Source organism: Candidatus Pedobacter colombiensis (assembly GCA_029202485.1).
Lineage (GTDB): Bacteria > Bacteroidota > Bacteroidia > Sphingobacteriales > Sphingobacteriaceae > Pedobacter > Pedobacter colombiensis.
This window is the reverse complement of sequence record CP119313.1, coordinates 5,305,774-5,363,444: the sequence shown is the minus strand read 5'-3', so window position 1 is coordinate 5,363,444 and position 57,671 is coordinate 5,305,774. Positions and strand designations below refer to the sequence as shown.

At 39.0% G+C, this 57,671-nt stretch carries 43 protein-coding genes (2 of these 43 only partly in view); 9 read left to right on the top strand and 34 right to left on the bottom strand.

What is annotated here, in order from left to right; translation table 11 throughout:
- From P0Y49_22385 to P0Y49_22320, 14 genes are all read right to left on the bottom strand, one after another.
- Positions 1 to 1,319, bottom strand: the 5' portion of a protein-coding gene (locus tag P0Y49_22385) for a S41 family peptidase (GenBank protein WEK19525.1). 388 nt of this gene lie to the left of the window's left edge; 1,319 of the gene's 1,707 nt are visible here — the first part of the coding sequence; it begins with the start codon at positions 1,317 to 1,319; its stop codon lies off the left edge, out of view.
- A 94-nt stretch (positions 1,320 to 1,413) separates the two neighbouring features.
- Entirely contained in the window at positions 1,414 to 1,629 is a 216-nt protein-coding gene (locus P0Y49_22380) for a hypothetical protein (protein ID WEK19524.1), read from the bottom strand.
- A 36-nt stretch (positions 1,630 to 1,665) separates the two neighbouring features.
- Positions 1,666 to 2,352 carry a peptidoglycan recognition family protein gene (locus tag P0Y49_22375; protein ID WEK19523.1) on the bottom strand — a complete coding sequence of 229 codons (687 nt, stop codon included), beginning with the start codon at positions 2,350 to 2,352 and terminating at the stop codon, positions 1,666 to 1,668.
- Positions 2,353 to 2,483: 131 nt separating this feature from the next.
- Complete coding sequence (locus P0Y49_22370) at positions 2,484 to 2,933, bottom strand: hypothetical protein (GenBank protein WEK19522.1); 450 nt, start codon at positions 2,931 to 2,933, stop codon at positions 2,484 to 2,486.
- A 94-nt stretch (positions 2,934 to 3,027) separates the two neighbouring features.
- On the bottom strand, positions 3,028 to 4,518 hold the full coding sequence (locus tag P0Y49_22365; protein WEK19521.1) for a SusD/RagB family nutrient-binding outer membrane lipoprotein: 1,491 nt from the start codon (positions 4,516 to 4,518) through the stop codon (positions 3,028 to 3,030).
- Positions 4,519 to 4,522: 4 nt separating this feature from the next.
- Complete coding sequence (locus P0Y49_22360; GenBank protein WEK19520.1) at positions 4,523 to 7,567, bottom strand: SusC/RagA family TonB-linked outer membrane protein; 3,045 nt, start codon at positions 7,565 to 7,567, stop codon at positions 4,523 to 4,525.
- Positions 7,568 to 7,793: 226 nt separating this feature from the next.
- Positions 7,794 to 8,825: a glycosyl hydrolase family 18 protein gene (locus P0Y49_22355; protein WEK19519.1), complete on the bottom strand. Its 1,032-nt coding sequence runs from the start codon at positions 8,823 to 8,825 to the stop codon at positions 7,794 to 7,796.
- Positions 8,826 to 8,849: 24 nt separating this feature from the next.
- Positions 8,850 to 10,481 (bottom strand): PKD domain-containing protein, encoded by a 1,632-nt coding sequence (locus P0Y49_22350; protein ID WEK19518.1) that lies wholly within the window; start codon positions 10,479 to 10,481, stop codon positions 8,850 to 8,852.
- A gap of 8 nt (positions 10,482 to 10,489) precedes the next feature.
- Positions 10,490 to 11,275, bottom strand: a complete 786-nt coding sequence (locus P0Y49_22345) for a hypothetical protein (protein WEK19517.1) — start codon at positions 11,273 to 11,275, stop codon at positions 10,490 to 10,492.
- A gap of 5 nt (positions 11,276 to 11,280) precedes the next feature.
- Positions 11,281 to 12,807 (bottom strand): SusD/RagB family nutrient-binding outer membrane lipoprotein, encoded by a 1,527-nt coding sequence (locus tag P0Y49_22340; GenBank protein WEK19516.1) that lies wholly within the window; start codon positions 12,805 to 12,807, stop codon positions 11,281 to 11,283.
- A gap of 17 nt (positions 12,808 to 12,824) precedes the next feature.
- On the bottom strand, positions 12,825 to 15,854 hold the full coding sequence (locus P0Y49_22335) for a SusC/RagA family TonB-linked outer membrane protein (GenBank protein ID WEK19515.1): 3,030 nt from the start codon (positions 15,852 to 15,854) through the stop codon (positions 12,825 to 12,827).
- Positions 15,855 to 16,144: 290 nt separating this feature from the next.
- A complete protein-coding gene (locus P0Y49_22330; GenBank protein ID WEK19514.1) occupies positions 16,145 to 16,945 on the bottom strand; it encodes a hypothetical protein in 801 nt (266 codons plus the stop codon).
- Positions 16,946 to 16,956: 11 nt separating this feature from the next.
- On the bottom strand, positions 16,957 to 18,546 hold the full coding sequence (locus tag P0Y49_22325; protein WEK19513.1) for a SusD/RagB family nutrient-binding outer membrane lipoprotein: 1,590 nt from the start codon (positions 18,544 to 18,546) through the stop codon (positions 16,957 to 16,959).
- A 9-nt stretch (positions 18,547 to 18,555) separates the two neighbouring features.
- The gene (locus tag P0Y49_22320) at positions 18,556 to 21,636 is read right to left on the bottom strand and encodes a SusC/RagA family TonB-linked outer membrane protein (protein WEK19512.1); all 3,081 of its coding nucleotides are present in this window, start codon (positions 21,634 to 21,636) and stop codon (positions 18,556 to 18,558) included.
- Positions 21,637 to 21,922: 286 nt separating this feature from the next.
- On the opposite strand from P0Y49_22320, the gene P0Y49_22315 reads away from it, so the two are divergent.
- The gene (locus tag P0Y49_22315) at positions 21,923 to 22,669 is read left to right on the top strand and encodes a DeoR/GlpR family DNA-binding transcription regulator (GenBank protein WEK19511.1); all 747 of its coding nucleotides are present in this window, start codon (positions 21,923 to 21,925) and stop codon (positions 22,667 to 22,669) included.
- 16 nt (positions 22,670 to 22,685) lie between these two features.
- Here P0Y49_22315 and P0Y49_22310 read toward each other — a convergent pair whose 3' ends face one another.
- Genes P0Y49_22310 through P0Y49_22290 form a run of 5 tightly spaced genes read right to left on the bottom strand, consistent with a single transcriptional unit; the run spans position 22,686 to position 28,552 of the window.
- Positions 22,686 to 23,882, bottom strand: coding sequence for an anhydro-N-acetylmuramic acid kinase (locus tag P0Y49_22310; GenBank protein WEK19510.1), 1,197 nt, complete (start codon positions 23,880 to 23,882; stop codon positions 22,686 to 22,688).
- 32 nt (positions 23,883 to 23,914) lie between these two features.
- Positions 23,915 to 25,279, bottom strand: a complete 1,365-nt coding sequence (locus tag P0Y49_22305; GenBank protein ID WEK19509.1) for an aldehyde dehydrogenase family protein — start codon at positions 25,277 to 25,279, stop codon at positions 23,915 to 23,917.
- The gene (locus P0Y49_22300) at positions 25,276 to 25,992 is read right to left on the bottom strand and encodes a gamma-glutamyl-gamma-aminobutyrate hydrolase family protein (protein ID WEK19508.1); all 717 of its coding nucleotides are present in this window, start codon (positions 25,990 to 25,992) and stop codon (positions 25,276 to 25,278) included. The genes P0Y49_22305 and P0Y49_22300 overlap by 4 nt, the downstream gene beginning before the upstream one ends.
- Before the next feature lie 31 nt (positions 25,993 to 26,023).
- Positions 26,024 to 27,172, bottom strand: a complete 1,149-nt coding sequence (locus P0Y49_22295) for an iron-containing alcohol dehydrogenase (GenBank protein ID WEK19507.1) — start codon at positions 27,170 to 27,172, stop codon at positions 26,024 to 26,026.
- Positions 27,173 to 27,193: 21 nt separating this feature from the next.
- The gene (locus tag P0Y49_22290) at positions 27,194 to 28,552 is read right to left on the bottom strand and encodes a glutamine synthetase family protein (protein WEK19506.1); all 1,359 of its coding nucleotides are present in this window, start codon (positions 28,550 to 28,552) and stop codon (positions 27,194 to 27,196) included.
- A 218-nt stretch (positions 28,553 to 28,770) separates the two neighbouring features.
- Here P0Y49_22290 and nagB point away from each other — a divergent pair, with 218 nt between their 5' ends.
- The 3 genes from nagB (at position 28,771) to P0Y49_22275 (ending at position 34,876) form a co-directional block, all read left to right on the top strand.
- On the top strand, positions 28,771 to 30,690 hold the full coding sequence (gene nagB, locus P0Y49_22285; GenBank protein WEK19505.1) for a glucosamine-6-phosphate deaminase: 1,920 nt from the start codon (positions 28,771 to 28,773) through the stop codon (positions 30,688 to 30,690).
- Positions 30,691 to 30,755: 65 nt separating this feature from the next.
- Entirely contained in the window at positions 30,756 to 31,913 is a 1,158-nt protein-coding gene (locus tag P0Y49_22280) for a heparan-alpha-glucosaminide N-acetyltransferase domain-containing protein (GenBank protein WEK19504.1), read from the top strand.
- Between the two features lie 98 nt (positions 31,914 to 32,011).
- Complete coding sequence (locus P0Y49_22275; protein WEK19503.1) at positions 32,012 to 34,876, top strand: insulinase family protein; 2,865 nt, start codon at positions 32,012 to 32,014, stop codon at positions 34,874 to 34,876.
- 120 nt (positions 34,877 to 34,996) lie between these two features.
- Here P0Y49_22275 and P0Y49_22270 read toward each other — a convergent pair whose 3' ends face one another.
- The gene (locus P0Y49_22270; GenBank protein ID WEK19502.1) at positions 34,997 to 36,556 is read right to left on the bottom strand and encodes a family 10 glycosylhydrolase; all 1,560 of its coding nucleotides are present in this window, start codon (positions 36,554 to 36,556) and stop codon (positions 34,997 to 34,999) included.
- A gap of 177 nt (positions 36,557 to 36,733) precedes the next feature.
- Here P0Y49_22270 and P0Y49_22265 point away from each other — a divergent pair, with 177 nt between their 5' ends.
- Complete coding sequence (locus P0Y49_22265; GenBank protein ID WEK19501.1) at positions 36,734 to 37,642, top strand: hypothetical protein; 909 nt, start codon at positions 36,734 to 36,736, stop codon at positions 37,640 to 37,642.
- Here P0Y49_22265 and P0Y49_22260 read toward each other — a convergent pair.
- From P0Y49_22260 to P0Y49_22245, 4 genes are all read right to left on the bottom strand, one after another.
- Positions 37,634 to 41,356: a HAMP domain-containing sensor histidine kinase gene (locus P0Y49_22260; protein ID WEK19500.1), complete on the bottom strand. Its 3,723-nt coding sequence runs from the start codon at positions 41,354 to 41,356 to the stop codon at positions 37,634 to 37,636. The two genes, P0Y49_22265 and P0Y49_22260, sit on opposite strands and share 9 nt — an antisense overlap.
- 31 nt (positions 41,357 to 41,387) lie before the next feature.
- Entirely contained in the window at positions 41,388 to 42,266 is an 879-nt protein-coding gene (gene fabD, locus P0Y49_22255) for an ACP S-malonyltransferase (GenBank protein WEK19499.1), read from the bottom strand.
- 152 nt (positions 42,267 to 42,418) lie between these two features.
- Entirely contained in the window at positions 42,419 to 43,051 is a 633-nt protein-coding gene (gene folE / locus P0Y49_22250; protein ID WEK19498.1) for a GTP cyclohydrolase I FolE, read from the bottom strand.
- 9 nt (positions 43,052 to 43,060) lie between these two features.
- Positions 43,061 to 43,474: a 6-carboxytetrahydropterin synthase gene (locus P0Y49_22245; GenBank protein ID WEK19497.1), complete on the bottom strand. Its 414-nt coding sequence runs from the start codon at positions 43,472 to 43,474 to the stop codon at positions 43,061 to 43,063.
- 72 nt (positions 43,475 to 43,546) lie between these two features.
- Between P0Y49_22245 and mqnB the strand changes: the two genes are divergently transcribed.
- The gene (gene mqnB / locus P0Y49_22240) at positions 43,547 to 44,179 is read left to right on the top strand and encodes a futalosine hydrolase (protein ID WEK19496.1); all 633 of its coding nucleotides are present in this window, start codon (positions 43,547 to 43,549) and stop codon (positions 44,177 to 44,179) included.
- A 34-nt stretch (positions 44,180 to 44,213) separates the two neighbouring features.
- A complete protein-coding gene (locus P0Y49_22235) occupies positions 44,214 to 45,059 on the top strand; it encodes a 1,4-dihydroxy-6-naphthoate synthase (protein ID WEK19495.1) in 846 nt (281 codons plus the stop codon).
- On the opposite strand, the gene P0Y49_22230 is transcribed toward P0Y49_22235, so the two are convergent.
- From P0Y49_22230 to P0Y49_22200, 7 genes are all read right to left on the bottom strand, one after another.
- Positions 45,056 to 45,436 (bottom strand): hypothetical protein, encoded by a 381-nt coding sequence (locus P0Y49_22230; GenBank protein WEK19494.1) that lies wholly within the window; start codon positions 45,434 to 45,436, stop codon positions 45,056 to 45,058. The two genes, P0Y49_22235 and P0Y49_22230, sit on opposite strands and share 4 nt — an antisense overlap.
- Positions 45,437 to 45,440: 4 nt before the next feature.
- Complete coding sequence (locus P0Y49_22225; GenBank protein WEK19493.1) at positions 45,441 to 46,676, bottom strand: ABC transporter permease; 1,236 nt, start codon at positions 46,674 to 46,676, stop codon at positions 45,441 to 45,443.
- A gap of 18 nt (positions 46,677 to 46,694) precedes the next feature.
- The gene (locus tag P0Y49_22220) at positions 46,695 to 47,333 is read right to left on the bottom strand and encodes an MBL fold metallo-hydrolase (GenBank protein WEK19492.1); all 639 of its coding nucleotides are present in this window, start codon (positions 47,331 to 47,333) and stop codon (positions 46,695 to 46,697) included.
- Between the two features lie 15 nt (positions 47,334 to 47,348).
- Complete coding sequence (gene gldD, locus P0Y49_22215; protein WEK19491.1) at positions 47,349 to 47,945, bottom strand: gliding motility lipoprotein GldD; 597 nt, start codon at positions 47,943 to 47,945, stop codon at positions 47,349 to 47,351.
- 12 nt (positions 47,946 to 47,957) lie between these two features.
- Positions 47,958 to 48,701 (bottom strand): shikimate dehydrogenase, encoded by a 744-nt coding sequence (locus P0Y49_22210; protein WEK19490.1) that lies wholly within the window; start codon positions 48,699 to 48,701, stop codon positions 47,958 to 47,960.
- A gap of 27 nt (positions 48,702 to 48,728) precedes the next feature.
- A complete protein-coding gene (locus tag P0Y49_22205; protein WEK19489.1) occupies positions 48,729 to 49,496 on the bottom strand; it encodes a phosphosulfolactate synthase in 768 nt (255 codons plus the stop codon).
- 65 nt (positions 49,497 to 49,561) lie between these two features.
- Positions 49,562 to 50,965, bottom strand: a complete 1,404-nt coding sequence (locus P0Y49_22200; protein ID WEK19488.1) for a tetratricopeptide repeat protein — start codon at positions 50,963 to 50,965, stop codon at positions 49,562 to 49,564.
- 282 nt (positions 50,966 to 51,247) lie between these two features.
- Here P0Y49_22200 and P0Y49_22195 point away from each other — a divergent pair, with 282 nt between their 5' ends.
- Positions 51,248 to 52,786 (top strand): aldehyde dehydrogenase family protein, encoded by a 1,539-nt coding sequence (locus tag P0Y49_22195; GenBank protein WEK19487.1) that lies wholly within the window; start codon positions 51,248 to 51,250, stop codon positions 52,784 to 52,786.
- Positions 52,787 to 52,900: 114 nt separating this feature from the next.
- Here P0Y49_22195 and P0Y49_22190 read toward each other — a convergent pair whose 3' ends face one another.
- Positions 52,901 to 53,533, bottom strand: coding sequence for a DUF2807 domain-containing protein (locus tag P0Y49_22190; protein ID WEK19486.1), 633 nt, complete (start codon positions 53,531 to 53,533; stop codon positions 52,901 to 52,903).
- A gap of 244 nt (positions 53,534 to 53,777) precedes the next feature.
- On the opposite strand from P0Y49_22190, the gene P0Y49_22185 reads away from it, so the two are divergent.
- The gene (locus P0Y49_22185; protein ID WEK19485.1) at positions 53,778 to 56,672 is read left to right on the top strand and encodes an SNF2-related protein; all 2,895 of its coding nucleotides are present in this window, start codon (positions 53,778 to 53,780) and stop codon (positions 56,670 to 56,672) included.
- Here P0Y49_22185 and aat read toward each other — a convergent pair.
- Together aat and P0Y49_22175 are read right to left on the bottom strand one after the other, a co-directional pair.
- Positions 56,665 to 57,300, bottom strand: a complete 636-nt coding sequence (gene aat / locus P0Y49_22180) for a leucyl/phenylalanyl-tRNA--protein transferase (GenBank protein WEK19484.1) — start codon at positions 57,298 to 57,300, stop codon at positions 56,665 to 56,667. The two genes, P0Y49_22185 and aat, sit on opposite strands and share 8 nt — an antisense overlap.
- A 39-nt stretch (positions 57,301 to 57,339) precedes the next feature.
- A protein-coding gene (locus P0Y49_22175; GenBank protein ID WEK19483.1) for a TonB family protein crosses the window boundary here: on the bottom strand, positions 57,340 to 57,671 show its 3' portion. It continues 319 nt past the right edge of the window; only the last 332 of its 651 coding nucleotides appear in the window; its start codon lies beyond the right edge, outside the window; it ends in the stop codon at positions 57,340 to 57,342.

The following is a 57,671-nucleotide window of genomic DNA, read 5'->3' as shown; positions in this document are numbered from 1 at the left end:
AATGAGCTTACAAACTGTGTATAATCATTATCTGTCAACTGAAAAGAGGCTGCAGGGGCAATAGCCTTATTATTTTTTTTATAGTTATTGGCGAAATCGAAAAACAAGTATTTATTGATCAACGAAATCGTAATGGGATTGAACTTAGGAGTATTGATTACCACATCAGGATAAATGCCATTTCCATCGTATACATTCCGCCCTGTTTTTGTATTGAACTTATGCATCATTGAATCGGCAATCTTCACCGTTTTCCCATTGGCATCCTTATGCGCATAATCAAGCGCTTGTATACACCTGCCAGACGGCGTGAAGTACTTTGCAACGGTAACCTTCACAAGACTATTATAGGGCAAATTAAAGGTCTGTTGCACCAACCCCTTACCATAGCTCCGTTGACCAATAATTATCGCTCTGTCGAGATCCTGTAATGCGCCCGCAACAATTTCTGATGCAGAGGCTGATGATCCGCCAATCAGTACAACTAATGGAATTTGAGGAAATAGTGGCTGGCTAACCGTTTTATAACTAATTGTCTTCTGAGGATTTCTTCCTTTTTGGGTAACGATCAAGACATCTTTATCAACGAAAATATTTACAATTTTTACGGCTTCCTGTAATATTCCACCTCCATTATAACGCAAATCCAGGATCATTCCTCTAGGTTGCTGTTTCCCTAAAGTGGTGGCTGCATCTTTTACCTCTTGTGCAGAATTTTCAAGAAACTTGTCCAGGCGGATATAAGCGATATTATCGGCAGTCATGCCAGAGTAAGATACATTGGGTTGTTTAATCTCATCACGGACCAAGGTCTTGGTTAGCAATGCCCCATCTCTGATCAGCAGTAGTTCCAAAGATGAACCTTTAGGTCCACGTAACAATTGGCTCACCTGACCACGATCTTTACCCTTCACCTCATTACCATTGATTTTCACAAGCTGATCTCCAGGCTTTATCCCTTGTTTATCCGCAGGATAGCCCTCATTCACCTCATTTACAAATAGCTTACCTTCAATAAAAATGGTACTTGCTCCTATGCCTCCGTATTGTGTGCTTACATATTTCAGTTTATAATCTTCAACTTCAGATTCGGGTACATATTCCGTGTAAGGATCCAAATTATCCAGCATGGCATCAATACTGGTTCGCATTAAGCCTGCCGGATTGGTCTCCTCAACATAATTGATATTAATCTCTTTATACAGTGATGCAAAAATATCCAGGTTCTTAGATACCTGAAAAAGGTCTTCTTTAAAAGACCAGGTTAAGGAAGCAAAAGAAATAAGAATAGTGGCCGCAGCAATTTTATATATTTTCATCAGTATAACTTTGTTTTTAACGGCGATGAAGCTATCATATCACATGATGTTAAATTTACAAAAAAGCCTTGTATTTTAATAACCCTTAATCGAATTAAAGTCTGTTGCCGTTAGGGTCTGCCAGCGCTTTTTGAATGGTAAACTCAATATAATTCCTGTCTCTTTTTACCAGATCCATCAATTTCGCCACCAGTTGATCTTCCTGTCCCGGAACAAAGGAAAGATCTACCTGAGCCAGGTCACGGTATTTTCTTAGAAATTTAATTTTAACCTTTTGCCAGGTTTCAGGAGTAAGTGTAAAATTTGCCATAATGCAAAAATATAAATAATTGTAATACCACAACCCTTATTTATGATCGGGCGCGCCTTTTATATTCAAATCTTTGATCTGTTCTCTAATCCTTTTCATAAAGTCAACTCCGGGATCTGTTTTTTCGGTATTGTATGCAGGATCAGACTCCTTCCATAACGCTGTTCCCTTAAATCGTGTATACTCATAATGACCTATAACATACTCAATTGGATATTTACGTTTCAGGTATCTGATCAACTCTTCATTGGCAACAAGCTGCGCTGGCGTCAAGGGATTTTTGTCACTTCCAATATTCTCTACCCCAATCGCACAATAATTGAGTCCAATCACATGTCGTGCAAAAATGGTATCCGGCAACAACCTAAAGATTGTTCCATCACTATCAATTAGAAATTGCGAAGATACATTGAGTGCGCTTGCCTTGGCGATCTCTTTACGAGCTCCAGGCAATCTTGATTTGTTAAAGGCATCAAATGTTTGCTCTATAGTAGGAATATCCGTCCAGTGTAACACTACCATGACCGGCTTAATAGTCGGCTGATCTTGCTTCAAGCCATGGCGCTTTTCCAGATATTCAAGAGAAAGCCGTTTTCTTTCGGCATCAAATATAATTGGCTTATCAAAGATTCTAAAAGTAGCCTGCGCCCTTGATTTAAGGGACGCAGTGCTACATAGTAAAATTAAAATTATTAGCCTTGTAGCATATCTTTTTATCATCATCTATTTTAAAATAATCACTACTATACCCTCAATTGGGTATTTAAAAGAATATCATGTAAAATAGAAAAAAGATCCTGATTGCCCAAGATCTTTTCAAAAGTTGACTGGAAAAGTTTATGGAAACATCGCCTCTATTGCACTTTTAAATTCAATGTTGCTTTTTTGTTTAAGGTATTTTTATTGACCACCTCAACCTCCATAACAATTGCAGTTCCAACTGCCAGTCCTGTTGGTACCGGATATGGTAATAGCAAAGAATCTGTTCGGCTAACCTGTGAGTAAGCTTTTTGGTAAGCAGTGGTAGAAACAATTTGCTGTGGCGTTGAACCAACTGTAGCTCTCAAATTAATCTTATCAATTGGATCATCAGACCAATACCTTAAATCCAGTGTTACTGTACTTCCCGCTCCAACATTGGTTGTTTGAGGAGGCTTAACTGTAAAACTTGCAATAACCGGAACTTTACCAATGATTGTGATATTCTCCTGCAACCATTGATCTGGGGCATTCTTTTTACAGGCAGAGAGTATCAGCCCGAACGCGAAAAGCCCAACTATGTATGTCGTTATGTTCTTTTTCATCAGTATATATTTATTTTTAATTGTTATGAAGCTATCATGAGTTTTTCATTGCATTTTGAGCGTGTAAACTCATGATGATTTCATTTTAGTAGGATTAATTAAATAACCAAATTTTTACCGCCTGATTGGCAACCTGAGGCACATTGGGATTCCTTCCGGGTTCATTATCAGGATATTTTGCACGCTGAACATAAACTCCCGGGCCTAAAAGATCCTTAAGAGGGGGTTTTAAACCAGGATATACCGTCGCACTGTATTGGTATCTCCGCATATCTGTCCATGTTTCCATCTGAATAAACAAAGCAATATACTTTTGCAACATGATGTCAGTGATGGTCAAATTTGTAGCACCTTTAGCGATAAGTGGAGATGCTGTGTAGGTATTAATATCAGTTAAGGCCACTCCTAATTTCACCATGTTGCTCTTTATACCTTCCATATAAGCGTCATAAGCTCCCTGTTTATTGGTGCTGAATAAAGCTTCGGCTTTAACAAACTGAACTTCCGCATAACTCAGAATAACTACAGGAGATGTTTTTGCGCCAAAATAAGTTTTATCGGTAATTTGACAATTCGCTAAATTTACCCCGGGGTCAGTACTCAATGCTCCAACCGGTCTGCCGACATAGGTAGGTAAACCACCATTGTCAAAGAGCTTAGGCAAACGTGGATCTATCAATCCGGGATAATACCCCGTCCCATTCATTAAGTTGACTATGAAATAAGAGGGCATATGTTGTTTACTAGCAACTGCTATTGCACCAAGATTAACATTCCATGGACTTGGCCTATCCAGGGTGTAAAACAATTGCAGGTCTAAAGACCCTGTTCGATCGGGATCAGTCACTACTGTAGAAAATGATTGATTCGCATCCGCAACAGCTCTTGCCAAATTAGATGGATCTTTTACCGACAAATGAATATAATAACGTGCTCTGGCTCCATAGGCGGCTTTTATCCATTTGGCAATTACTCCTGCATAAATAAGATCTGTCGTGGTTGTTCCTGTCCCAACCTGCAAGGATGGGGTAGTAGGAACCGGTTTGGTCAGGTCGGCTATTGCTCCGTCCAAAAGCTGTTTCAAGGATGTATTGTAAATATCCTGCTGAGCGTCATACTTAGGCGCTGGAATTGCCGGTCCCTGAAAGGCCTGGCTATAAGGCAAATCACCCCAAATATCTGTGCTTTGCATCAAATTTAAAGCCATCAAAAGCTTTCCTATACCCGAATACTGCGGCGCCCCCAATGTCTCGCCCCTGATAATCAGTTCTTTCAAATTAGGCATTGCATCTCTATAAGCCGACTCCCAGATGTTATCAAATCCATATGGATTATACGAATCTATATTTTGTTCGTAGGCGTTGCTACCGGCAAAGTATTGGGGGTAAGTATCCCCATACTGTCCAACATTAAAAAATGAGGTAGACGTAAACTGAATCGTTGATGCTAATAACCCCGCCATATTTGCCTGCTCGGGGGTCAATCGGGATGGATCGGCATTGATATCCAACTGCTTCTTACATGATCCGGAAACCACCATAAGTGCAGCAGATAAAATGATAAATTTATATTTTAAGGTCTTCATAGCTTTAAAAATTAACGTTTAGTCCCAAATAAATACTTCTGGTTGATGGCACACCAGACCCCACATAACCAACCGAGTTTGACCCTGAACCATAGGCACTCGCTTCCGGATCAAAGCCAATAAACTTAGTGTTTAGCCACAAATTATTAGCCGTAACAGATACCGAGGCCGACTTAACGAGCAATTTGCTCAACCAGGGTCTCGGCAGATCATAAGAAAGTGATATGTTTTGCAGCCTGATCCATGATGCATCCTGAAAACCATTGTTTTCCGGTGCCAGCTTATAAGGGAAGCTATTTGCATAAAAAGCCTGATCAATAATTACTGCTTTATCGTTCGGAACATATACAGGGTTTGCATCCGTACCTGTATTTTTCACCCCTTTAAATATGACCATAGCATTCCTCAATTCGGTTTCGGCACCTATACCTGTAGAAAAACGCTGGGTTTTAGGGATATCAAAGACATCACCTCCTTTTCTAAAGTTGAACAAAAATGAAAAGGTAAAGCCTTTATAGGCCACTGTACTACCTAAGCCTCCTATCCAATTCGGATAAGCATTCCCTATCAAGTAATTATTTGACAAAGGTTGTGGTATAATCGGATAGCCATCTGCACCAATTATGAGCTGCCCCTGGGAAGCACTACCATCAGTTACACGCGTATAAGGCCAGCCATACCAATCTCCCGGCCTACCTCCGGTTTTAATAATTTGTTTTACCCAAGGACTTTCAGGATTAAAAGTAATTTCACTTACTCCGGGCGGCATACTCAATACCCTACCTTTTGTTTGTGACCAGTTTAGATTCAAATCCCATTTAAAGACATCAGACTTCAGTACTGTTGCAGTCGCCAAAAATTCAAGTGACCTATTACGAATTTTACCTGCATTTGTAATGAATAAATCATAACCTGAAGCATAGCTGATAGGCACAGGTACAATTTGATCGATACTATTTAAAATGGCATAGTTGGCATCCAGGGTAATACGATCACGCAGGAAGTGAAACTCACCACCAAACTCCAAACCTTTGGTTCTTTCAGGCCGCAACTCTTCCGATCCAACGCTAATAGATCTTCTTATACCAGTAACACCATTAAAAGCTTGCAAAGTAGAATAATAAACACCAATTTGATAGGGGTCTGCATCTTTACCTACCTCCGCATATGAAGCTCTCAACTTACCATAATTGAAGATCGGATTATCCTGTAAGCCCAAAGTCTCCGTAAAAACATAGGATAAACTTGCTGATGGATAAAAGAACGATCGGTTACTTTGCGGCAAGGTAGACGACCAGTCATTCCTACCTGTTGCACTCAGGAATACGGTATTATCATAACTAACACTCAAATCGCCAAACACCCCGATTATATTTTTCTTTCCAGGGAACGTGGTGGTTGTATAGACATTATAATTATTAATAGTCTCAATATTAGGCACAACAGCCTGGGCACCATTCAAAGACAAATTGGTTCTGTTAATATGGGTATAGGAATGTCCTAATAATAATGATGTAGACCATTTATCTCCAAACTTTTTAGTTGCTCTGGCAAAGAAATTAGAGTTAATCTCGCTATAGCTTATCCTTTGCTCAGTCATCGCGCCCAAAGTACTAATCAGCAACCCTTTTGCCAGAAAATTCTGCCTAAAATCAGAATAATTATCGATCCCGACCTTATAATTAAAGCTCAACCAGTCGTTAGGTTTGTACTCTGCTCCTAAATTTCCCAATATTCTATTTACATTATCCCTTAAAAAAGCATTCTTGCTAAAATAAAAGGGATTGTCGATACCGGAATTATAAGTCTTTTCAGTTCCATCAGGATTTAAATAATCTGCAGGATTAACTGTATTCGTAAAACGCATCAAATAAAAGATGGTACCGGAAGTAATACCGGTCCTTGGATTCTTTCCACCGGAATTGATATAATTTGCAGCCGCCTCAAACTTTAACTTATCAGAAGCCTTTAATGTTCCGGCAAGCCTGACCGATACTTTTCCATAATCTGAATTTGGAACTACCCCTTTTTGGGTGGAATTAGCTATCGAGGTGAAGTAAGTTGCAGTTTCATTACCCCCACTAATAGAGAGTGAATTTTGCGCCTGGTGTCCTGTTTTAAAAAAGACGTCATAAGGATTGTACACTGGCAGTCCCGGTTCGATTCTAGGTCCCCAGGTATTTACGCTTGGCACAAATGCACCACCATTTCCATTTCCATAAGTGGTTTGAATTGGCGGTGTCTTTGTTACGTCATCAAAACTATAAGAGGACTTGAAACTAATGTTTGGCTTGCCCGCTTTACCTGACTTGGTAGTGATCACGATTGCTCCATTGGCAGCCCTAAGTCCATAAAGCACCGATGCCGCAGGTCCTTTCAGAATCGTCATTGTTTCTATATCCTCAGGATTAATATCTGCTGCCCGGTTTGTATTCTGAAAGTTATCATTATTTACGGCAACCAGATCCGTGCTATTCGAGATCGGAATACCATCAACAACAAATAAGGGCTGATTATCCGCACTGGGATTGAGTGAATTTATCCCCCTGATCTGTATCCTTGAACCAGCTCCTGGTGAGCCTCCGGCACTAGTCACCTGCACACTGGAAGCTTTACCCTTTAACGCATTTAAAACGTTAGATTGATTGGTGTTTGTAATTTCAGCAGCGGATATCTCTTGAGTTGCATACCCTAAAGAACGTTTTTGCTGTTTAATACCAAGAGCTGTTACTACTACCTCCTGTAAACTTTTAGCATCAGATACTAAAACAACATTAATGGTAGCATTGCTAGCCACTACTTTCTCCTGGCTAACCATACCAATATAAGAGAATACGAGCACACTGGAAATGGTGGTCTTGATACTGTAGATTCCATTAGGATTGGTTTGAACAACAGTAGCACCATCTTTAATTTTTACCGAGACTCCCGGTATTGGCAAGCCATCATCTGAAGATGTTACCTTACCTGTTACGGTTATTTGTTGTGCGATCACCTGCATGTTTAGCAAGATTACACCCAGAAATAACATGAGTAGTTTTTTTTTCATATAGGTCAATTTTAGTTAGTAATTATATTTTGTAGTTCAGACAAAATCATACACGAAAACCGAATTCAATAAAAAACTGATGAGCTGACAAAGTAATCCTACCTCCCCACATCAGTAGCAAAAACTACTTTCCAACTCCAGGAATACTGCAAAAAAATATCTTAAAATAAAAAAACACCTTGGTTGCCCAAGATGTTTTAATTAATTGCATTTTTTTAAAATTTTTCTAATAACTTCTGCTTAAAGCATCATTAACTGCTTTGAGTAATGAGTTTGCACCATTAGGATCTTGAAAAAACTCCCACATCATCATACCATTGGCACTAGTTTTAGCAAGAGTCGCCTTACTCTTAACAAGTGGAATACCGTTATAGTAGTACAAAACTCCGTCCACAGTATAAGAATTCTGGTCTGGACTTGCACCTCTAAGCAATAAATTTCTATACGTCATAGACTTAGCGGGACTTCCTGTATCTTTACCATATGCCGGGAATCCTAGAACTGCCTTTTCTTTAGGAAGTCCTTTTTGATTTAACCATACATTCAATACATCTTCGGCTAATTTATAAGATGAATGATTAGGATCTCCGGCCCAGTTTGCCCCGTCATAAGCCATTAGATTAACAAAATCTGTCGCATCAATAGCTGCCTTATTTATGCCATCTTTAACCCCGCCCGAATACACACCTGCGGTAACGGCGGCGCTCAAATATTTATGGTATTTATGCAATCCGGCCGACAACTCTTTCATAAAAGCTTCATAGGTGATGTCATTAGACAAATTGGACCTTGGATATTCCCAATCAATATCAATCCCATCCAAATCGTACTTTAGTGCCAGATTAATAATGTTACGGATTAACTTAGAGCGCAACACAGGATCTGCGGCTACTGCCGAGTAAATGGTCTCTGTTCCTGAAAATGAAATTGCCCTTTTAACGCCATTGTCTTTTGCTCTTTGCATCACCTTTACAAAATTAGCGGGCTTAGCAATAGCCTTTATTGTGCCATCAACATTAGGATAAGCAAAAGCATAATGCAAGTGCGTGATCATTTTATATTTTGCATTTGCAATTGAATCCGGCTCATTTGCCTCCGCATAATAAGCTACAATTTTAAAGCTATTATCTGCCACATACGGGCCGGCTGGAATTTCATGAGCACCGCTCGCATAGTCATCTGCCACCCATTTAACATCCTTTTTGCAAGACTGAAGTCCTGCAAAAAGAATAAGTGACATATATATAATTTTTTTCATGAGATTTTGATTTTATATAAATAATTATCTCCTGGTATTGTCAATAGCAATTCCATAAGGGACATACCCTTTTATAAGGAATGATGGAGCCTTGCTTCCATCCAGTGGATATCTTTTAATACCGGAATTATTTCCATTACCACTTATTGTAGGACCATTACCATTAATATCGGTATTATCTCTATATCCATAGTATAGGTAACCTGAAGTTTTATCGTCAGGATCCGTGTCTAGTGCCAAACCAGTGATGTATACAAACTCATTGTCTCCCCCTTCATTAGAGAAACCACTACCACTTGTTACAGTTGGCATAGCTTCGACCAGCTGAATGTTAGTTCCATCAATATTACATTTGTACAAGCCTTGAGCAACAGCAGGAGTTCCTGTAGATGGAACATTTACTACGAAATAGATTTTACTATTTACTTTATCTACAATAAAATTCCTAATTGCATAATTATCCAGAGTAGCCGAAAGCTTACTCTTAAATGCTCCTGCAGTTGTAAATTTCCAGATTCCTCTTCCGGTAGTACTGGTTTTAGAAACCCATACTTCATCGTTTACGACTTGAACACCTCCATCAAAATAAGTAGCTACACTTGATACCCCGGCATTGGCGGCAGTCAGCTGAATCCTCGTTCCGGGATATGCGACATCTACACCTGCAGCCGCAGCTACTCTTACTGAATTATTACGCGTAGTCCACCAAATGTTACCACTTCCATCAATAGTATGCACCCATGGGTCCAACTGATATCCGCTAGCACTTTCATCAAAAGGAGCAGTCACAGTAATAGGATTACCACCTGTAAGGTCGACAGAATAGATTTTACCATCTGCTTTTGCTGCATCTCCAGTACTAAATCTTAACCCTAATCCTGTCTCTGAGATAAAGATTCTATTATTATAAACCGTCATTGCGAGAGGATGTAATCCTAATGCAGTAGATAGTGAAGTAATAACCGGAGTCTGCAATTGTTTAAATGGATATCTATAAATTTTCTTAGTTACCGCGTCTGTAAAGTAAAGTGATTTCACCAACTCTCCCATTACCAATACTTCAACAGTAGTGTTTAGCGTTTCGGTGCCATCGTTAATGGTTAGTTTCACTGTATGGATACCCTCTTGTTTAAAAGTCACTTTAGGACTCGCCTCTGAAGAAGTTAATCCGGATTCTCCAAAATCCCAGGTATAAGTCACCGCTTGTCCTGGATATTGGAATAATTTCGCACTGAACTGTACATCTCTCATTACGCCAATATTACCTGGAACCACAATCTGGGGCCGCATTTTTACCACATTCAGTACTTTTGTAACAGAATCCAGTTTCCCCCCTTGCCAGGCCAGCAATGTAACCTTATATTCACCTGGTAAACTATAATAAATCGTATCCGGCACAAGGCTTTCGCTCGTTGTCCTATTTGTTAAACCGGCTTTGGTTAGTGCAAGCCCTTTAGGAAATTTCCAAAGATACTTTTCAGAGTATTTAGACCTGTTGGTTAAAACGACCTTTGCAGGCGCTGTAATTACCCCATCAGGCACTGTAAAGTTCACGGCAAAATCACCTTCTGGTGCAATTCTACCCACTTCGTCTTGCTTACATCCTGCAAATAACAAGAGGAAAGACATGATATATAAAAAACTATATTTTTTCATAACTAAACTTAATAAGTGGATTCAAAGCTATTACTTATGCTGGTCTGAGCCCCATCAACAGTTGTTACAGTGACAGTTACTGCAGCGGCCATTACGCCTATTTTTTTAATCTCTTTTAAACCGTTACTGATCAGCAGCTCTCGCGTAAGATTCTGTCTCAGGTAAATTTTTCCGGCATCAGAAATACTCGTTTTCACACCTCCTGTAATCACAAAATTGGCATCGGGTGCAGCCGGGAATAACTTCACATAATCAGCAACTCCTATCACAAAAGTCAGCTGGCTTTTAATGATCTCAAAGGCTTCATTAGGAAGCTGACGCAACAGATCAGGTCCGCTGATTTTATACTTGCCATCTGTTTGAACAAAAAGTGAATACTCTGCAGGAATAACATAATTATTCGCTGATGTTACAAAATAATTATCCAACGATTTGTCTGTAGCGCTGACTGTTTTCCAGGCTACATTCTTAGCAATTGTATCTCTTACCACCATTAAGGGACTAGTTACGTCCCAAGTCTTGATCGTTACATTTGTCAACGATAACTGAACTCCAAAACGCTCGGACAAGGTATGCAAAAACTCCACTTTTGCAATTTTATCATTCCGTTGTGAAGTTGTTGCAGTAACTACCGTTGTTTCACCAAAGGCTGGAGCTTTATTGCTTAAAGCAACGCTTAATTGTGGGTTGTACCGTCCCCCTGACGTCCCAAGGTTCTCCATGGGAATATTTTTCTTACAGGAAACCGTTAAAAGCGATAATCCTGCCAGCAAAACCATTATATATCTTTTCATAGCGGTTAATTTTTAAGAGTAGATTTATCTGCCCACCAAACAGGCGTAAAGACCCAGTTTCTGGCTGTAGCACCAAGTCTGGCCATTTCCTGAGGATTATAAATGTATTCGGTCTGGTTATCATAAGGTAACCTTTGTATCCATTTGCCTGCCCACTCGCTCAATGCGCTTTTAGGATAGTAAATACCCGGATAAGCTTTGACACTGTATCCATATCTCCTAATATCTACCCAGGTTTCAGCCTGAAGGTATAGTGCAATATATTTTTGCACCATGATATCGCTGATCACCAAGGCCGAAGGATCTTGTTTTATTTTTGATGAGCCTAAATAAGCTGTTATTTCTCCCTCTGGAACACCCAATCTTTGCATATTCAACCTTATTCCTTGTTTGTAAGCATCAAAAGCGGTTGTTTTATCTCCTTTATAAAAAGAGGCTTCAGCCTTAATGAAATACAACTCCTCTTTCAAAATATAAGGTAGCGGCGAATTATCAGCAGTCCAATACCCATTATATAGCTTTGCAAAATCATCCATGGTTGGAGCTGGTGAAGTTGTTGGCCAGTTAGGAATAGTTAAGCCTTCAGACATTTTTGCCCCATAATAGGTCTTATTTACACCTGGAGTAGTTAATTTAAACAACCTTGGGTCATAGGTTAAGCCTGCATCACCAACAGTCATGTAATTCATAAACAAATCTGTATTTACAGAAGAATTTAGAATATTTACAATATCAGCAAAGTTCCATTGCGGATTTGGAATAGAAGGGCCCCACATATTTTTCTCCCAATCTTTTGTAGGTGCAGGTGCATATTTATAAATCGCATCAGAGAAGCCATTTAATGAAGTATTTACAGCCGAAAGAACTGCATCATAACCATTATCGAAATTAGCTGTATGCAATAGTAATCGCGCTCTAACCGCCTCAGCAAAGGCTTTCCACTTGCTTAAGTCGCCCTGATAAATCAAATCAGCGGTCCCGTTCATTGTTGGATCTGTAGCAGAAACATTATTAAGATCAGCAATACCTTCGTTCAGGCCTTTAACAATCTCAGCATATACTGCTTCCTGTGTATCATATTTAGGGTAATAAATACCTGAATACGCCTCCTTATAAGGCATATCTCCAAACGAATCTGTAGCCGTTAGGTAGGAGAATGCTAACATAATTTTACCTACGCCTTTATAATTATTAGCACCATCAATCTGTGCACGTTCTATCATACCCAGACAATTACTTCCAACATCAAAATAATGCCAGCGCCAGGCACCTAAACGAGTTACATCATTATAGTTCCACAGGGCCTCAATTTTATTTGAATTGTAGCGACTGCTTACATAAAAGGAGTGATAAGAGGAAAACCTCGCATGAGCATACAAATGGTACGCCATGTTACCCAATATGGCTGGTAGCCTTAAATTCGGGGCAGTTGTTACCGGCTGCACCGGGTCTATATTGATATCCAGATTTTTACTGCAGGATGTCAATATCACCATTAATAATAATGGTATTGATTTAAATATCTTTTTCATAATCTTAACTGATAAAATTAAAAGCCCACAGAAATACCTATCGAATAGGTTTTTGACAATGGTATAGCCCCATAATCGACACCCATGGTACTACCACCTCCACCACCGGCATTAGGGCCAGCGCTGTTTACTTCAGGATCTCCACCTGAATAGTTGGTAATCAGGATAGGATTCTGAGCTGAAAGCTCAAGACTTACTCTGGCAAGTTTTAACCTGTCGGTATATTTCTTTGGAAGTGTATAACCGAAGGTAATATATCTTACCCTTGCCCAGTTAACTGTTTCTATAAAATTGGTACCTACAGCAGTATAATTGTTCACAAAATAAGTGTAGTTAAGCGGAACCTCTTTCGTATTTTTAGCATAAGAACCGTCTTCCTGTAAAGCCACTCCATTAAAAGTGAATGATCGATCTCTCCAATCACCAACTTCTCTAGAAATACCCCTTGCAGTCATACCCAAACGTGTTGCATTGTATACATCTCCACCTAAACGGAAGTCCCATAAAAATGACAATGAAAACTCTTTATAATTCAGCTTATTTAAAAATCCGAAGTTAATTTTAGGCTCACGATTTCCAATATATATAGCTTGATTTTCGCTATTAATTACCGGATAACCATCACTTCCAATAATCGTATAACCGTCTGCATTTTTCAGGTAATCCGTCCCAACCAATCCCAATACAGGCATATTTAACATTGAAGCGGCTTTTGCAGCATTATATGGCTGACCAAAAGTATAAGGGAATACTTCTATCTGTCCTGGGAATTGAAGCATTTTAGACCTATTGATCCAGGTATTTAAAGTAGCAGACCAAGTAAAGTCTTTAGTTTTAATCGGACTTCCATTTAAAGAGAGTTCAAAACCTCTATTTCTAAGTTTACCCGCATTAAAGGTTTGAATTACAAAACCTGTAGGAAGCGGAACTCTGGCAGTTACAATCTGATCACGGCTTTGCTTATCATAATATGCACCCTCTAAATTTAAGCGGCTTTTAAACAACCTGAGCTCAAAACCGAACTCCTTTTCAATTGTAGTTTCAGCCACCAGTTTGGTATTTCCACCTGTTGAGTTATTTTGATAACCACCACCAATACCATAGTAAGGTAATAAAGTAGTATATGTTGCATAAATCGGCGCATCTTTACCTACCTTGGCGTAACTAGCTCTCAACTTACCAAACCAGCTATCCTTATTTTCAAACAATTCTGAGAAAGAAAAGCTCCCTGAGAAAGACGGAGAATAAAATGATCTGGCAGTTATAGGAAGGGTAGATGACCAGTCGTTACGTCCTGTAACCCCTAAACTCAGGATATTCTTATAGTCCAATTTAAAATCACCATAAACCGCATACCGCTGTCTTTTTCTAAGACCTTCGGTAGTAATCAGGTTATTAGCCGGAATATTGTTTACACTATATACATCTGGCACAATAAAGCCCTCCCCTGTAAAGGAATTGGTACTCACCTCAAAGTATTCCGAGCTCGCACCTAAAATCAGCGTAGCTCTCAAGTCAGAGATGATTTTCTTGTCAAACGTACTGTTAAATATGTTTGTCTGATATTTATAGTTTCCTTTGGTCTGATAAAGCCTGCCACCGGTCATATAACTCCCTGGCGTACCCGGTACAGTTATATTGCTATAATCCTGGTTGTAATAATCTTGTCCGGAACGATAAGATAAATTAATCCAGTCGTTCACATTATAGGTCAGCTCACCATTTACTACAATACGTTGTGTTCCCGTGTTCCGTGGGTTTTTCATCACAGACCACATTGGCGATATCCTTGCTGTTTCTTCTGAACCACTATTTTCATAGTATTCATAATATGGATTTCCATTTGGATACTGGTATCTGTTGATATCATAACGTAGCGGGTACATATAAATACCATTTGCATACCCCCCCGAAGACCCGCCTACAATTCCTTCCTTGATATTGTTATTAATGTAATTGGCAGAAGCATTTAATTCCAGATTTTTAGCCAGTTTTGCAGATCCTTTAATCAACACCGAAAATTTATCTGTTTCCGTATTGGGAATAATAGATGAACCATTGCGGTAGTTACCAGACATATAATAGTTAAATTTTTCGGCACCACCTGTGCTATTAAAATTCACATCATGCACTACTCCTGTTTTAAAGAACCTATCTATATTATCATATATTAATTCATCACTTCTGTATTTTCTACCCCATGAGGAGATTGAACTTTCATCAAAACCACTTCCCGTACCTGAAGTGTACAGCTTTTGCTGTTCAGGCGTCCGACCTACAGTCTCTATGAAAGACTTATAGGAAAGGTTAGACTGTAACTTCCCTTCTTTTCCTTTTTTAGTGGTGATAATAATTGCCCCTGATGCAGCATCGATACCATATAGTGCAGCAGCTGCTGCTCCTTTTAATACGGAAATATTCTCAATATCAGCTGGATTAAAATCCGCCAATCTGTTCACAGTACCATCTGTAGACGCATTACTCACCCGAATACCATCCACAATCATCAAAGGCTGATTATCTCCGGTTAAGGACGAAACACCTCTCAAAATAATTTCTGAAGGTAAGCCTGGAGAACCACCAGATGAGGTAATTTGGGCGCCAGCGATCTGCCCCTGCAAACCATTGATGATATTCGATTGATTCGCATCGCGCAAATCATCTCCTTTAACAGTCTGGACCGAATAGGTCAGTGTTCTTTTGTTCCGCTCAATACCTAGAGCGGTCACCACAACCTCATTCAAAGCTTTTGAATCTGTTGCAAGTACAACATTGATTACTGAAGCATTGCCAATTGTTTTTTCCTGAGTCAGAAAACCGATGTAAGAGAACACCAATACATCACCTTTCGCAACTTTAATGGAGTAACCTCCCTCGACATTTGTTTGAACCGCCGATGATGTACCTTTAATCTTGACCGAGGCCCCCGGAACACCCAACTGATCACCAGCAGATGTTACCTTACCAGTAACCGTAATTTGCTGTGCCATAGTATGAGCAACCAGCAAAAACGTACTCAAGAATAGCATGAGTATTTTTCTTTTCATAAAGCTTATTTGGTTAATAATTCAAGTTCTTTCTGTTTAGAATTTAGCAACCCGGATAAACACGCAAATTACCGCAAAATTATAAACAGCCGTAAATATCAATAATATTTTTCAGCTTTTAAGTGCAAAAAAACAAAGACTCCACTATGGCTTGTAAAAGCACTGTTGCATAAAACCGCATAAAGACGCAATAAAAGCCGCGTACAACTCCCATCAAAACGGGCAATAAACACAAAAGGCCATCTCACAACTAGGTTATGAGATGGCCTTCTTGAGTTAGACATGCTTTATTATTGATTGGTCGTAAAATCTATAAAAGGTGCAACTGCAGGTGTAGTTGTAACTAGATTTCCGCGTAAGGCCAAAGTATAAACACGCTCCCTTAGAAATGAAGTCGCAGTTCTTGTTACCACTTTCCCACTAGCCTCATCAGTGACCGTTATCGAATACGCCCCCGGCTTAAAAGCCATAAAAGGAGAGGCCCCTCTATAAGGAACACCAGAAGCTAATGTAAAATCCTCCACCACGGGCGGCTGACCCGTCACAGTTGTAGTCCTTGTCAGAACCGCCTTTAAAGTACTTGTATTAGACCCTGGATTCACAAGCCTAATATAAGTTCTGGCAGTATCAAGCCCTTCAGGATAATTATCTTCTACCACAAATAAGTCAGCTTTTTTATCCGTAGTATTATAAATACCACTCACAAAAACACTATAAAACCTATCATTAATCAACTGTGATGACACTGTTGCAATGGTCATATTAGGAGCAGTCGTGGTAATTGTAGATGGCGTAATTGCCTGAAATAGTCTTTGGCCTTCAGGAGAAAGCGCATATCCAATAGAAGGATAAACATTCCCAAAACTAATCCCATTAATCGACTCTACACCAGTTGCAGAAAGCACAGCACTAATCTTGGTATCATTGGAATAAAAATTAACTGTAGGGGCATTAATTCCAAAATTATATAGCTTGACACGAGCACCAACAATAGGTTCATTAATATCCAACACAGCCTTATCTTTACATGAAATCATCAATAAAGGAAAGACAATAAGCATCCCCAATATTTTTATATCTATTTTTCTCATTTTTCAAACATTTAAGGGTTAACAAACCAAAGTGGATAAGTGGTAAAATCAAGATTCAACCCTCCTATTTTATCAAGTGCATTCCTATTCCATACATACTCAGATGCATATCTTGGCTTCATTCTATAGACAACTTTCCCAAGATTATCTGCATATAATCGGGTCACATCCGGCGGAGCAAATCCTCTGAACACCTGGGTCCCTCTACCTTGAGGGTCTAGATCTGTATAATGAAATCTTCTTAAATCCGTCCATGTTTCAAGAAAGGCCCAACCAAACTGCGCAATATACTTCTGACAAAGGATATGACTTAAGGTCAACTCAGCATCCGTCAAAGGGACAACATTGGCATTTCCCATATATGCAGTTTTTTCTTGTGCTGTAATTTGTGTAGCGGTCCCTGTAGGAACTCGCGCATTTGTTGTATTCACAAAATCAATATGCGCATCTATCCCCTTTTTATAAGCATCCATCGCAACATCCCTATAACCTTTACGTAGGGCTGCTTCAGCTTTTACAAATTGAAGCTGAGAATAGGTCATTAATGGCACTTTAGCCACATCATCAAAAAGATATCTTCCCTGAGAAGCTATCACGACATTTCCAGAAGTATTAAAAAAAGACAAAGGCCTGTCTGCCACAACCGGAATAGTCGATGCAGGTGTAAAGGTTGGCTGCAGACCTTTATAATTTCCCGACGGGGAAGGCCAAAGCATCCTACTTAATCTCGGATCAACAACACCTGAAAAAGCTGTACCATTTAGCAAACTCACTACAAACTCAGTGTGTCTAAACGTATTCATATTACCTCGTCTCTGCCCATAAAAATTCGACAAAGCACTTGTTAATCCACCAAATCCGTATAATGCATTATCAACATTCCCAACAAAAGATTTGTTTACATAATCAATAATTTTATCTCCGTCATAACCCGACTTACCATTCGTCAAATGACTTAGATTTAGCGCCATCATTCCATAGGCAAATTTTAACCATTGTTCCTTCGCCCCATTATACACCAGATCTCCTTTTGCCAGGTAAGATTTTGAAACTACGCCATCCGTTCTCTGCAGATTAACAATAGCCAAATCAAGCAACCTCCTTATTTCTCCATAAGCATACTCCTGAGAATCATAATCAAATGAGGTTCTCTCTGTCTCGCCCATTTGCTTAATCACAAGCTCACCATACATATCAGTACTACGCTGAAAACCAATAGCTTTCAGAATATACCCAACCCCCAAAATATCCCAACGTTGCTCAGTTTCAGCAATCCTCATCATATCTTCCAGATTTTTACCCAAAAAGTAATAGGTCAACTTCCAGGTTTCTCCTCCATTATCTACCGGCGGGGGCTGAAATCCCATTGTATCCCAAGTATCTTTATCAGTATTATCAGACCAATTCTGTATATATTTTCCAACAAACCTTCCATCCCACTGTTCTCCCTGAACAACATAATATAACATTGGCGCCAGGTAAAGATTAGCAGACACCTCTTCAGGTCCATTAGGATTTCTATTCACATCCAGCCATTTCTTACAACCGGCAGACCCAATCAATCCTAGTATTATAAAACAACTATAAATTATCTTTTTCATCTTCTTAAATTAAAAACCAACCTTCAAACCAAAATTAAACCCGGTAGGCATCGCAAAGTTTCCTATATCGACACCTATAGCCGAAGGCCCTCCAACAGCAGCAGAATTCCCGTTATTTACTGGATCCAAACCAGTATAATTAGTGATCATAAATACATCAGTTATAGTTGTAAAAACACTTGCTGATTTAACGAATTTCTGCTTGGCAAGAAATTTTGCCGGTAAAGTATACGACAAAGTAATATCCCGCATCCTTAAGTAGTTTACATTCTTTTCTATAAATTGCTCAGCCACAGCTCCAGTAATATAATAAGCATCCTGAAGGTATGGCAGGATAACAATATTATTCTTTGTTGGATTGGCAGAATTCTCCAATCCATCTCTTATTACTCCTTTAATTATCTTTGGCTCTTCTCTATTAAGCGTCCCTAAAGACAACCCACGCGTAGTAAGCTCTCGCTGCGTCCCATTCAACACATCTCCTCCTTTTCTTATATCCAATAGGAAAGATAGATTGAAATTCTTATAACCAAATCTGTTTGTCACCCCCATTGTCCAATCCGGCCAACGCTCCGATCCATTTGGAATATAGTCCAGGCTCAAAATAGGCAACCCACTACTAGGGTTAATCAATATCTCCCCATCTTTATTTTTAAGCCAGAACCTGCTTGTAAAGGAAGTTATAGAAAGCCCTGGAACAGACGCAGATCTTACATCTCCATATATGGCACTATCAGAATTATAAGTATCAGGCAAATCTTTTGGCAATGACACCATAACATTCCGCTGAGCTGCAAAATTTACAATTATACTCCATGCAAAATTATTCGACACTATCGGCTTTGCATTCAACATGACCTCATAACCCCAGTTTTTAGTTACCCCCCCATTAATCTGCGAAAGAATAAATTGCGTTGCATAACTTGACCTGATACCTCCAATAATCTGGTCTTTTGTAACCTTGTGATAATATGCAAAATCCAACGCCAAACGGCTTTTCAAAAAAGACAACTCGGTGCCAAATTCATACCCAGTTACCATTTCAGGCCTAAGTTTTGGATTAGGGCCATAAAAGCCATAACCAAAGCCCCCACCCACCACTTCTTTATACTCCAATGAAGAAAAAACTCTATAAGGCGTAGCATCTCGACCAACCTGAGCAACACTCGCTCTTAACTTACCTTCATTAACTACTGATTTAATACCAGATAAAGCTTTCAAATCCGTAAATACAAAACTTAAGGATGCCGATGGGTAGAAGAAAGAATAACTATTTACAGGCAAGGTAGAAGACCAGTCATTCCTACCGGTAAGCGTAAGATAAACCAAACGATCATAATTCATAACCAAATTCCCATACACCCCCATCAATCTTCTCTGTATAATAGACGTCTTAGAAAACCTTGACTCCGCAACACTATTATTTACAGAGACAAAATTGGGATCTAAAAAATTTTCAGTACTTATAGCAGTTGTCTTACTCTTATCATCACGAGTTTCGACACCCAAATTAAACCTTAAGCCAAATTTAGGGAACACTTTATCAAATCTTCCAGAAAACATCCCTCTTAAGGTTAAATTTCTGGTATTGGTAATCCCTTCGTCGTATTGACCTCCCACTCCCGATCCCCTTGCACTTTCAGGATGCCTTAAAATAGCAACTGTATTTGCATAAGTATCATACCCAATCCTTGTATCAAGAGTAAGCCATTTCGCTAAAGTAAAATTTAATGCAGTCGTTGTATATATCCTATTATTTCCTGTTTGCGTATAATTGGCATAATTGTTAAAATACGGATTGTCCGTTTCACCTGTAAAATTAAGTTTCCTTCTTGATCCGTCAGGATTCAAATAATTTTTCGCATCATCTGTTGCAGGCCAAAATAACAAGTTCATCAACACCCCATTATTACCCCTAAAAGGCTGATTATTATCTGCATTCGAATATGTAAAAGAAAGATCAACATTTAACCAGTTATTAACCTGACTTCTGGTAGCACCAGTTAGGGTATAACGATCATACGTTGTATTTGGGATAACTCCATTTTGCTGATTATATGTCCCTGAAACTCTATAATTAGCCTTATCGTTCCCACCTTCAAATGAAAGATTATGTTTTTGAGTAACAGAAGTCTTAAAAAAACCTCCGATATTATCATAACGTTTTACATCGGGAGCATACTTCGGTCCAAAGTAATTTATAATATAACCCGCATCAGCCACTCCATTTCTTCCCATGCTGTAAACATCTTGAATTGCCGGCGGCTTAGTCACGTGATCAAAGCGCACACTATTGCTATAATTAATTCTTCCTTCACCAGCCTTCCCTCTTTTTGTAGTAATTAATATAGCACCATTTGCTGCATCAATACCATACAATGCTGCAGCCTCAGGACCTTTTAAAACGGTGATTTCTTCAATATCTTCCGGGCTAAAATCCGAAGATCTGTTAGTAAAATCTACACCACTATTATTGAGCGCATTGGATCTTGTTGCCAGGGCTCCGGTATTAAAAGTATTGTTATCCATAGGCATACCATCCACAACCATTAACGGTTGATTGCTGCTACTTACAGAACTAATACCCCGAATTGTAATCTGAGAAGAAGCACCCGGCGTACCAGAAGAGTTTACCACATCTACACCAGCAATCCTCCCCTGTAACGAATTGATAAAATTCTCTCTTTGCGTTTGAGCAACCTCAGCCCCACTAATAGTTTGTATGGCAGAACCCTGACTTCTCTTTTGTACTTGTATCCCCAAAGCTCCTGTCACAGTAACCTCACTCAATTGATTAGCATCTGTTCTCAAAAGAACATCTATTAAATCCTCTTTACCTACTACTTTTTCCTGCGTCAGTGCTCCAATAAAGCTAAATACAAGTATCTGCCCCGGACTCACCTTTATGGAATACAAGCCGTCACTCCCTGTTTGAGTGCTTACCATTGCACCTTTAATTCTAACTGAAACACCAGGCATAGGCAGCCTGTCTTCATCCAGAACTTTCCCTCGAATTGTTTTTTGCTGAGCAAACGATTGTGCAAACAGCAAAAAACTACCTATAATTAATAGGAGTAATTTTTCTTTCATAAAATTCCAATTTTGGTTAAAAAAATAATCTGTTAATAAGTATTAATGTTGTTGGTTTGGTGTGCTAGTTTGGTGTTGCTGGTTAGGCGTCAGTTTTGGCAAATCACAAACCCGCAATAAAACGCAGATTTGCAACCTTTTAGCAAATATCATAAATGTTTTTTATATTATGCAATAAAAAATAAACTATTTTGAAACTTAACCGCAGGCAAATGACGCATAACAACGCAAAATCCTGCACTTATTTTTATCTTTTTTTTATTTACATTAGCTAAAAATATATGCTATGCTCAAGAAAGAAAGGCACGACTTTATAATGCGCCAAATCAATTTACATAACCGTGTACTTACCTCCGACCTTGTTCAATTATTAAATGTTTCAGAAGACACTATTCGCCGGGATCTTCAAGAATTAGCTGAAAAGGGTCAGCTATCCAAAGTACATGGTGGCGCACTCTCAAAGTCATACCAATCTTCTTTCGATGATAGCGAGGTATACGCTAAGGAAGCCAAAACATGCATCGCTAAAAAGACCATTTCTTTAATCAAAGACGGAATGGTTATTTTAACAGGTGGGGGGACTTCAATTATTGAATTGGCAAAACAACTGCCGGAAAATTTAAATGCTACCTTTTTTACGATTAGCCCTTTTGTAGCCATTGAGCTTGCCAAATATGCCAAGCTAGAGGTCATTTTAATTGGAGGTTTATTCTCCAAGAACTCTCAGGTAACTTATGGTGGGCACGTCATCAATCAGCTATCAGAGATCAATGCCGACCTTTGTTTACTCGGAACCAGTGCCATACATCCACAGGATGGACTTACAGATACGGATTGGGAAATCAATCAGCTGAAAAAGGCAATGTTCAATTCCTCAAAAAAAGCAGGTATACTTTGTATATCAGAGAAATTAGACACTTCATTAAGGCTAAAAGTAGCCTCTCTGGAAAATATAGATTATTTGATAACCGAGCTTGATCCACAAGCACCGGAATTGAATGCCTACAGAGTAAAAACTTTACAGATCCTTTAATAATAGTTATAAACAGCTAAGGTAAACACACCTTCCCCATTTGGACCGACGGCACTCCTGCACGGTCACCAAAGTCAATTTTATGCCCCACCAATGTTTCATTGGCAAGAATGGCAAATAAAACAGCCTCTTTGGCATCAGGGTTTATTTCGAGCGCATCAGTGGAATGGAAACTTGCATTATTCAATTGCGTTTTAAGCTGCTGCAACAGCAAAGGATTGTGCATACCACCACCACTGATATAAATAGATGGCGTTTTATTTTTTCCGAAGCACTTTTCAATAGCATTGACAATTACCTGTGCCGAAAAGCGGCATAGCGTTGCCATAACATCTTCCTTATTGATTAACAAAGTATTCGACCTGTTTTGTGCTGCTGCTAAATATTCAAGATTAAAAAGCTCAGGCCCTGTTGTTTTAGGAAAATCCGCTTCCAAAAACTCGGATTGCATCAACGCTTTTAAAAGCTGTTCGTTTACCACACCCGAAGTGGCTATGCTTGCGTTTTCATCATAATATAACCCTTTATAGTATTTTTGGACAAACTGATCCATTAAGGTATTTCCCGGTCCAACATCGGTTGAGAAGACTTTGGCTGCATCATTATCACCAGGTAGATACGTAAAGTTGGCAATCCCACCGATGTTCAACATGATACGATCTTCATCCTTTTTTGAGAAAAGCAGATAATCTCCATAAACAGCCAAGGGAGCCCCTTCGCCACCCGCAGCAATGTGCTTTTGCCTGAAATCGGCAATGGTAACAATCCCGGTTTTAACCGCAATATGGTCTCCATCTCCAATCTGCAGGGTTGCATTTGGGTAGTTCGCCAAGCCATGAAGGGAATGTGGTGCATGAAAAATCGTTTGTCCATGACTGGCAATCACATCAATATCTTTTGGTTCACGCCCCCATAAAGCAATAACCTCCAATATCATATCGGCATGTAAAAGTGCTACTTTTTCATTCATCAGACACACCATTTGCAAATCAGCATCACGTCTGGAGAAAATCGCTTTTATTTCTGCTTTAAACTCGTTTGAATAAGGCATAGTCTTGAATTCAATCAGTCTCACCCTTGTTTCAGTGCCGCTACCTGTAACTCCGCAGAGAGCAATATCCAGACCATCCATCGAGGTACCGGACATCAATCCTATAATTAAGCGTTCTGGTTTTTGAATGATGTTGAAGATTCTCTTCCAATTTGAATTCATGAGCATGGCTTAAAGTGCGAAGATACATTTAATTAACTTCTAAAATGCCAGGCTTTAGGCTTTGTAAAGGCACGTAAGCCCTGATGAGAAAGTGTAGCACCAATACCCGAATGTCGCCTGCCACTCCATGGAAGGCCTGCACTCACCCTATCGCAGCAATTCCAGTAACCTGTACCAGAATCCATTTGTGAGAGAATGCTTTTTGCCCGATCCTTACTCTCCGAATAAACAGCCGCAGTTAAACCATATACTGTATCCTGCATTAAATAAGTAGCTTCAGCATCATCATTCACTTTCATTATGCCAATAATAGGCCCAAAGCTTTCCTCCTGCATCACCTTCATGTGATTAGTTACATTGAGCAATACTGTTGGTTCAAAATAATTACCCTTTTGCGCTTCCCTTTTTCCACCAGCTAAAAGTAAAGCCCCATGTTCCAGTGCATCTTTAACTTGCTGCTCCAACACGCTAATTTGTTCTTTTCTGGTTAAGGGACCAATATAAACACCCTCATCAGTTGGCAATCCTAGCTTCCAGGACTGCACCTCTTTCACAAATGCAGCAACATAATCGTCGTAAACTTTTTCATGCACATAAATACGCTCTACCGCACAACAGCTTTGTCCATTATTGTAAAAAGCACCATCCGCTGTCGCGGCAGCTACAGCAACAATATCCGTCACATCATCAGCAACATATAATGCATCTTTTCCACCCAGTTCAAGTTGGCAAGGCACCATCTTTGGCGCCACCCGCTCATATATATACTTTCCTGTTTTATAAGATCCGGTAAAAAAGTAGCCATCAAAATTCATATCCAGTAAATGTTCACCAGTTTCTTTTGCACCTATAGCTACCCTAAAGACATCTTCTGGCAATCCCGCCTGCTTTAATAATTTATCTATTTCCAATCCGGTTAAGGTTGCATACTCCGAAGGCTTATACATCACCGCATTCCCTGCAATTAACGCCGGTACAAAAACGTTTACCCCAACCAGGTAAGGGTAATTCCAGGCTGAGATATTACATATAACACCCAGTGGATCGTAAGAGATCTGTTCCTTCAATTCCGGAGTATCAGTTACAATTTCCTCAGAAAGATACTGCACGGCATGATCCAGCATCCACCGAATTCTTCCTCTTGCCCCGTTAATTTCATTACGAGATTGCCATAGCGGCTTGCCTACTTCTGAAGTCAGCACCCCAGCGAGACGTTCCATCTCCAATCCAAGCAGGTCGTAAAACTGTTCCAGGATCAGTAAGCGTTGCTGCAAACTTCTTGCAGCCCAGTTTTTTTGTCCCACCTTAAGCAAATTGCGTTTATGGGCAAGTGATTTGCTGTCATCCTCCTTTACTGTTGCTATTATTTCTTCTGTTGCCGGGTTAACAATATTCATCGTTTATGATTTTTGACTTCCTTAACAAACTGTTCTTTAATATTTTGAGATAGTGGATTAAGCTCCTTTTCTTTCATCCTTTCGGGATGCCATTGCACACCAAGCATGAAAGCCTTTCCGGTTTTATCTTTAAACTCCAATCCTTCTATAAGCCCATCGGGGGTATCTGCATAAGCATTAGCTATCAAGTTCTCACCCAACTTACCAGGATTAACCGCCTGATGATGGGCACTATTTACCTGCCCGACAGCTTTGCCGGTTACAGCATACAACAAGCTATTTTTATCGACATTCACCCCATGAATTTTATCCTCCAACCCTTTTTTATGCAATTGATTCGCCTGTTCACCGTTGTCTTCAAATACCTTTCCACCTTCCATAATATTGATGTATTGCATCCCTCTACAAATCCCCAACACCGGTACTTTCGCCCTTTGTGAGAATTCGTAAATCAATCGCTCAAACTCATCCCGATTAGGTAGAAATTCATCAGGTTTATAAGGATATTCTTCTGCGCCACCATATATGGCAGGCAAGACATCAACTCCTCCGGTCAACACAAAACCATCACATTTTTCGATGTCGTCCTTATTATTTCTTAGAAAGGAAAGCTCCACAAGTTCTATCTCCTCTCCCAAATCTTCAGCTGTAAACCAATTCCAATAGTTTTGAAAATTGGCTTCACTATAACTTATCCCTAACTTCTTCTTCATCGACATAAATTTGTTTTCAGTCGCAATTTAATTAAAGCGCTTTCAAATACAAATGTTTAAAATCAGCCCTACTAACAGGTTTTGGGTTATTTGGATGGGCAAAATCCGCAAATGCAAGATCGGCCAGCGTTTCTATATGCTCCAATTTCACCCCTATATCCCCCAGGTGATGAGGAATGTTAATTTTAGTATTGAGATTAAACAAATATTCGACTACAGCCTTTCCATTTTCCTGTTTCAGTTCCAGTGTCCGGGCTATACGTCTGAATTTATCCTCAAATCCTTCAATATTGAACTCCATGCCGTAAGGGAGATTTATGGCATTAGCTAATCCATGATGTGTATCGAGTAAAGAAGACAGCGGATGTGCAAGTGAATGTACCACGCCAAGTCCTTTTTGAAAGGCGATGGCCCCCATCATAGAGGCCATCAGCATCTTGCTCCGACTTTCGATATCCGGATGATTTGTTGCCGACTCCAACGCACCCTTGATTAATGAAATGCCTTCAAGTGCTATTCCATCACATAAAGGATGTGGGTTCTTAGCTAAAAACGCCTCCATATTATGCGTTAGTGCATCCATCCCTGTAGCTGCCGTAATAAATGCAGGTAGATCCATTGTCAGAACTGGATCGGCAAATACAATTTTCGCCATTAACTTTGGTGAGAACAGAATCCTTTTCTGATGGGTCTCGTCATCCGCGATGATTGCACTCCGCCCCACTTCACTTCCTGTACCTGAAGTGGTGGGTACAGTAATAAAATGAGGTACATCATTGGTCACATAAATATCGCCGCCAATCAGGTCATCATATTTAAACAAATCTTCGCGATGGTTTACCCTCAATACTATTGCCCGCGCCACATCCAATGCTGCACCACCCCCAATTCCAATCACACTATCTCTGGTTGTTTCATCCCACACCTCTGTTCCTTTATACACGTCACTTTTTACCGGATTTTTATGAATATCACTAAACACTTCTAAAGCAATACCATGCACCCTTAGATCATTCACAATCTTTTTAAAAAAAGGAAGATCGGCGACAGTTGAATCTGTGACAATCAATGCCCGTTTCAATCCATTCTGCCTAAGATATACCGGCAATTCCCTTATAGCACCAGCCCCGAAACGAATAGTTGTTGGAAAATTGTACTGATATATTTGATCAAATGTCATAACGCATAACCTTAATTACCATTAAATTATTTCGAAATATCTTTTTAGTTCCCAATCTGTTACGACCTTTGCATACTGTCGGCACTCCCATTCCCTGGTTTGTGTAAAATGCACCACAAAATCTGCTCCGAACAGCTCTTTAGCAATAGCCGATTGTTTCATTTGCTGCGTAGCCTCATAAAGATTCTGGGGCAATACGCCATTTGACAGATCTTTATAACCGTTACCATTGGTTGCTTCCTGATCCAGTTTCATGTTATTTTTAACACCATATAATCCTGCTGCCAGGCAGGCCGACAAGGCCAGATAAGGATTGCTATCAGAACCCACCACTCGGGTTTCCAGTCGGCAGGTCTTCGCAGTGCCCGGCAGCGCCCTCAAGGCCACAGTCCTGTTGTCAATACCCCAGGTTAGCGTAGTTGGGGCCCATGCGCCCTCCACCAATCTTTTATAACTATTAATGGTTGGCGCTATCATAGGCAAAATATGTGGCAGACAATGAAGCTGTCCGGCTATATAGCTTTTCATCAACCCACTCATCCCCTTCGGATCCTTTTCGTCATGAAACAGATTTCGCTTAGCATTTATATCCCATAAACTCTGGTGTACATGTCCGCTACATCCTGGGAGGTTTTCGCTAATTTTAGCCATAAAAGTGGCCATGATGCCATGCTTATAGGCAATTTCCTTAACTGCCGTTTTAAACAACACTGCCTGATCAGCAGCCCTTAAAACCGGAGCGTACTTAATAGCTGCTTCATATACCCCCGGACCAGTTTCGGTATGTAAACCTTCTATCGGAATATCAAACTGACACAGTAACTCAAACAGGTCGCTCATGTATTCATTCTTCAATGTACTGCGCAAAATGGAATAACCAAACATTCCAGGAGTTAATGGTGCTAGTCCACTAAAATTCTTTTGATGCAATGTTTCCGGAGTTTCTGCAAAGTTGAACCATTCAAATTCCTGAGCAAAATAAGGCTGATAACCCGAAGCTTCGGCATCAGCAAGCAGCTTACGAAGCAATTGCCTTGGACAGGTGTATACCGGAATATGCTTTTCATCGACAAAATCTCCAAGAAAAAAGGGAGTATTGTTTTCCCATGGAATTTTACGGAAAGTACTCAGATCAAGCTTAACCAATGCATCGGGGTAACCAGTATGCCACCCTGTAAACTTTACATTATCGTAAGCTACATCACCCATATCCCATCCAAATGTTACATCGCAAAAACCTAAGCAACCTTCAACGACCGAAGCAAACTTCTCTGTCGAGATATATTTACCTCGTAATACGCCATCAATATCAGACACGGCTATTTTTACTTTGCTTAAAGACTGTTGCTTGATATAGACTAAAATTTCTTCTTTTGTCATCTGTCTAAAGCCTCCTTTCTTCTTTGAATACAAACGGTTATCTATTTATAAATATAAAACAAATACTATCAATATGATTGTTATCCGACTAACTCTTTGAAAGCATCTGTTTCACTAAAAAACATTTTTTTAAAAAGGACATCTTGTAATTAAAAAATTTGATAAAGTCAACAGAGTGCCTATATTTACTGCTCCGTACAAATTTTAAGAACAAACTAATGGCTAGATTAAATCTTCTAGAAGAAACACGCTTTGAAAAACTGCCTGTTTCTGTCTTTGAAAACCCTAAAGCAGCATCACTTAGCGTCGCTCATCGCATCGGGAACCTGATTAAGGAAAAACAAAAAAACAATGCTCAGGCAGTTTTAGGTCTGGCTACTGGAGCTACACCAATTGCAGTTTATGCAGAACTGGTAAGAATGCATAAAGAGGAAGGTTTAAGTTTTAAAAATGTGGTTACTTTTAACCTTGATGAATATTACCCTATGCAGCCAAATGCTGCACAGAGTTATGTGACCTTCATGAATGAGAACTTGTTTGATCATATTGACATCGACAAGAACAATGTGAACATTCCAGATGGAACATTAAGTTTAGAAGAAATTCCAGCATTTTGCCTGGATTATGAGAAAAAGATTGGAGACCTGGGAGGATTAGATATACAAATCCTCGGTATCGGACGTACTGGTCACATCGGTTTCAATGAGCCAGGTTCTGCACCAAACTCAGGTACACGTCTGGTTACCTTAGATGACCTGACCAGAAGAGATGCGGCAAGAGACTTTGGGGGTAAATCTTTTGTTCCAACAAAAGCAATTACCATGGGTGTGGGTACCATTTTCAAAGCCAGGGAAATTATCCTGATGGCCTGGAATAAGAAAAAAGCACCAATTATCAAGAAAACTGTCGAAGGAGAAATTTCAAGTGAAGTTCCTGCAACTTATCTACAGTTATCTCAACATGTTGAGTTCATCTTAGACCAGGATGCCGCTTCATTACTAACCCGTTTTGATACGCCATGGTTGGTTAAAGACTGTGTATGGGATGAAAAACTGACCAGAAAAGCAGTAATCTGGCTATCTAATACGCTTAAAAAACCAGTACTTAAACTAACTGAAGACGACTATAACAACAACGGTATGGCGCAGCTTGCTGTTGAAAGAGGTCCGGTGTATAACATCAACATCGATATATTTAATAAACTACAGCATACCATTACGGGTTGGCCGGGAGGTAAACCTAATGCTGATGATTCGCAAAGACCGGAAAGAGCAGAGCCGGCTAAAAAGCGTTCTATCATTTTCTCGCCGCACCCTGACGATGACGTGATCTCAATGGGTGGTACATTTATCAGACTGGTTGATCAAAAACAAGATGTACATGTAGCTTACCAAACTTCGGGTAACACCGCCGTATGGGATGATGATGCTTTACGTTTTGTAGAGTTCAATATCGATTTCTCTGAGAAAATGGGATTAGAGACCGCTGAGTTGAAAAAGCTATATCAAAACATGCGTGCTTTTATTGCGAAAAAACAACCAAATCAAATCGATACCCCTGAAATTCAGACTGTAAAAGGCTTAATTAGAAAAGGTGAAGCTATTGCCGGCGCACGTTACTGCGGGTTAGAAGATGATCATATTCATTTTATGGCCTTACCTTTCTATGAAAGTGGAAAGAGCCAGAAAAACCCGGTTACCGAGGCTGATGTGGTATTAACTATGGAATTGCTACAAAAAGTAAAACCTCATCAGGTATTTGCTGCAGGTGATTTTGAAGATCCACATGGTACACATATCGTTTGTTTTAACATCATACTTGAGGCTTTAAAACGTCTTGCCAAAACAGAAGAATGGGTTAAAGATTGCTGGTTATGGATGTACCGTGGTGCATGGCAGGAATTTGAGACGCATGAAATTGAAATGGCAGTTCCACTTAGTCCCCAAGAAGTAGAAAGAAAGAAATTCGCTATCTTCAAACACCAGTCGCAAAAAGACAGAGCGGTTTTCCCAGGTGATGACGCAAGGGAGTTCTGGCAACGTGCTGAGGACAGAAACAGAGAAACTGCCCAGGCTTATGATAGCTTAGGTTTGGCTGAGTATGAAGCCATGGAAGCTTTTGTCCGTTATAAATTTTAGTTAAATTTATTATATTTAAACCGCTATCGTTAAACGATAGCGGTTTTTTGTTTAAAATCATTTATATGGCCCAATCTCAAATTTCGCAGGAAGCTCCTGCCAGGTTATTATCTCTGGATTTTTTCAGAGGAGCAACAGTTGCAGCAATGATACTAGTTAATAATCCGGGTGATTGGGGTAATATCTATGCACCGCTAGAGCACGCAAGTTGGAACGGCTGTACACCTACAGACCTTATTTTCCCGTTTTTCCTGTTTATTGTAGGGGTATCCATTGCCTATGCAATGGGTAGCAAAAAAAATGATCCTTCCGCACATGGAAAAACCATTTTAAAAGCACTTAAAAGAGGGCTTATCCTATTTGGACTTGGACTGTTCCTATCCTTATATCCTAAAGTATTTACTGAACCATTACACGCTTTTGAACGTGTACGTATTCCCGGAGTATTACAACGTATAGCCGTTGTATTCTTTATTTCGGCAGTTATCTTTCTTAAAAATTCTGAAAAGAATATTTTCAAAATCTTGATTGCCATACTGGCTGTTTACTGGGCACTTATGACCTTTATTCCGGTTCCGGGTGTTGGATATGCCAATCTGGAGAAAGAAACTAATCTGGGTGCCTGGCTAGACCGCAGCATTCTTTCGGAAGCCCACCTATGGAAAGCTGCAAAAACATGGGACCCTGAAGGAATTTTAAGCACCCTTCCTGCAATTGCATCTGGACTATTTGGGGTATTGGTTGGCGTATATTTAAAACGTAAAGACGTTGATCCTGCCACAAAAATAGCATGGTTATTTTGCACAGGCCTGGCAGCTATTGCACTGGGTTTGTTATGGGATCTGCAGTTTCCAATTAACAAATCACTTTGGACAAGTTCTTTTGTACTTTACACAGGTGGTTTAGCTACCATGATCCTCTCCTTCTGTTACTGGATTATCGATATTCAGAAATATAACCGCTTTACAAAGCCTTTTGTGGTCTATGGTGTAAATGCAATTACGGTATTCTTCCTTTCCGGATTGATCCCAAGAACTTTGGGCATGTTTTCTGTGAAAGCAGCCGACGGAAAGGAAATGAATCTACAGTCCTGGTTATATTCCGGCTTTACAGGTTCTTTATCTCCAATCAATGCCTCTCTTGCATGGGCCATTACCTACGTTTTATTTTGGCTGGTTATCCTTTGGATAATGTACAATAGAAAAATCATCATCAAAGTTTAATTTCCGGCAGGGGACTACCATGCCCGTTTGTTAAATTATGTTAAATTTTTACCATCTGTACTGGGGCCTTAGTAGGTTTGACGATAAACTTTTTATTCATGAAAAAAAATTTTAGCGCCCTTAGCATGGGGCTTGCAGTCATTTTGGCTGTAAACTCGCCTGGGTATGCACAAAAAAAAGTGACAGTTGTTAAAAAACCAATAACTACTGTTACAAAAAAGGTTGATGGAGATCTCATTCCTAATGACCCAAGTGTAAAAATCGGAAAGCTTTCAAATGGCCTTACTTACTATATCAAAAGGAATACGGAGCCTAAAAACCGGGCTGAGCTGTATCTGGCGACCCGTATTGGCTCTTTAATGGAAGATGACAACCAACAGGGTTTAGCCCACTTTACAGAACATATGGCATTTAATGGAACAAAAGATTTTCCTAAAAATGAAATGATCGATTATTTACAAAAAGCAGGGATACGTTTTGGGGCAGATCTGAATGCCTATACCAGCTTTGACCATACCGTTTATCAATTACCAATTCCTACAGACAGCATACTCGTGTTTAAAAATGGTTTTAAAATATTAGCCAACTGGGCAGGTAAAATTGTAATGGAGGGCGAAGAAATAGATAAAGAACGAGGCGTAATTGTAGAAGAGGATCGTCAGCGTGGCAAAAATGCACAGGATCGCATGAGCAAGCAATTGTTGCCATTACTCTTGAAAGGATCACGCTATGCAGATCGTTTGCCTATTGGTAAAATAGACATCTTAAACAGCTTTACTTATGATAAGATCAGAAACTTTTATAAAGACTGGTACAGACCAAACTTGCAGGCTGTAATTGCCGTAGGTGATTTTGATGTTAATGAAGTTGAACAATTGATTAAAAATAACTTTTCAGACCTTACTAATCCGGCAAACCCAAGACCAAGACCATCATACGATTTGCCTGACAACAAAGCTCCACTTGTAAAGATCGTTACTGACCCTGAGCAACAATACAATGTAGCACAGATTATGTACAAACAACGTGGAGGTGTTACAAAAACCACTGCTGATTACAAAAAGAGTATCATGTATGGTATGATTAACAGTATGCTTGGCGCAAGAATTCAGGAGATCATGCAAAAAAACAATGCACCATTCTTACAAGCGCAAAGTGGATATGGTGCTTACCAGGGAGGACTGGTACCCAACATTAACGCCTTTCAATCTGCCGCAGTATCTACCTCAGGAGCCACGCTTGAAAAAGCATTCACTGCAATTCTTACCGAGAATGAGCGTATGAATAAATATGGTTTCTTACAATCTGAATTGGATGTAGCCAAAAAGAACATTGCTGCAGGAAACGAAATGAGATTAAAGGAAAAGGACAAAATAAAATCAGCATCCCTTGTACAGAAATACCTGAACAACTTCTTAACAGGTTCGATCATTCCCTCAACTGAATTTTCTTATGAGCTAACGAAAAAGGCACTTGCAGATATCACTCTTGATCAGGTTAATGCATTGGCAAAAACCTTAATCACTAAAGAAAACCAGATCATTATTGTACAAGCCCCAGAGAAAGAGAAGGCCAACCTCCCTTCAGAAGCTCAGTTGCTAACTGCTTTAAAAAATGCAGAGAACAAGGTAACCGCTTATGTGGACAACTCTGTAAATCAACCGCTATTGGATAAAAAACCGGTGGCCGGAAAAGTGATGGCTGAGCAGAAATTTGATAAAATTGGCGTAACTGAACTTACATTAAGTAATGGCATTAAAGTGTTGCTTAAGCCAACTGATTTTAAAAATGATCAGATCATTTTCAACTCTTTCTCTAAAGGAGGCACATCATTGGCTACTGATGCCAACTTTAGGTCGGTAGAAATGGTTAGCCTAATCCCTCAAAGCGGCGTTGGCCCATTCAACCCAACCCAATTAAACAAATTATTAGCCGGAAATACCGGACGTGGGGGTTCTTATGTGGAAGATTTATACCAGGGTTATGGTGGTAGCGCTGCGCCAAAAGACCTTGAAACTGCTTTCCAAATGGTTTATGCTTATGCAACCAATCCACGTAAGGATACAGAGATCTTTAACAAGAACATGAGCGACTATAAGGTAAGCCTGGAGAATAAGAACGCCAATCCGCAAAGTGTTTTTGCTGATATTGTTCAAGCAGTATTGTCGTCTTATCATAAACGTGCAATGCCTGTATCTATAGCTGATCTGAATAAAGTATCATTGGATGAAGCATACAATTTCTATAAAGATCGTTTTGCTGATAACAGTGAGCAGATTTTTGTCATAGTAGGGAACTTTACAGTTGAAGCCATAAAACCACTTCTTGAAACCTATATCGCAAGCCTACCATCCTTAAACAAAAAGCAAAACTTTGTTGACAATGGCATCAACCCGCCGAAAGGCAAGGTTAGCAAAACAGTATACAAAGGACTAGAAGATAAAGCTTCTGTACAATTGTATATTCATGGCGATTACGATTATACTGCTCAAAACAATATCCAGATGAATGCCTTAAAAGCGGCGCTGGAGATTAAAATAATGGAGCGTTTACGTGAAAAAGAAAGTGGCGTGTATAGTCCACAAGTAGGTTTAAGTCTTAGTAAGTATCCAACTGCACATTATTACTTTACCATTTCCTTCAGTTGTGCTACAGCAAATGTAGAAAAGCTAATTGCAGCTGCTTTAGAGGAGGTTGACCAGATTAAGAATAATGGCGCTACCACTGATGACATCAGTAAATTTAAATCGGAAGAACAGCGTCAGATAGAGCTTAGTTTACGTGACAATAATTTTTGGCTGGGCTATCTAACCAACCGCTTAAAATTCGGAGATGATTTGAATCAAATCCTGAATGTGAAAGAGAGGTTAAACAGCGTTACAGTTGAAACCTCAAAAGCAACTGCTCAGAAATATTTAAATAAAGATAACTATATCCGTTTGGTATTGATGCCACAGAAATAAGGTTAAAAAGAACCGAGACCAAGGATAAAGGAGCAAGGATTAACGACTGGATGCAGACCTAACCAGGTTAAGCATTTTGATCTTTAATCCTTGCTCCTTTATCTTTGTTCTTTAATCCTTTTACTCCGCACTGGCCAGTTCCTTTGTCTGGATGCCTACAGGTCCGCTAGGGTCACTCTCATTTTTTAACCTATCTAATGCTGTGACCAGGTAGTTATACCGCTTACCCCTTTCTACATTCTTATCTATAAACTGAGTAAATTCTTCAAAGCTGACCTTAATGATGTTCTTAGCATCCAGTATATCAATCTTTTCTCCTTCATCAAATCGGTAGACTACATACCCCGAAGCCGTCTCACCATCGGAAGCTTTTAATGGCTTTTCCCATTTCAGATGAACTCCATCACTATGTGCTTCTGCAGTAAGATTAAGTGGTTCATTAGGAGCCACATCGTCCAGCCATGGCATTTGTGGTGGCAGCGCCGGGTATTTGTAAAAGTTAGTTTTTAGGGAATCACCCAAAGCCCGCCCAACCGTAGAGAAGGACTTAGAGCTAAAGAATACGCTTCCCTGGATCAAGTTACTGTTTCGGATATGTCTGATCTGATTTGGGATCTGATTAGACAGCGCCCAGGCAGCTTCCTTCTTTGTAGTTCCATTGTGAATCAAATAAGGCCCCTGTCCGATGTATAAATGCCTTCCAAAGGAATTATTAGTCCACCAGTCTACTATCGTGGCAAAAGGAGCCGCCTTACGAGTAAAACTAAAATACACCTGCGGGTTAATATAGTCTACCCAACCTTCTTTAACCCATTTACGGGAATCCGCATACAACTCTGAATAATTGGACAAGCCATTTGTTGCAGAGCCAAGACTATCTTCAGAAGCATTTTTCCAAATACCAAAAGGACTTACACCAAATTTCACGTATTTTTTATAGTAATGAATACTATCATCCAGCTGTTTGATCAACAAGTCTACATTGTTCCGGCGCCAATCACTGATATTGGTAAAACCGTTTGAATATTTACTAAACGTTGCTGCATCATTGATCGTTTGTCCAGAGATTTTATAAGGATAAAAATAATCGTCAAAATGAATCCCATCAACATCATATCCCTTTACTACATCCAGAATCACCTGTACAATATATTCTCTAACTTCCGGTATTCCTGGGTCAAATTGTTTTTTACCCCCATAAACGAAGAAAAAGTCGGGACGTTTTCGGGTCATATGATCGGGGCTAACCACTGTGTTGGCACTCATGGTTGCCCGATAAGGATTAAACCATGCGTGAAGCTCCATTCCTCTCGAATGCGCTTCTTTAATGGCAAATGCCAATGGGTCGTAACCCGGACTAGGAGCAAGCCCTTGTTTACCCATTAACCATTGGCTCCAGGGCTCTCTCGATTTAGCATAAAATGCATCCGCAGCAGGTCGTACCTGCAACATAATCGCATTCATCCCATTGGCTTTATGCTGATCCAACAGGCTAATTAACTCCTGTTTTTGCTGATCAACACTCAAACCGGGTTTAGATGGCCAGTCAATATTAGCAACAGTTGCAACCCATACCCCCCTAAACTCTCTTTTTGGAGCAATTTTTGATGAGGTTTGCGCTATTAGGGAAACAGGTATTATAATTATTGATAATAGCGCATAAATTATTATTTTAAACATCTTTTGTGATTAGTGGTGATTAAAATTGGTTTCATTTTGTTGTGTTCAGTAGACAGTATTAGCTCTGAATCTAAGCAATTAAACGATTTTTTTTTAGCTCTCATACAAATTGAGCGTTTTTTTACCTAATTATGCATTTAATACCGCTCCCCTTTTATAGCTTATTTGAATTAAAAAATGTCAAACCAAAATGATATTGTAAATAAAGGTGACCGCAACAAAATCTACTTTTTGATTGTAGTCATTGCTGCTTTACTCGGTACTAACCTTTATTTATACATTAAAGATGAACAGCAAAGCGGACGTTTTGTGTCTATTAACACTGAAAAAGACCGGTTAAAACTAGAAGTTGAGAAAATCGAAGTAGAACTAGATAAAGCCAACGACTTAAATTTAGTGTTGACGGGAAAACTTCAGGAAGAACAAAAATCAGCCCGGGAGAAGATAGCAGCATTAAAGCTTGCCCTGGAAAAAGGTACAATAACTCAGGCCAATTTAACTGCGGCCCAAAAAGAAGTTCACGAACTTAGGGAATTTGTGCACGCTCATAATGAACAAGTTCTTCGTTTGGAACACGAGAACTTATCCCTAAAAACACAACGTGACAGCTTAAGACAATCTGTAAATACAGAAAAATTCAAGGCAGATGAGCTGGAGAGAAAGAATGTAGAACTGAGTGCAAAAGTTAAAACAAGCGCTTCTTTAAAAGCAAGCAATGTTCAGATTACTGCCTATAAAGTTAAAAGCAGTGGTAAAAATGTTGAAGTAACACGGGCAAGTACCACTAAAAAATTAAGCGTAAAATTTACTATCGTTCCAAATCCGCTTGCCGAAAAAAATAGCCATACAGTTTACCTCCGCATTTTTGATCCAGTGGGTAACCTTATTGCCAATGAAAATAATATGTTTGAGGCTGATGGACAGGAAATGCAATATACCCTATCTACTGTCATATCCTACAATGGTGATGATACAGCTTATATGATGGATTGGATTAATCCTAATCCTTTTATCAAAGGGATTTACTCCATCATTTTATATGCTGATGGATTTACAATGGGTAAGGCTTCCATTACCTTAAGATAAAGGAAAGCTTAAGTAAAATGTAGTCCCCACATCTGTTACAGATTTAAACTCGACTGTGCCACCAGCATTCTCCACAGCCTGTTTAACAAATGCCAGTCCTAACCCGGTCCCGGATGATTTAGTTGTAAAATTTGGCACAAATATCTTATCCTGCAGATAGGTATCTATTCCTTTTCCATTATCCTCTACTTCTATAAATACATGCGATTCATCCTGTACAATACGAATCTTAATGACACATTTATGGTTAACATTGCCCGCCTCAATCCCATTCTTTAGCAGATTATTAAATGTACGAAGCAGTTGATCTTTGTCGCCCAATACCACCACATCTGTGGTTGCATGATTAAAGATATAGATTTCCGCATCCTCGGTGTTTGTAAAAACATCCCGTGCCTGTTCAATGATAGGCAATAGCTTAAGTTTTTCCAGCTTAGTATCAGGCATTTTTGCAAAGTTCGAAAACTCTGAGGCTATGGTCGACAGGCTATCAATTTGCTCAATAAATGATTTATTAAACCTTTCAAACTTCTTCTCAAAATTGGGGTCCTTCTCTTTCCACGACTTTTCAAGCAACTGAACACCCAATTTCAGTGGCGTTAGTGGGTTTTTAATCTCATGTGCAACCTGCTTCGCCATCTCTCTCCAGGCATTCTCCCTTTCGGAACGGGCAAGCTTGGCCGCACTCTCTTCCAGCGCCGCAATCATCTTATTGTATTCCTTTATTAAAGAGCCGATCTCATCATGTCGGGACCACTGGATAGGCTGATTCTTTTGCCCTAGCTTGGTCTTCCGGATACTGTCCTGTATAAAAGTCAACGGACTCGTAATTTGGTTGGCCAGGAAAACGGCAAGTATACCTATAGCCACAAACACAAGGGCATATATATTGATAAGAGTATTGATAAAGAGGCCGATTTTAGATTGATAATCCGCTTCATTACCATAATATGGCAAACCAATATATGCAATTGTTTTATTCTCGGCATTTCTTATTGGTGCATAAGCTGATGCATATTTAAAATCACCAATCTGCTCGGAAGGGTTAATATACTCCGATACCTGTTGCAGTTTAAGGTAAATGTAAGCCGTAGCATCCATCTTTTTACCAATGATTCCTAAGTCGTATATTTTTGGCAAAGAAGTAAAACGAACATTACCATTGATATCGAAAAGGTTCAGGTATGCTCCATTAATATTAGCAAACTGGTTAAAATCAGCATTGGTTTGATCATTCGCTTCAGGGATCGAACCTGTACTAAAGATCATTTTTTCATAAGAAAGCTGAACCTTCCTGATCCTATCTTTTATATAACTTTCCTGCTGTTTTCGATACTCATCGCGAATATAAAAATAGGTTGTCCAGCCTACAATCAATAATGTAGCCACCACCGAAAGCACAATTGAGAACTGAATCCTCGTTTTATAGAGGATCTTATTGGCATTAATCATTAATGATCGATTGATGTTAAACCAACCGCCCCAACTGTCATCTATATTCTTGATGACCCAGATTAAAGCATAAAGCGTAATCGAAAAAATGATAAATACAAGGAAGAAAAATGACAGCGTAGCTAGTCTTACCACATACGAAACACGTTCTTTACTAATCACAATAATCTTTGAGCTAGCAGGCATATACACAAGATGAGTATAACCCAGTGTATCATTGATAACCTCACCTTTCCCAACTTGTCCACTGAACCCTGTGCCTGACAGTTTATAAGTATACTTACCAGACTGGTTGATCAATTTGTCGGAATTGTAGAAAGCAAAGGAATAATTGCTATAATCTTCTTCTCCTTTCACCCTTCCATCTACCAGGATCTCAGGGAGTTGGCTGTTATAGTTGTATTGAGGAGATTTAAGGTCTATTACCAGCGTTCCCAATCTGTGGTTATCGACAAATATCGGTATGATCCCAAAATAATTCTGGTAACCGAATGTATAATTTAATCTGTAGAAAGATTGCGATTCCGGCACTTTAACAGAGCCCGATCTCACTAAATCCTTATAATAACTTAGGGAAACACCATTCTTACTTGATACTGCGGAATCCAGATCGTTATATTCGTATAAATTGTAATCGTACTGGGTAAGATATCCACCAAGCAGTATTTTATTGATATGTTTCTCCAAATCAAAAGTCCTGTCCAAAATAGGCCTTTTAAAATACTCGGCAATAAATGCGTCCGTGGAAACTGCCCTTTCCAGACTCTCAATAGAACTGATGATCTTCGGATCATAAGCATATCCCAATTTCTGAGCAATGGTGTAACGCTTGTTCCTGTCCTTTACATCTGTAAATCTCAAATACTTAATAGAAGTAATGAAAGCCAGGCAAAAAAACAGGGCAGCGAATATCCCGATAGAGAACCTATTCTTCCGGACATAGGCATTCCATCCCATAATAAAAATGAACAGCGCATATGCAATAAAAAATACACCAAATCCAACTTCTATCCTGTATATGCAGTAACCAAAAAAAGCAGCAAGGAATAAAACCAGCCTTTCTTTATTCGTTACATTAAGCTGCAATGTTTGCTGCATTGCAATGTTTCCAATCAGATAAACATTAAACCATACCAGACATAAAATAAAAATACTGATCCAGCTAATCCAACCCAGATTGATGATGTTAGTGATATTGAAATTAATCTTTGAGTTGATGATCAGTCCAAAAAATACCTGATCAAATAAAAAGGCCAGCCCAGAGAAAGCAATCAGTAAGATCAAGTGGAAGATTAAACCTCCGACTTTACTTGCCGCCAACCAATCAGGAACTTTATATTTATCTCTGTAAGTGTACACAAACAGGACAACCCAGGTTATCGCTATTACATTAAGTAAAAAATCACCTAATGAAGGGAGAAAAAAACTCTCTCCAAATATAGTCGGACTAAATATCTGCAAATTGAATTGGTGGTTAAACCATCCATATTCAAGATCTGTAACCCTAACAGTCAGAAAGAAAAGAACAATCAATAGTGTTCCACCTAACAAATGACCCTTCCTTACCAACCAGGTGCAGAAAAAGTTTAAAAACAGGCAGAAACTAAAAAGCCCTATCACCCACAACCAGACTTCTATAGTTCCATAAATGCTTTTAGAAGCACCTTGCTTTAATTTTACCTCAAATAAAGGCTCACCCTTGATATTTTTTATCCCATACACTTCAGCATCGGAATAAGTAGCCAGCGACAGTGAATTTGAGGGAGAGAGGTATTTTGAAATGATATTTTCGAGATAATAATTTTGAATATCAAAGTGACTCTTTACCTCTATCAGAAAAATGAGTGTATAATTGTCTGAGGTTTTCTTAATCAGTTCATAGGAGCCATTACGGAGTCCTATAAAAGAAGAGCCTTCCCTAACAAGATTAGGATCTGCGGGAAATGCATTGAATGAGCTCCAGAATTTGAGTACGTCATTTTTATAGACTAATAGATTAATCCCCTTATCGGAATACGCCTTTATGAAATCTGAACTGGCACGTTCATTCTGATCAAACTGCTTAGCTCGCTCCACTTGAGCAGAATCTGATAGGAAAGCGTAAATGGTTTGTTCTTTCCCTTTAAGGTTTTCCTGAAGCTGATGAGCATCATACCTGAGCAGGTCTTTTTTGGTGATAGAATGCTTTAAGGATAAAGCTGTAATAATACAACAAGCGCCCAGTATTAATAAAAGAAATCTAATTTTACCTCTTATACTCACGCTTGCTATATTTATTAAGGATTCTTCATCACTAAGCAGAGGCTGAACTAGTCTGCACTGCTCTATTTACTTTTTTAACTAATCCCTGTAGCACATTTCCCGGGCCAACTTCTACAAATTCATCAGCACCATCAGCAAGCATACGCTCAACAGTCTGCGTCCATCTCACTGCACCTGTTAATTGGGTAATCAGGTTATTTTTTATTTTTTGAGGGTCGGTATTAGGAACCGGATCAACATTCTGATAAATAGGACATACTGGAGGAAGTACTGTTACTTTCTCGATAGCTTCCTGAAGTTCCAGACGTGCAGGCTCCATTAATGGCGAATGGAAAGCCCCACCAACATTAAGTTTTAGCGCACGTTTTGCTCCGGCCTCGGTTAATTTCTGACAAGCGATGTCAACACCTTCGATACTTCCTGAGATAACAATTTGTCCGGGGCAATTATAATTAGCCGCCACAACCACTTCAGGGATCTCTTTACATATATTCTCAACAATTTCATCAGCTAATCCAAGGATCGCAGCCATTGTTGAGGGCTGTAATTCGCAGGCTTTCTGCATCGCATTTGCGCGCGTAATTACCAATCTCAATCCATCTTCGAAAGATAGCGCAGAAGCGGCAACAAGAGCAGAAAATTCGCCCAATGAATGTCCGGCTACCATATCCGGCTTAAAAGCATCACCTAAAGTTTTAGCCAGAATTACAGAATGAAGAAATATTGCAGGCTGAGTAACTTTAGTTTGTTTCAATTCTTCATCGCTACCAGAGAACATGATATCGCTAATACGGAAACCAATGATTTCATTGGCTTGCTCAAATAGCGTTTTTGCAACTTCGTTTTCGTAAAGTTCTTTACCCATGCCCGAAAACTGAGCGCCTTGTCCTGGAAATATATATGCTTTCATTTTTTATTATTTGATTAAAGATCAAGGAACCAAGATCAAAGACCTGGCGACTTAACCTGTTTGTTTTTATTTTTTTGATTAAAGATAAAGTGGATTAAGTTTCTGTACCCTGTCTTTAATCTTGGTTCCTTATTCTTTGCTCTTAAACTCCTCTAGTGCAGATCGGCCGTGATTAGCCTTAAAAATTCTGCCCTGGTTTTATCTTTTGCAAATTCACCGGTAAAAGCTGAGGTTGTAGTTACAGAGTTTTGTTTCTGTATACCTCTCATAGCCATGCAAAGGTGTTTACATTCAATAACTACTGCAACACCGGCAGGCATTAAAGTGCTCTGTATACAATCTCTGATTTCGTTCGTTAATCGCTCTTGAACTTGTAACCTGCGTGCAAACGCATCCACAATGCGAGGGATTTTACTTAAACCAACGATATGTCCGTTCGGAATATAGGCAATATGGGCCTTACCAAAAAATGGAAGCATGTGGTGCTCACACATAGAAAATACCTCGATATCCTTGACCACTACCATTTGGCTATAATCTTCTTTAAACATTGCTGACTGCAATATATCTGCCGGATTAAGATCGTAACCATGGGTAAGATATTGGAGTGCTTTAGCCACCCGCTCTGGAGTTTTCACCAAACCTTCGCGGGTCGGATCTTCACCCAGCTGACCCAAAATATCTTTATAATGATCTGCTACAGCAGCTATTTTACCTTCATTATAACGGTCGATTTTAATGTACCCGCTATCTTCTTCCTCCTCGAAACGTTTTATTTTGTCCATTATGTACAGTTATTGACCGAAATATTCAACAAGGTTATTTTCAGTCTCGTAAATTTTTATGCTGTGTAGTGTTGCACCTGATTCTGCGATCAGGTCCACCAATTGTTCCCAGATGGCGATTGCCAGATTTTCTGTTGAAGCAAGCTTGCCCTGCATAAAATCAACGTCAAGGTTAAGGTTTTTATGATCAATTTTATCAACCACATAAGTATTTGTAATATCCTTAAGCCATTTCAAGTCTACCAAAAAACCTGTTTCCGGATTAATTTCTCCTTTAACGGTTACATACAATTGGTAGTTATGACCATGCCAGTTTGGATTGGCACATTTGCCATAAACTTCAGTATTCTTATCTTCAGTCCAATCTGGCCTGGATAATTTATGTGCAGCGTTAAATGATGCTTTTCTGGTTATATAAATCATACTCTGTTATATTATTGACAAATATACGCAGAAAGGTTAAAGTAGAAAGGTTAAATATCTAACTTAGCTATCATGAAGATTCTTTTGGTTGCCGCAACAAGAGCAGAAATAGCTTTATTAGCCACACACTTCCATTTACCAGATCAGGATTTTGTGCGAACAAAAGACTTTGACCTGCTAATTACAGGCGTAGGCATGACTGCTACTGCTTTTGCATTGGGTAAACACTTATCAAACCACTACAAGCTTATATTAAATCTCGGTATTGCCGGTGCTTTTGATCGTAACATTCCATTGGGGACTGTGGTAAATGTAAAAACAGATGAATTTGCCGAACTTGGAGCCGAAAATGGGAATAGCTTTTTGAGTATTGACGAACTGGGATTTGGCAAAGCCCGCTATACGGCAGTAAACAATTTGCTCCATGACGGCGTAGAAAAACTACAAAAGGTACATGGGATAACCGTAAATAAGGTTCATGGCAATGAAAACAGTATCCTTAAAGTGCTAAAGCAATCCAATCCTATCGTAGAAAGTATGGAAGGTGCCGCAGTGCTTTATTGCTGCGAAAAGGAATCTTTACCTTGCCTGCAGATACGTAGCATATCCAACTATGTGGAACCCCGAAACAAAGAAAAATGGCAGATTGGACTGGCCATAAAAAACCTTAACGAATGGGCAATAGGATTTTTGACAAATACATAACCAATGATTTTCCCTTAGTCCTTACATTTACCGGATGAAACTTAGTCTTGGCTTTTCTCCCTGCCCTAATGATACTTTTATTTTTGATGCGCTGATTCATCATAAAATTGATACCGAAGGTTTAGAATTTGAAGTTTTTTTTGATGATGTGGAAACATTAAATCAAAAAGCGCTTAGGGGAGACCTGGATATCACAAAACTTAGTTTTCACGCATTCTCTCATGTTCATGAACAATATGCACTATTGGATTCTGGTAGCGCCTTGGGTTTTGGCGTAGGTCCGTTACTCATCTGTCATGATGAAAGTTTAGTAGCAAAACGGGAACATTTAAGCGCTGATTATAAAGTTGGAATCCCGGGTAAATACACAACCGCTAATTTTTTATTGGGCATTGCATTCCCCCATTTAACAAATAAACAGGAAATGGTTTTCTCGGACATAGAAACTTCTCTATTAGAAAATCGGATTGATCTGGGATTAATTATTCACGAAAATCGTTTTACCTACACTGAAAAAGGGTTGCATAAGATTGTTGACCTGGGGAGTTATTGGGAGCAATTAACAGGATGTGCCATCCCTTTAGGTGGAATTGTAATCAACAGAAACCTGGACCAGGAAACCAAAGAAAAGGTAAACAGATTGATTAAGAAATCGGTAGAATTTGCGTTTGCCAATCCAAAATCAGGAATTGAATTCATCAGACAACATGCGCAGGAAATGAGTGAAGCCGTGATGTATCAGCACATCGAACTCTATGTAAATAAATATAGCATTGAACTAGGTGAAGAAGGAAGAAAAGCCATTGATGTTTTATTTACAATGGCTCAGGAAAGAGGTTTAATAGCCCCCATTAAACAAAACATTTATTTAATCCCTTAATTACAAGGGCCATCAGGTATTTCTTTTGTGATCTTTAATAGTTTGGTTACCACCAATGTTGAATCGTAATCGGCTGACATACTCAGACTATCTGATTTAATGGCATGACACTCCACCTCGACATAAACCGGTTCGTAAGGTTTTTCAAAGCCAAGATTATTGTAGGCAAGTTCAAGGGTTTTGGCACTATCAGCGACCCAATATTCATTCCCATCTTCACAGTCAGTAAACGATTTTATTTCCGGACCGTAACTATACAAGCCTTTCATGGTGCGTGTAGCATTATTCCTTTTAGCCTTATCAGGATTTGGATTACACGCAACAATCACAACAACAATTGCTATTAATAAAAATAGTGGACTTTTAAATATATTCATGATTTTAAAGATCTTGATTTAAATGGTTTACTTTCTTCACGCTCAAATTAGATGACAAAGCTGATGCCACAAAAGAAAAAACAGTTACTGTTAGAAATACAAGCAAAAAATCTTTCCATTTTAATGCGACAGGATAGGCATTGGTAATCACAAGATTATCTTGTGACATTTTTACCAACCCAAATTTCTGCTGTAACAGACAAAAGATTAAGCCCACGATTAACCCTGAGATACAGCCAGCCATGGTGATCATCATTCCTTCGAAAAGGAAAATACGCTTGATTAACGTCTTTCCTGCACCAAGACTACTAAGAATGGCAATATCTTTTAGCTTATCAATAACGAGCATTGTTAAAGAGCCTATGATGTTAAATATGGCAATAATCAATATAAAGGTAAGGATAATGTATACTGCCCATTTTTCACTTCCTAAAATATTGTAAAGAACCTTATTTTGTTGTATCCTGTTCTTTACCTCGAAGGTCTTTCCAAGCTTATCTTCAATGTGAGCTTTAAACTTATCCGGGTCGATCCCTTTCTGCAAATTAATTTCAATAGAAGATACTTTTACAGGCTCTTCCAGCAGCAGCCGGGCAAATCTTAAAGGAACAATCGCAACATTATCGAAATCTTGCTGAACTTCAAAGATACCGGAGACAGGGATAGAAAGGATGGTAAAGTCATCAGCAGGGTTAATTGAGCCTGCAAAATTGCTTTTCTTTTTAGGTGAATATATCTGAAGTGGATTAAATGGATCAGTCGTATTTACCATTAGATAATTCTGAATTGCTGAACCAATAACCGCGTAATTCAAACTTTTATTTTCCAGCTTAAACACCCCATCAACAGTAATGCTGTCTAACCTTTTATTCTTCAAATAATCTTCACTAACTCCCTTAACCAGGCCCACCGATTGCTTATCATTATACCTTAACAGCGCATTTTCCGACAACACTTCAGTATAAGAATAGATTTCCTTTTTCTTTCTTAATTCATTAAAATACGTGGTATTTGCATCGAATGTTTTGCCTTGAACGGGCGCAATAACGATTTCCGGGGTAATGGTATTGAACATTTTTAATACAACTTCCTCAAAACCATTAAACACCGATAATATAATGATCAAAGCAGCGCTCCCTACAAAAACCCCAACTGCAGAAATTGCAGAGATGATGTTTATGGCATTGGTAGATTTTTTTGCAAAAAGATACCTGCGTGCTATATAAAATGGTGTATTCAATATTTAATGATATAATACTTATTGCAAAAAAGGATTATGTTGTTTTTCAAAACCTATTGTTGTAGACTGACCATGCCCAGGGTAAACTTTGCAATCATCCGGCAATATAAACAAGTTATTTTTGATACTATTGATTAATTGTAAATGGTTGCCTCCCGGAAGGTCTGTACGACCAATACTGCAATAAAACAATACGTCTCCTCCGATTAAAAAGTTATCAGCCGCGGCATAAAAACATAAATGTGCAGGAGAATGTCCAGGTGCAAATATAAGTTCCAGCTGACTATTACCAAAGTTTACCTTGCCAGATTCCGGTAAAAATACCTCGGGCTCGGGCGAAAGCTCATAGTGCAAACCCAACTGTGGTACATAACCCGGGATAGCTTGTAACACATACAGCTCGCCTTTATGAAATTGAGGCTTTAACCCCCAATTGTCGTAAACAAACTTATTACCAAACACATGATCATAATGGCAATGTGTATTTAGTAAAAGTACGGGCTTAAGATTCTGATCTTTAATAAAATTCACCACTGCATTTTGCTCGGCAGCATCATACATTCCCGGATCAATGATCACACATTCACCGGTTTCATCAAACAGGATATATGTGTTTTCCCTTACAGGATTAAAGGTGAATTGTTTAATACTTATCATTATTGTAATTTATTATTAATTTTTCCATTTAAATGTATTGATCATTCGATCAATATCCTTCTTAATAAAAGAAACCACCGGCTGAATGGAATCATATTGAGGTCTTTCATTAAAATACAAGGCTCCCCTAAAGTAATGCTTCAAACTGTCTGTTAAAAAGAACTGCACAGAAGAAGCGGTATTCCCTTCAATGGCATAATAAATGCCATAAACCTTCCTTTCAGGATAATTAATGATCTTCTGGTCGATAGCATTGGCCTTCACTGTATGTTTAAAAGCAAATGTACGGGCATCTTCCACTAAATTTTCATATTCTTTTTTTGAAGAAATGTCGTAATACGTTAAGTGCAGACGACCATTAAATTGAGGGAAATTAAGATTATACCAGCAAGGCTGAGTATCCGTACTGCTATCGGCAACTAAATTGGCATATTTTGGATAGTCAAATGAAAAAGGACAGTCCTTATTATAGTTCTGATAAAGCTTAGCCGGAAATTCTATCCTAAAATACCCTCTTGGTTTAGGTGTATAACTGTTATTGTTACAGGCAGAAAGCATCACTAAGCATGTAACCAAAAAGAGGTTCATTGTGTTTCTCGAGTATAAACTCATGATGGTTTCATTTTATGGATTCCAAATCTCCCAGGAACGTATAGCCTGCAGATGCAACATTTCAAGTCCGTTTTTTGTTTTTCCACCTTGCTCCCTTACCTGTCTTAAAAAGATGGTCTCTTCAGGGTTATAAACCAGATCATACGCCACATGTTTGCCAGTTAAACAAGCATAGGGAATATCCGGGTAGGTATCTGAATTTGGCGACATCCCTAATGGGGTTGTATTAATCAGCACAGTATACTCCTGAAGCAGTTTTTCATCAATATCATCATATAAAATGCAGCCTTCAGCAGCCTTCCTGGTCACAACCAGAAAAGAAATATTTAATTTTCCTAATACATACTTTACGGCTTTTGCAGCTCCACCATCGCCAAATATCAACGCTTTTTGATGATGTGGTTCTAGCAAAGGCTTTAGGGATTCTTCGAAGCCGTAGGCATCGGTATTGAAGCCTTTAAGCCATAGGCCTGCTTCAGCCCTTTCAATTGAAATACAATTTACTGCTCCTATTTCAGTTGAGGCCTCATCCATTTCACTTAAAAATGGCAATACCTGAACCTTATAGGGAATAGTTACATTTATACCACAAAGCGCATCATCTTCAGTAATCAATTTAGAAAAGAGTCCGATTTCAGGTATAGGATACAAGTCGTATTCACAATCTGCAATTTGTTCATCCTTAAACTTATCCCCAAAAAATTTCTTCGAAAAAGAATGTGATAAAGGGTAACCTATTAAACCAAATTTTCTCATTTATCTATATAGATGGTGTTTATAGGATTATTTTCCCAGGTTTAAAAAATGATCAAAGGTATCCCCTCTTAGTCCGAGACGTATGGTTTCTAAAGGGATAACTTCTGCAGGTGCAATATTCCCAATATTTACATTGGCCCCCAGCAATTTGATAAACCATACTTGTTGTTCTTTTTGTGGAGCTTCCCATATAATAGTTTCTTCCGGTATTTGGGTTAAAATCTCATCCACCAAGCCTTCACGAACTTCTCCAGATCCCCTGTAAATACCTACATTTCCACCTTCTCTTGCTTCAGCAATAACTTTCCAGGATCCGGCCTCAATCTCTGCATTCATCAACTTGATCCATTTATAAGGAGCAAATATTTTGGTTGCGTCTTTAGATCCCACTTCAGAAATCACGGTAACCTGTTGAGCTAGTTTTTGGATAAATTCACATTTCAAGTCGTGCTCAATCGTAATAGAGCCATCCGAAACTTCGGCATATTCCATACCAAACTGATCCAACACACGACAATAATCATCAAACTGGTCACGTATCACAAAAGCCTCAAAAAGTGTCCCACCAAAATAAGTCGGAATTCCGGCATCTTTATAGATCTGAAGTTTCTCTTTTAAATTAGGGGTAACAAAAGACGTAGCCCATCCGAGCTTCACTATATCAGTATGCATTCCGGCAACTTCTATAAAATCTTCTGTTTGTCTTAAGCTTAATCCTTTATCCATAACCATTGTAATTCCTTTATTACGTGGTTTAACTGGACGCTCGGGTATATTATTCAATGGGTAATTCATATAGGTCACAAAGGTGAAAAAAAATTAGACAGTTTTATCAATACTATCTAATAAAAGGCACAGTACTATTTAATATACCTATTGATAACGTCAATAATTAAGCTGTTATCCTGCAGTTGTGGCAAGTACTCAAATAAAATATAATGCTTTTCAGGATCTGTAACCAAAGCTGTTTCAAGATACAAAAGCGCTTCATTCTTTTTCCCAAGGGCAAACAAATAAGCCACCATACGGTAATATAGTTCGGCAGCGTCAGGATTGTTCTTTATGGCATCTAAAATGGTCTCTGAAGCCTCCAACAACTTTCCTTGCTCATATAATACGGTCGAAAAATCCAGCCATGCCTCAACATCTACAGGGTTATATTCAAGTACCTTATGATAAGCCTGCACCGACTCCTCTATCTGCCCAAGCTTATAATGAGCATCAGCCATAGCAAACCAGAAATCTGGGTTTTCGCCATCCAGCTCAAGAGCCTTTCTGTAAAAATGTAGTGACTCAAAATAACGTTCCTCAAAATTAAGGGTAACGCCTATTCCAAACCACGCATCAGCCATCTTGGAATCCATTTTCACAGATTTCTTATAATATGACCTGGCCTCGTCCATCTTTTCCAGCTTCTCATAACACTCTCCAATGGCACAATAAGTATCGGCATTAGGTGGTTCGTATTCAAAAGTCTGTTTATAGACTTCAATTGCTTCCATATAGCGGTCCAATTGAACCAGGGCGTTGCCCTTGTTATAATAAGCAGAAGCAAAATTATCTTTTATTAAGATAGCATAATCGTAAGCATCAATGGCTTTCTCAAACAAATCCAGTTTATGATAAGAATTGGCAAGGTTATACCATGCAGCATAAGAGTATGGGTCGTTATCAATATATTCCTGATAAAACTGAATACTTTCCTCCTGCTTATCTAATATATCATAACAAAAAGCCAATTCATACAAACCGTCCTTGTTCTCCATATTTTGCTCCAGGCTTTGCTTAATGTACACAATTGCGCTTTCGTAGTCCAGCATATTCTGATACACATAAGCAATCTGCAAAAGAATTTCATCCGTTGTTTCTGCAAACTCCAATGCCTTCTGGAAGTTATCCAGTGCTTCCGAATACCTTTCGAGACTGTTATAGATATTTCCTCTTAAAATATAAATCTCTGCTTCCGACGCTTCCAGCATTTCAGCTTTCTGCAAGGATAAAAACGCTCGTTCCGTTTGATCGGTTATAAATAGTAACTGCGCCTGTTTAACCAGAAAAACCGCAGCATATGGGTGTTGATTTACGGCATACTCTATAACCTGTAAGGCTTTTATAGGGTCGCTCTTCTCAATGTAGTAATCAATAATATGCTCAAAAGCCTGGGCATCAAAAAAATACTGATCCTGATTGCGTATCATCTCCTCGTAACGCTCAACTGATCGTTGAGCATCATCACTAAAATCAAAGTAAAATTCCTCTTCCATGTATTGAATAATTAAAGAACAGATCCCTTTTGTTAAATACATCATAAGTTTACAACTATTATGGCTGGAATAGGTGAAATAATTTTCAACATACACACACCTCAACAGTTAAGTGACTGATTATATTAATAATGCGAACGGTCCCTGATCTAAATTATTTTACAAAAGAACGCAACATTATGTGAAATCACGTAAAATTCAGGTCATGAAACTCATTTACATCTCCTCTTTACCAACCTTCCATTATTTTTTTGTTGATTTGTATACCTAACCATTTATGATATGCAAAAAAATATCAGTACTGTTTTAAAGAATTTAGGCATTCTAGATCTAAATCCAGCCTTTAGTACAGGCAGCAACTGGGGGGCCTCGGTAAACGCAAAAACTATAGATAGTCTCTCTCCTGTTGATGGAAAGAAGATTGCCAGTGTACAATTGGCTAACGAAGAAGATTATGAAACTGTAGTAAAAAAGGCAGAAGAAGCATTTGTTTTCTGGCGTAGCCTACCTGCTCCTAAAAGGGGCGATATTGTACGCCAGTTTGGTGATGCATTGCGCCTGCACAAAGAAGATCTTGGTACATTGGTATCCTACGAAATGGGTAAGAGTTTACAGGAAGGATTTGGTGAGGTACAGGAAATGATCGACATCTGTGATTTTGCTGTTGGCCTTTCTCGTCAGCTTTATGGCTTAACCATGCACTCCGAGCGACCTAATCATCGGATGTATGAACAATGGCATCCAATGGGGATAGTGGGTATCATTTCTGCCTTTAATTTCCCCGTTGCCGTATGGAGCTGGAACACGGCTTTGGCCTGGGTATGTGGCAATGTTTGCATTTGGAAACCCTCCTCAAAAACGCCGCTATGTGGTGTCGCCTGTCAACATATTATTGCAACCGTTCTTAAAAACAATGATATGCCGGAAGGCATCAGCAACTTATTGATTGGAAATGCTGTTGGCGACCTGATCAATAATGATAAACGCATCCCATTGGTTTCTTTTACCGGCTCTACCCGCATCGGTCGTGTGGTTTCAACAGCAGTAGCAGGCAGATTTGGAAGAAGCATCCTGGAGTTAGGTGGCAATAATGCCATAATCATCTCTAAAGATGCAGATATAGATATGTCCATCATCGGGGCAGTCTTCGGAGCAGTAGGTACAGCAGGACAACGCTGCACATCTACCAGAAGGCTAATCATCCACGAGGATATTTATGAAGATTTTAAAAACAAGCTGGCTAAAGCTTATGGGCAATTGCGCATTGGCGACCCATTGGATCAGCACAACCATGTGGGCCCGCTGATTGATATTGCAGCTGTAGAAATGTACACGCATGCTATTGAAAAGGGTAAAAAAGAAGGCGCTAAATTTATAGTAGAGGGCGGTGTATTGAATGGTACCACATACCAATCGGGTTGTTATGTAAAACCTTGCGTAGCCGAAGTAGAAAATCATTACGAAATTGTTCAGGAAGAAACCTTTGCCCCTATCCTTTATCTCATCAAGTATAAAACCCTCGATCAGGCTATTGCTTTGCAAAATGGTGTTCCACAGGGATTGTCATCTGCAATCATGACCTTAAACCTGCGTGAAGCAGAACAGTTTCTGTCTGTAGCTGGATCAGATTGCGGAATTGCCAATGTGAATATCGGAACATCAGGTGCAGAAATTGGCGGAGCATTTGGTGGCGAGAAAGAAACCGGCGGTGGAAGGGAAAGTGGTTCGGACGCCTGGAAAGCTTATATGCGCAGACAAACAAATACCATCAATTATTCGAATACGCTACCCTTAGCCCAGGGTATTAAGTTTGATCTTTAGTACAATTGTCCTGAATTTATTTCAAGGCATTCATACATACAAAAACGGCCAGAAGATAAATCCTCCGGCCGTTTTTTTGTGTGTATAGTATGGTTTGTTTTATCTCGTCTTGTTTTATTTTGTGATATTATCAGCAAGTACAGTATCTTTTGGAATAACGATTGAGTAATCTGAAGCTAAAAGCTGACCATCAACTGAATTAACTGTAGTTTTTACTGCTGCAAACTGATCCATTTTTAATTTAGCAGCTTTCCCTTTAGCTAAAGTGTGATCTTTTGAAGATCCTTTTAAACGAAGTGAAGCATTATCTTTTAATACTGTATATAGGCTGGCGATATCCCCATTTACAGAAGCACTCGCTTTATCTTTCAGGAATACCTGAAGTGTTTTTGAAGAAAGTTTACCTCTTGTATTTACGATAGCTTTCTGACATGCATCAATCCGTTGCAAATCTTTTACATAAACAACAATATCAATTGTTTCTTTTTCCGTAGAGGTGATGTATAACTTGTCGGCTTTTTGAACGATAGTCGTAGTCTCCTTATTGTAGTTTTCAGGTACCACTACATGTGGGTTGTTAGACTGAACCAATACCACTCTTGCATTCCCTGTAACAATCACTTTATTAAAGTCTACTGATGCCGAAAGATTATTGTTTTTTTCAACTGCTGAGGAGCTGAAAGCTGAAGAAGCTAAAACGATTACTGTTAAAGCTGATGCGAATAATGTTTTTACTGAAGTTTTCATATTTTTAGGCTATTAAGTTTTTTAAATTGTTTACATATAAGTCGCCTAAAACACCAAAAGGTTACACCCTTTTTTATGCTTTTAGGCAACATCAATGTAATACCCGACCAACAGCCATTTTTTTTCGACGAACGGAAATAAAAAACAGGCAATAATTCCCCCTTTTTATTTGAAAGCATTTCAATTTGATGTAAGTTTAAAGATTTTTAAATGCTTACCCCCTGATTGTTTTAATTTTTCGCCAATGTTACGCGTAGATAGCTCCAAACCCTGTAAAATCGTATATTCTATATGTAAACACGCGTATTTGGGCTATTTAATTGAACCACATATTGTTCAATTAAACCCGCAGGGCGACTTTTCTTTAACTTATCAGCGTATTTTTTCACATACGGCCAAAGAATTCATCAAACACCTTACTGATACAGATCTTAAACTGATTAAAATACTTGATGAAACCGAACAGGACTTCATCATCAAGAAATTTCATAAGAAAGCCATCAGACCTGTAGAATTCTTTAGTAAATTTTTTAATGACAAATTTTACGAAAGCGTCCGTCCCAGGATAGAAAGAAAACTATCGGAGGTATTGGAGATTTTAAAATCAGAAGGATCATTATACCTGATGGATAAAGATGGATGGCCTGCTGAAAGAAAAATTGAGATTGCAACAGAACCGGCAACAGTCTTATTCCATTTTAGAAGAAATGAAACAGAGACCCGCTATTTTCCCACTATAAAATATCAGGGGCTGCGTATCGACTTTATGTTTAAAGAGGCACAGATAATTAGCAATCAACCTTCCTGGTTATTGCTAAACGAGATGCTTTATTTTTTTGAGCAGGATATTGAGGGCAAAAAATTAGTGCCTTTTTTAAATAAAAGATTCATCACCATTCCAAAATCTACTGAAGACACGTATTTTGGGAAATTTGTAGCTCCATTAATTGAAAAGTACCATGTATATGCTGAGGGGTTTGACATTAAGACAGAGAAATACGAGCCTACTCCCGTCATTAAGGTAATATATGTAGATGCTGGAATTTCACAGTTGCAACTATACTTTAAATATGGTGAACACACCTTTGCGATGGGAAATGACAAGAAAGTAACTGTTCACTTGCACAAGGAGGGCGACAACTATATTTTCACCCGCATCAAGAGGGATGTGACCTGGGAAAAGCAAAAATTCAATTTCCTGATTAGCCTTGGACTAAAGAAAACAAGTGCACTCTATTATCACCTCGAAGCTCCCGTAGATCAGGAAGAAGATCCGTCGTACGGAGTCATCAATTGGGTTAACGAACACCTGGAAAAGCTCAGCCAGGAAGGTTTTGAAATAGAACAACACAAGGGAAATAAACGCTTCTTATTTGCAGTCAACAAGATCAGCTTCGACATCAAAGAAGATAATGACTGGTTTGACATCAATGCCATTGTTTATTTTGGTAATCACCCCATCCCCTTTATTTCCTTAAAGCAACATATTCTTCATAAAAAAAGAGAGTTTCTGTTGCCTGATGGGTCAATTGCAATCATACCTGATAAATGGTTTACTCAATATGGGAGTCTATTTAGCCTGTCGGACGGTGGAAAAGTACTTAAACTTAAGAAACACCATATCGGCCTGATCAATGAATTGGCCGAGGATAGCTTGGCCAACATCACTTTAAGCAGAAAGCTCCAAAAACTAAATGACTTTGAAAATATAACGGACACGCAAATGCCTGTTAATTTTAAAGGTGATCTGCGCGGTTATCAAAAAGCAGGTTACAATTGGTTTAGCTTTTTAAGAGAATATAATTTTGGAGGGTGTCTGGCCGACGATATGGGTTTGGGTAAAACCATCCAAACATTGGCCATGTTACAAAAACTAAAGGAAGAGGATCAGGAGCAGTCCAGACACAGCACCTCTCTCATCATTATGCCTACCTCGCTGATATATAACTGGCTTAACGAGGCAAAGAAATTCACACCTAAGCTTAAGATTCATGCGCATATAGGAACAACCAGAAATAAAGATGTTGGTCATTTCTCTGATTTCGACATCATCATCACCACCTATGGCGTTACTCGCGTTGATATAGATCTACTAAAAGATTTTTACTTCAGCTATATTATATTAGATGAAAGCCAGAACATTAAAAATCCTACTTCTAAGTCTTTCAAAGCAGTAAAGACACTCAAATCAAGGTACAAATTAATCCTCAGCGGTACACCTGTAGAAAACTCTGTGAGCGATTTATGGACGCAATTAACTTTTCTGAATCCTGGTCTGCTGGGCACTCAGGCTTTCTTTAATGAAGAATATGTACAGGCTATTGAAAAGAGAAAAGACGAGGATAAAGCCCGAAAATTACAAGCCATCATTAAGCCCTTTGTATTGCGTAGAACAAAGGAGCAGGTAGCTGCAGAACTACCATCAAAAACCGAACAGATCTTTTACTGCAATATGAGTGAGGATCAGGCAACTTATTACGAAAAAACGAAATCAGCTTACAGAAATGATCTGCTAAATAGTATGGATGATGGAACATACGCGAAAAAGCAGGTACAACTTTTACAGGGACTTACAGCCCTGCGACAGCTTGCCAATCACCCTTTAATGGTTGACCACAACTATACTTCCGATTCCGGCAAATTCGAAAACGTAATACACACACTCGACAATGTATTGAAAGGTGGCCATAAGGTTCTTATTTTCTCTCAATTTGTAAAGCAACTCGTTATTTTCAGACAATATCTGGAAGGTGAAAATATCCCCTTTGCTTATCTTGACGGTGCGACTAAAAACCGTGGAGAAATTGTAGCCGAATTTCAGCAAAATACAGAATTAAAGGTTTTTTTAATCTCCATAAAAGCCGGTGGAGTTGGTTTAAATTTAACTCAGGCTGATTACGTATTTATTCTTGATCCCTGGTGGAACCCTGCAGTTGAACAACAGGCCATTGATCGAACACATAGGATCGGGCAGGACAAAAAAGTATTTATTTATAAGTTCATTGCAAAAGACACTGTGGAAGAAAAGATCCTGGCCCTTCAGAACCGCAAAAAGAGGCTCGCCAGTTCCTTAATTACCACTGAAGAGAGCTTCTTCAAGTCGTTGACTAAAGCCGACATTAATGAGCTTCTTAAATAGCTTTTAAACAATTGACATATTCTTCATTGCTAATCATCTCTGCGCCTAAGCTCATCAAATGATCATTAGGTAGCTGGCAATCTATCATATTAAACGTTTTGTTCCGACAGAGCCAAATCAGTGCGTATTTGGAGGCATTGCTTACTTTGCTAAACATGCTTTCTCCACAGAAAATCTGATTTACCTGGATGCCGTATAAGCCTCCTACTAATAAACCATTCTGCCATACTTCTACGCTATGCGCATACCCTCGTTTATGCAATTCGATATAAGCCTCCTGCATTTGCCGGGTTATCCATGTGCCATCCTGATCCTTTCGGCTAATTTTAGCACAATTTTCTATTACTTCTTCAAAAGATTGGTCATAAGTAATTTTAAATGCTTCGGATTTAAACAACTTCGCCATGCTTTTACTGATCACTATGTTTCCGGGAAAAATTACACACCGCTCAATTGGCGCATACCAACATATTGGATCCCCTTCGCTAAACCAGGGGAAAATGCCATTCTTATAAGCCAACATCAACCTTTCAGCGCTAAGATCACCACCTATTGCCAATAATCCATCAGGATCAGCAAGCTCCGGTCTTGGAAAAACAATTTCATGATCGTCTAACTTAAAAATCATTTACAAAAAATATCAACATATAAAAACTATGGTCATAAGTCACTTACAATACTTTTCCAGCATTTCATTTGCCAGATCCGACCCCATGTACTTTACAAAAAGAAAATCTTCGCAGGCACCCTGCTTATCTTTTTGTTTTAGCTTTTTAAGGCCGTCAGATATACGCTCCTTAAAATATTCATCATCATAACCCAGCTCATTTTTTAAAGCAACAAACCGCGACTCTTCATCTTGCTTATAAATGCCCTTTTCTTTATTCTTATAAAAATTCAGGATGCCATTTGTAAGCCCCTCGTTCGTTTTGTAAGCAACAATTGCTCTTTTAATCGCCTCAGGACTCTTATTGTCACAATCATAACCAGACAGGTTAA

Excerpts from the sequence above, each read along its gene's own strand:
- P0Y49_22380 (WEK19524.1), bottom strand. The coding sequence starts at position 1,629 with ATGGCAAATTTTACACTTACTCCTGAAACCTGGCAAAAGGTTAAAATT.
- P0Y49_22375 (WEK19523.1), bottom strand. The coding sequence starts at position 2,352 with ATGATGATAAAAAGATATGCTACAAGGCTAATAATTTTAATTTTACTA.
- P0Y49_22370 (WEK19522.1), bottom strand. The coding sequence starts at position 2,933 with ATGAAAAAGAACATAACGACATACATAGTTGGGCTTTTCGCGTTCGGG.
- P0Y49_22365 (WEK19521.1), bottom strand. The coding sequence starts at position 4,518 with ATGAAGACCTTAAAATATAAATTTATCATTTTATCTGCTGCACTTATG.
- P0Y49_22360 (WEK19520.1), bottom strand. The coding sequence starts at position 7,567 with ATGAAAAAAAAACTACTCATGTTATTTCTGGGTGTAATCTTGCTAAAC.
- P0Y49_22355 (WEK19519.1), bottom strand. The coding sequence starts at position 8,825 with ATGAAAAAAATTATATATATGTCACTTATTCTTTTTGCAGGACTTCAG.
- P0Y49_22350 (WEK19518.1), bottom strand. The coding sequence starts at position 10,481 with ATGAAAAAATATAGTTTTTTATATATCATGTCTTTCCTCTTGTTATTT.
- P0Y49_22345 (WEK19517.1), bottom strand. The coding sequence starts at position 11,275 with ATGAAAAGATATATAATGGTTTTGCTGGCAGGATTATCGCTTTTAACG.
- P0Y49_22340 (WEK19516.1), bottom strand. The coding sequence starts at position 12,807 with ATGAAAAAGATATTTAAATCAATACCATTATTATTAATGGTGATATTG.
- P0Y49_22335 (WEK19515.1), bottom strand. The coding sequence starts at position 15,854 with ATGAAAAGAAAAATACTCATGCTATTCTTGAGTACGTTTTTGCTGGTT.
- P0Y49_22330 (WEK19514.1), bottom strand. The coding sequence starts at position 16,945 with ATGAGAAAAATAGATATAAAAATATTGGGGATGCTTATTGTCTTTCCT.
- P0Y49_22325 (WEK19513.1), bottom strand. The coding sequence starts at position 18,546 with ATGAAAAAGATAATTTATAGTTGTTTTATAATACTAGGATTGATTGGG.
- P0Y49_22320 (WEK19512.1), bottom strand. The coding sequence starts at position 21,636 with ATGAAAGAAAAATTACTCCTATTAATTATAGGTAGTTTTTTGCTGTTT.
- P0Y49_22315 (WEK19511.1), top strand. The coding sequence starts at position 21,923 with ATGCTCAAGAAAGAAAGGCACGACTTTATAATGCGCCAAATCAATTTA.
- P0Y49_22310 (WEK19510.1), bottom strand. The coding sequence starts at position 23,882 with ATGAATTCAAATTGGAAGAGAATCTTCAACATCATTCAAAAACCAGAA.
- P0Y49_22305 (WEK19509.1), bottom strand. The coding sequence starts at position 25,279 with ATGAATATTGTTAACCCGGCAACAGAAGAAATAATAGCAACAGTAAAG.
- P0Y49_22300 (WEK19508.1), bottom strand. The coding sequence starts at position 25,992 with ATGAAGAAGAAGTTAGGGATAAGTTATAGTGAAGCCAATTTTCAAAAC.
- P0Y49_22295 (WEK19507.1), bottom strand. The coding sequence starts at position 27,172 with ATGACATTTGATCAAATATATCAGTACAATTTTCCAACAACTATTCGT.
- P0Y49_22290 (WEK19506.1), bottom strand. The coding sequence starts at position 28,552 with ATGACAAAAGAAGAAATTTTAGTCTATATCAAGCAACAGTCTTTAAGC.
- nagB (WEK19505.1), top strand. The coding sequence starts at position 28,771 with ATGGCTAGATTAAATCTTCTAGAAGAAACACGCTTTGAAAAACTGCCT.
- P0Y49_22280 (WEK19504.1), top strand. The coding sequence starts at position 30,756 with ATGGCCCAATCTCAAATTTCGCAGGAAGCTCCTGCCAGGTTATTATCT.
- P0Y49_22275 (WEK19503.1), top strand. The coding sequence starts at position 32,012 with ATGAAAAAAAATTTTAGCGCCCTTAGCATGGGGCTTGCAGTCATTTTG.
- P0Y49_22270 (WEK19502.1), bottom strand. The coding sequence starts at position 36,556 with ATGTTTAAAATAATAATTTATGCGCTATTATCAATAATTATAATACCT.
- P0Y49_22265 (WEK19501.1), top strand. The coding sequence starts at position 36,734 with ATGTCAAACCAAAATGATATTGTAAATAAAGGTGACCGCAACAAAATC.
- fabD (WEK19499.1), bottom strand. The coding sequence starts at position 42,266 with ATGAAAGCATATATATTTCCAGGACAAGGCGCTCAGTTTTCGGGCATG.
- folE (WEK19498.1), bottom strand. The coding sequence starts at position 43,051 with ATGGACAAAATAAAACGTTTCGAGGAGGAAGAAGATAGCGGGTACATT.
- P0Y49_22245 (WEK19497.1), bottom strand. The coding sequence starts at position 43,474 with ATGATTTATATAACCAGAAAAGCATCATTTAACGCTGCACATAAATTA.
- mqnB (WEK19496.1), top strand. The coding sequence starts at position 43,547 with ATGAAGATTCTTTTGGTTGCCGCAACAAGAGCAGAAATAGCTTTATTA.
- P0Y49_22235 (WEK19495.1), top strand. The coding sequence starts at position 44,214 with ATGAAACTTAGTCTTGGCTTTTCTCCCTGCCCTAATGATACTTTTATT.
- P0Y49_22230 (WEK19494.1), bottom strand. The coding sequence starts at position 45,436 with ATGAATATATTTAAAAGTCCACTATTTTTATTAATAGCAATTGTTGTT.
- P0Y49_22220 (WEK19492.1), bottom strand. The coding sequence starts at position 47,333 with ATGATAAGTATTAAACAATTCACCTTTAATCCTGTAAGGGAAAACACA.
- gldD (WEK19491.1), bottom strand. The coding sequence starts at position 47,945 with ATGAGTTTATACTCGAGAAACACAATGAACCTCTTTTTGGTTACATGC.
- P0Y49_22210 (WEK19490.1), bottom strand. The coding sequence starts at position 48,701 with ATGAGAAAATTTGGTTTAATAGGTTACCCTTTATCACATTCTTTTTCG.
- P0Y49_22205 (WEK19489.1), bottom strand. The coding sequence starts at position 49,496 with ATGAATTACCCATTGAATAATATACCCGAGCGTCCAGTTAAACCACGT.
- P0Y49_22200 (WEK19488.1), bottom strand. The coding sequence starts at position 50,965 with ATGGAAGAGGAATTTTACTTTGATTTTAGTGATGATGCTCAACGATCA.
- P0Y49_22195 (WEK19487.1), top strand. The coding sequence starts at position 51,248 with ATGCAAAAAAATATCAGTACTGTTTTAAAGAATTTAGGCATTCTAGAT.
- P0Y49_22190 (WEK19486.1), bottom strand. The coding sequence starts at position 53,533 with ATGAAAACTTCAGTAAAAACATTATTCGCATCAGCTTTAACAGTAATC.
- P0Y49_22185 (WEK19485.1), top strand. The coding sequence starts at position 53,778 with ATGTTACGCGTAGATAGCTCCAAACCCTGTAAAATCGTATATTCTATA.
- aat (WEK19484.1), bottom strand. The coding sequence starts at position 57,300 with ATGATTTTTAAGTTAGACGATCATGAAATTGTTTTTCCAAGACCGGAG.